Source organism: Pseudomonas sp. HT11 (assembly GCF_044875395.1).
Lineage (GTDB): Bacteria > Pseudomonadota > Gammaproteobacteria > Pseudomonadales > Pseudomonadaceae > Aquipseudomonas.
Genome location: NZ_CP173217.1, coordinates 2565966 through 2623636, shown reverse-complemented (window position 1 = coordinate 2623636; position 57671 = coordinate 2565966). Strand labels below are relative to the sequence as shown.

Here is a 57671-nt window from a genome sequence, read left to right as displayed (position 1 = left end):
CGTCACCGATCACGACCTTATCGCCCTCGACCAGGCCGTCCAGAATCTGCACTTTGACGTTGTTGTTGATCCCGGTCTTCACATCCCGCGACACGGCTTTGCCCTTGGCATCCAGCACACGCAGCGAGTAGCTGCCATCGGCGTTGCGCGAGCCGAGTGCCGCCACCGGCACCATCAGCGCGGCCTGGGCGGTGTCGAGCACGATACGCACCTGAGCGGTCATGGCGATGCGCAGACGATGGTCAGGGTTGGGCACGTCGAACAGCGCGTTGTAGAACACCGCGGTGTTTTGCTTGGGCGTGCCGGCGGTCTGGGTTTCGAGGAAGTTCTGCGGCGCCGGCTCGGTCCCGCGCAGCTTGGCGTAGTAGCGCTTGTCGGCCTCGCCGAGGATGGTGAAATACACCTGCTGGCCGGGGCTGATGTGAATCACATCCGCCTCGGACACCTGGGCCTTGACGGTCATGGTGTCCAGGTCCGCAAGCTTGAGCAGCACTGGCGCCAGCTGGTTGGCGATCACGGTCTGGCCTTCCTGGGTGACGATGCCGACCACATCCCCGTCGATGGGCGCGACGATGCGGGTATAGGCCAGGTTGACCTTGGCGGTGTCGATCTGGATGTGCGCACTCTTGATCTGCGCATCCAGGGACAGCAGGTTGGCTTGCTGCACCTGGAAGGTGGATTGCGCGTCTTCAAAATCCTGACGCGACACCGACTCGTCGATCTGCAAGCCTTTGTAGCGCTCGTAGACAGACTTGGCCTGCTTGAGCTGCGCCGCCGTGGCGCGGCGCTGGGCCTGCAGGTTCTCTTCATCGACCTGGGCTTTGCGCAAGGTGTTTTGCAGGATCAGCGGGTCGATTTCGGCGAGCCATTGGCCTTTTTTGACCTTGTCACCAACCTTGACCTTGAGCGACTTCAACTGCCCCGAAACCTGGGCGCCGACGTCAACCTGTTTGATGCCTTCGAGCACGCCCGTGGCCAATACGGCATTTTCAATATCACCCCGTTCAGCCGTGGCGGTGAGGTATTGCGGCGTGTCGGCGGGCGCTTGCACCGTATACACGACAAGGCCGATGGCAACCGCCAATACCGCGAGCATTCCGAGTTTGCGAAACGTTGACTTATCCATAAATGACCATAAAAAAATGAAGAGGGTCTGAAGCGAAAACGGCCTGATGTGGGCGCTGGATTGCCTGTGATTGCTGAGTGTCAGTCACCCTATGCCGGGCTGATACACCGCTATCGCAGGCAAGCCAGCTCCCACCTTCAGATCGGTGTATGCCGCTCACGACACCACCTCCCCAATCACCACACCCTCACGCCACCACCGTGCCAACCCTTGAACATTCGGCGCCTTGAGCAACGTAAAGTGGTTCCCCGGCCCATACCAAACCTCCAGCCCGCTGCCCTGCCGTCGCCATCCCTCAATCATCAGGCTCTGTTCGCGCTGATTGCCCGCCGCATCCAGCGAAGGGTCCTCGGCCAACACCAACCGCACCACGCCGTTGTAACGCTGATGCGGCTGATACACCGTGCGCAACGCCGCTGCATAGGTACGCGCCGGCCCGTCCATGGCATCCACCGCAGAGCGCACCGGCAACAGCCCCACGCCCACCATGCCCGCATGCAGCCATTGGCGCTGCGCCACTTCATCACGCTCGGCAAAGTCCGCGCGGTCGATACCCAGCGACTTGCCGGCGGCCAATTGCATCGCCTCGATCAACCGCAACAACGCCGCCGTGGTGGTGTAAGGCCGCCCGGTGCCGCCCGGCGCTTCGCTGTCAATCACCGTCAACGACGCCACCTCACGGCCCATCGCCTGCAACCGCAGCGCCATCTCCAACGCGATCCAGCCGCCAAACGAGTGCCCCACCAGGTGCACCGGGCCTTGCGGGCACTCCTGTGCAAGCGCCGCCAGATAACACTGCGCCGCCGCTTCGACCTGGCTATGCGGCACCGCCTGGCCATCCAACCCGCGCGGCTGCAAGCCGAACAGCGGCCAGTCACGCCCCAGCGCCTCGCTCAACCCCACATAGCCGGTGACGCTATCGCCCGCGCCCGGTACGCAGAATACCGGCGCATACCCTGCCCGCCCGCTCTGAATGCGCAGCAGCGGTTGGTGCGCCACTTGCGCCACCGGCGAACACACGGCCAACGCCTCGCTCATCGCCCGCCCCAGCGCCTGAATATGCGGCGCCTGCATCATGCTCTGGTGATCACCTGGCACCTGCACCCGGCGCAACTGCCCAGGCGCCAACGCGTCCTCCCAACCCAGCGAAACACTGCGCCGCGACAACTCGGTGGGCCGCTCTTGCGCGCTGAACAAATGCACCGCGACCGGCAACGGGAACAGGCTGTAATGCGCCAGCGCATGCCCATGCCCGACCTCCCGCTCGATAAAACTCAAGAGGTCCGCGTCCGCAGCCGCTGCCATTTGCGCGTATAGCAAACCTTGATCGCGACAGCGTTGCAGCAGACCCGCAAAGTCCAGCTGTCCAATGCCCGCCTCCAAGTATTCAAGGCTCGCCAGCTCATCCACACCTCCCTGTGCTTTCCAATACGCCGTGCACTGCAACAGCAAATGCCGTTTGAGCGCATCCGGCCCGCTCCAGCGCGCCTTGCCCTGATCGGTCATGCGCGGCACGTAGCTGTCGATCAAACCGAGGAAGGCCACCGCCTCATCCAGCCCGAGTAATTGCATCGCCACTTCGTAGGCCAGCACGCCGCCAAACGACCAGCCCGCGAGCCGGTATGGCCCGTGAGGCTGGATGCGCCGAATCAACCCGACCAGGCGCGCGGCCAGGCCTTCCATGGTGTTCAGATGCACTTCGCCAAGCGCTGCGCCCGGCAGGCCATAAATGGGATAGTCGCCGGGCAGGTGCTGGCCCAGCGCCGGGAAGTACACGTCCATGCCACTGAACTCATGCAGCAGAAACAGCGGCGGCTGCGAGCCGCTGCTGCGCACGGTAATCACCGACGTCTCGCGCGCCGGCGCCTGCGTGCGCTGCTGCAGCATCGCCGCAACGCCAGCCACGCTGGCATGCTGGAACAGCTCGGCCAGGGACACCTGCAACCCGGCCTCTTCCATCAGGTTGACCAGCCGGATTGCCAGCAGCGAATGCCCGCCCAGCTCGAAGAAGCTGTCATGGCGCCCAACCTGCTCCAGCTTCAAGACTTCAGCCCACAGGTTGGCCAGTTGCTGTTCCAGCGCATCGCCAGGCGCTTCGAAATCACGCCGATTCAACGCGTCCAGCGCCGGAACCGGCAAGGCTTTGCGGTCGATCTTGCCATTGGCCGTCAGCGGCAAATGCGCCAGCGGTACATAGGCCGATGGCAGCATGTAGTCCGGCAGCTGGCCTTGCAGGTGCGCCCGCACGCTGTCGAGGTCAACAGGTTCGGCAGCCCAGGTGAAGTAAGCCGCCAGGCGCTTGTCACCCGGCACGTCCTCACGCGCCAGCACCACCACGTCCTGAATACCCGCAAAGCTCGCCAGGCGCGCTTCGATCTCGCCCAGCTCAATGCGAAAACCACGGATTTTCACCTGGTCGTCATTGCGTCCGATGCACTCCAGCAAACCCTCCTGGGTCCAGCGACCTAGGTCACCGGTGCGGTACATCAGGGCACCGGCGTTGAAGGGATCGTCGACAAACTTTTCAGCGGTCAGCTCAGGGCGGTTCAAATATCCCCTGGCCACGCCGTCGCCGCCGATGCAGATCTCACCGGTCACCCCCACCGGCACCGGCTGCAACCAGGCATCCAGCACGTGAATGTGCGTGTTGGAAATCGGCCGGCCGACGGGCACGCTGTCGGCGTCATCGTCAATCGCCTGCACTTCATAGGTGGTGGCATAGGTGGTGGTTTCCGTCGGCCCGTAGCAATGCACCAAACGCAGCCCTGGCGCCTGCGCCAACAGGCTGCGGAACGCCGCCGGGTCGGCGCGCTCGCCGCCGCAGAGCAACATGCGCAAGCCGGCCAGCGCGCGCGGAATCAGCTGCACGTACTGGTTGAACAGCGCCGTGGTGACGAACAGCACAGTCGCGCCGTGCAGCGCACTGCCGAACGCGGCCGGGTCGAGCAAGGTCGCGTGGTCGATCACCTGTACCTGCCCGCCGTTGAGCAACGCGCCCCACACGTCCATGGTGCTGGCGTCGAACGCCGGGTTGGAGGCGAAGGCAACGCGGTCGGCCGCATTGAAGTCGGCGTAGCCGTTGTTGAGCACCAGCCGCGTGATACCGCGATGCGGCACCAACACACCCTTGGGCGTACCGGTGGAACCGGAGGTGTACATGATGTACGCCACACTGTCCGAGGCTTGTGACAGGTCCGGGTTGTGGCTCGGTTGCGGGTCAAGGGCCAGGGTGTCCAGGTCCAGACGCCGGGCGGCGTAATCGATGGACGCGTCGCTGCGGGTCAGCAGCCAGCTCGCGCCGCTGTCCTGCAGCATAAAGCCCTGGCGCTCGGCGGGCGCGTGGATATCCAGCGGCACATAGGCCGCCGCGCATTTGAGAACCGCCAGTTGGCTGACCAGCAGATCGAGCGAGCGCGGCAGCAGGATCGCCACGTTATCGGCGGGACGCACGCCCAGGCTCATCAGGTGATGGGCCAGGCGATTGGCGCGGGTGTTCAATTGGCCGTAGCTCACTGCCTGCTCGCCATGCAACGCCGCCACCGCGTCAGGCCGCGCCTGCGCCTGGGCTTCGAACAGGCGCTGCACCGTGTGCTCGCGGGGGAATGCACGCGCGGTGGCGTTGAAGCCCGCCAGCTGTTGGACTTCGGCGCTGGGCAGTATGGGCAGGCGGCTGATGGCGATTTCACGGTTGTGCTCCAGCGCATGCGCCACGTGTTCAAGTGCATGGTGCAGGTAGCCACACAAACGTCGGGCACCCGGCCCCATGGCGTGCACGCTGAACCCGTCGCCGAGGTCATCGACACTCACCGACAGCCCGTAATTGGTGTGCTCCTCGGCCTTGAGCAACTCGATGCCCTGCCAGGCCTGCGCCACACCGCCGGTTTGCGCCGCGCTGTGGCGGTAGTTGAACAGCACGCTGAACAGCGGCGTCGCCACCGGCACGGCGCTGCAACGCTGGGCCAGCGCCAGCGGCGCGTGCTCATGGCCGAGCAGTTGGGTCAGGCGTGCATGAGTCGCACGCAACGCCGTACGCACCGAGTGCTCACCCAGATCGACCCGCAACGGCAAGGTGTTGATGAACACGCCCATGGCGCGCTCGGCGCCTTCGCCGCCCTGCAGACGGCCAAGCATCACGGTACCGAACACCACACGCTCGCGGCCGCTGACCTTGCCCAGCACATGGGCCCAGGCCAGGTGCATCAGGCTGGCGGGGCTCACGCCCGCTTGACGGGCCTGGGTGCGCAGGCGCTGGCTCAACTGAGGGTCGATGGTCAGCTGCGCTTGTTCATCGACACCCAGGTTTTCGACCTCGGTGGGCTCGTCGATCTCACCGAGCATGTCGCGGAAAAACGCCTCGTGATCGTTAACCGCCAAACGGGTCTGGGCCACGTAATTGCGGTACGGCACTGCAGCGCCCAACGCCGCGTCGCGCCCCAACAGAAACGCCTGCATTTCGTGCTGCAGGATGTCCAGCGCGATGTGGTCCATCACCAGGTGATGAAACAGCAAGGTCGCCACCACGCGTTGCGGTTCCTGCACGTAAACCAGGCGCATCAGCGGTGCTTGAGCCAGGTCGAGGCGCGACGGCAACGGCCCTGTTTCGACGCTTAACGAGGCTTCACGCCAAACCACCTGCACCGGCTCATGAAGGCCATCCCAATGGAAAGAGGAACGCAGCACATCATGCCGCTGGATCACCGCCTGCAACGCCTGGGCAAAGGCTTGCAAGCGCGCCCTGCTATCGAACGCAAACTGCGCCTGCAGCAGGTACGCATCGCCCTCGAGTACGGCGCGATGGTGATAGAGAATGCCGGCCTGCAACGGCGCCAGCGGGTAGATATCCTGCACATTGGCCGCCCCGCCGGGGATGCGGGCGACAATGCGCTCGATAGCCGGCTGATCCAGCTGGATCAGGGGCAGCATGTCCGGGGTGATGTGCGTGCAGCCGGGCGCGATGCCATTGGCCGGCACCGCCACCTCACGCCCGCTGCCCAGCGCCGCCGCCAACGCCGACAGGGTCGGCTGGGCAAACAGCACCTTCACATCCGCCGACAACCCAAGGCGGCGCATGCGCCCCATCAGGCTCACGGCCAGCAACGAGTGCCCGCCCAACTCGAAGAAGTTGTCGTGACGGCCCACCCGCTCCACGTTGAGCAGCTCGGCCCACAGGCTGGCCAGGGCAATTTCGGTATCTCCCTGGGGCGCCTCGTACTCGCGCACCACCACCGAATCCAGGCCTGGCGCCGGCAAGGCTTTGCGGTCGAGCTTGCCGTTGGGGCTCAGTGGCAAGGCGTCGAGATGGACGAAAATCGCCGGCACCATAAACTCCGGCAAGTGGTGCAGCAGATGGCTACGCAGCACGTCGATTTCGCAGTGCGCGCCGGTGTAGTAGGCCACCAGGCGTTGCTCGCGGGCGATAACGGCCGCTTCATTGATCGACGGATACTCGGTCAGGCGGGCCTGGATCTCGCCCAGTTCGATGCGTAAACCGCGGATCTTCACCTGGTCATCATTGCGGCCCAAATATTCGATATTACCGTCCGGCAAGTAGCGCCCGACGTCACCGGTGCGGTACATGCGCCCGCGGGTGAACGGATCATTCAGGAAACGCTCGGCCGTCAGCTCAGGCCGATTCAGATAACCGCGCGCCACTTGCACGCCGCCGATAAACAACTCGCCGACCACCCCCAACGGCACCGGCTGCAACTGGCTGTCGAGCAGGTACATGCGCGTGTTGGCAATGGGCTTGCCGATTGGCGTATTGTCCGGCGTCACCGCGCCCGTGCAATTCCATGCCGTGACATCCACCGCCGCCTCGGTCGGGCCATACAGGTTGTGCAATTCACTGTTCGGCAACTGCTGCTTGAAGCGCCGCACCAGACTGCCCGGCAGGGCTTCGCCGCTGCACATCACACGCACCAGCCCGTCCGCCTGGCGCACATCGCCATGGGCCAGGAATACGTCCAGCATCGACGGCACAAAGTGCAGCGTGGTGATCTGCTCAGCCTCGATCACATCGCACAGGTACTCGGGCTCTTTATGCCCGCCAGGGCGCGCCATCACCAACCGCGCGCCCGTCAACAGCGGCCAGAAGAATTCCCACACCGACACGTCGAAGCTGAACGGGGTTTTCTGCAGCACCGAGTCCTGCGCCTCGAGGCCATATTCGTCCTGCATCCACAGCAGGCGGTTGACCACCCCGGCGTGTTCGTTGATCACGCCCTTGGGCTGGCCGGTGGAACCGGAGGTGTAGATCACATACGCCGTCACGCCCACTGCAGTCGGGTTATCCAGCGGCTGATGCTGCCAGCAAGGGTGGTCCAGATCGACCACCGGCACCGCGCCCAGCAACTCGCGCGTGGAGCCTTGAGCCAACACCACTGCTGGCGCACTGTCCTGCAGCATGTAGGCAATACGCTCCAGCGGGTAAGCCGGGTCCAGCGGCACATACGCGGCGCCCGCCTTGAGGATGGCGTACAGGCCCACGACCATTTCCAGGCTGCGCTCCACGCAAATAGCCACCCGCGAATCCGGCTGCACACCCAGCGCCAGCAAGTGATGGGCCAACTGATTGGCCTGCCCATTCAACTGGGCATAGGTCAGTTGCCGTTCGCCGGCCTTGACCGCAATCGCGTCCGGGGTGCGCTTGACCTGCGCCTCGAACATCCCGTGCAGGGTCTGGTCGAGGTTGTAATTGACCTCGGTGGCGTTGAACTCAAACAGCAGCTGCTGACGCTCACGGTCATCGATCAGCGATGCATGCTCAAGCACCGCCTGGTCGTTCTCGACCATCGCCTGCAACACGCGGGTGAAGTAGCCGACGTAACGCTGCACGGTCGACTCATCAAACAGCGCCACGGCATATTCCAGCGCGCCAAGAATGCTGCCCTGCACTTCGCCAAGGTTCAGCGACAGGTCGAATTTGGCAAAGTGGCTGTTTTCGACGATGCCTTCCAGGGCCAGGTCGCCCAATGCCAGGGTCGGTGCGCTGCTGTCCTGCCACGTCAACAGGGTTTGGAACAACGGGCTGTGGGCCAGGCTGCGCGGCGGCCGGGTGATTTCCACCACCTGTTCGAACGGCAGGTCCTGATGGGCCTGGGCTTCCAGCGTCAGCGCCTTGACCCGCGCCAGCAGCGCCTCGGTGCTCAACTCGCCGGAGGTGTCGATGCGCACTGCCAGCGTGTTGACGAACAGGCCGATTAGCCCTTCTACCTCGCTGCGCGTGCGGTTGGCCACCGGCGAGCCGATCACCAGGTCGTGTTGCCCGGACAGCCGCGCCAGCAACGAGGCCCAGGCACTCATCAAGGTCATGTACAGCGTGGTGCCATGGCGTTGGCTCAAGGCCTTGAGCCCGGCGGTGAGGCGTTCATCCAGGCGCACTTCGACGCTGCTGCCGGCGTAATCCTGCTGCGCCGGGCGCGGGCGGTCGGTGGGCAACGTGAGCAAGGCCGGCGCGCCCGCCAGCGCCTGCTGCCAATAGCTGCTCTGGCGCTGCAGCACCTCGCCGCTCAGCCACAGCCGTTGCCACACGGCGAAGTCACCGTACTGGATCGCCAGCGGCGGCAACGGGTCGGGCAGGCCGTGGCTGAAGGCTTGGTACAGCGCCATCAGCTCGCGGGTCAGCACGCCCATCGACCAACCGTCGGAGACGATGTGGTGCAAGGTCAGCAACAGCACATGGTGATCGTCGGCCATCACCACCAGCCGCCCGCGCAGCAGCGGACCGCGCTCCAGGTCGAAGGGCGCCGAGGCTTCGCCGTGGATCAACGCATCCAGCGCCTGCTGGGGTTGCGGGTGGCGGCGCAGGTCCTGCACTTGCAGCGGCAGCACGTCTTCGGCCGGCACAATCAGCACCTGGGCGTCGTCGCCGTGCTGGGCAAAGCGGCTGCGCAGGGTTTCGTGGCGCGCCACAATCCGCGCCAGCGCCCGTTGCAGCGCCTCCACATGCAATTGCCCACGCAGGCGCAGGCCAATGGGGATGTTATAGGCGGTGTTGGCGCCTTCCATCAGTGCCACGAACCACAAGCGCTGCTGGGCGAAGGACAGTGGCACGGGTTCATCGCGGCTGGCCGGGAGAATATCCGGCAAGGTGCTGCGCCCCGATTGGGCCAGGACTTCGGCGACCGCCGCCAGCTCGGCATTGGCAAACAGGTCGCCGAGGATCAGCTCGACACCCAGACGCTGCCGCACCTGGGAAACCATGCGCATTGCCAGCAACGAGTGCCCGCCCAATTCAAAGAAATGGTCGCGACGCCCGACGCGCGCCACGTGCAATACATCGGCCCAAATCTGCGCCAGCACGCTTTCGATCTCGCCCTGGGGCGCCTCGTACTCGCGGGTAAACACCGCAGCCATGTCTGGCGCGGGCAAGGCCTTGCGGTCGAGTTTGCCGTTGGCGGTGAGCGGCAATGCCTCAAGCTTCACGTAGGCAACCGGGACCATGTAGTCCGGCAGATGCGCCACCAGGTGGGCGCGGATATCGCCAACGGCCAGCGGAGCGAACGACGGGGTTTCGGTGAAATACGCCACCAGCCGGTCCTCACGGACCAGCACCACCGCTTCCTGAATACCCGGCAATTGGTTGAGTTGGGTTTCGATCTCGCCCAGCTCGATGCGCACGCCACGGATCTTCACCTGGTCGTCGTTACGCCCCAGGTACTCGATATTGCCGTCCGGCAGCCAGCGCGCCAGGTCGCCGGTGCGGTACATGCGCCCAGCGTTGAATGGGTCTTGCAGGAAGCGCTCGGCCGTCAGCTCCGGACGGTTGAGGTAACCGCGCGCCACGCCTTTGCCGCCCACATACAGCTCGCCGGCAACCCCCAGCGGCACCGGCCGTTGCTGCTCATCGAGCAAGTACACCGTGGCATTCGCAACAGGCTTGCCGATATGAAGTGGCCGGCCCGCCTCCACCTTGCCGGACGTGGCGACCACCGTGGCCTCGGTGGGCCCGTAGTTATTGATCAACTCAAAACGCTGGACCCGCGCGAACTGGCGCAGGCGATCACCGCCGATCAGCAAGGTGCGCAAGGTCGGGTGTTCGATCTGTTGGCTGAAGGCGTACTCGGCCACCGGCGTGGGCAAAAAGCACACGTCCAACGGCTGCGCGCACCACCACGCGAGCAAGGCGTCGATGTCTTCGGTGCCGTCATTGGCCGGCGGCAGGTGCAGGGTCGCGCCGACACACAGCGCCGGCCACACTTCCCAGGCCATCGCATCAAAGCCGAAACCGGCGACACTGGCGGTGTGGCGCCCGGCACACAGGTCAAAGGCGCGGCAATGCCAGTCCACCAGGTTGGCCACGGTGTGGTGTTCGACCATCACGCCTTTGGGCAAGCCAGTGGAACCGGAGGTGTAAATCACATAGGCGAGGTTAGCGGGCGTGACATCGACCGTGGGGTTGCTCGCCGAATGATGCTGCCAGGTGAAGCGGTCCAGGTTGATCACCGGCACTTGCAGCGCGGGCAGTCGCTCCAGCAGCGCCTGTTGCGTCAGCACTGCCACCGGCGCGCTGTCGGTGAGCAAATAATTGAGGCGCTCGGCCGGGTGGGACGGGTCCACCGGTACATAGCAGGCGCCGGCCTTGAGGATCGCCAGCAACCCGGCCAGGGTATCCAGGCCACGGCGGGCGACGATGGCCACGCGGTCGTCGGGCTTGACCCCCAGCGCCAGCAGGTGATGGGCCAACAGGTTGGCTTGCTGGTTCAGTTCGGCGTAGGTCAGTTGGCGGCCTTGCTGCACGGCGGCGATGGCCTCGGGCGTGCAGGCCGCCTGAGCTTCGATACGCCCGTGCAGCGTGGTGCCTTGAGGGAAGTCGGCGTGGGTCGCGTTGAACTGCTCGAGCAGTTGTTGTCGCTCAGCGGCGGGCACGACCGAGACCTGATTGAGCGGAGTCTGTGGCGCCTGCTCCAGTGCAGTCACGAGGTTTTCCAGCGCGGTTTGCAGGTAGGCGCAGACGCGCTGCGGGTCCACCTGGGTGCTGGCGAGCAAGCTCAGGGCAAAGCCTTCGCCGAGGTCATCCACGCTCAAGGTCAGCGGGTAGTTGGTGCGTTCTTCGGCGCTGAGCGCCGCGATACCTTGCCAGGCCGACACGGCGGCAGCGCTGGCGGCCGGGGCACTGTGGCGGTAGTTGAGCAACGCGCTGAACAGCGGCGTCGGCGCGACCACGCCGCTGCAGCGCTGGGCCAGGGCCAATGCGGCGTGTTCGTGGCGCAGCAAGGTGGTCAGCCGCGCGTGGGTGGCCTTGACCCCAGCGCGCACGTCTTCGGCGCCCACGTCCACGCGAAACGGCAGCGTGTTGATGAAAATGCCCAGTGCCCGATCGGTGTCATGGCTGCCCTGCATGCGGCCCATCAATACGGTGCCAAACACCACATGCTCTTTACCGGCCAGCACGCCCAGCACCTGCGCCCAGCCCATATGAAACAGGCTGGCGGCGCTCACGCCCAGTTGCCGGGCCTGCGCACGCAAGCGCTGGCCCAGCTCCGGCGCCAATGGCAGGCTGACTTCGGCAATCCCGCGGGCATCGCCTTGCACGTCTTGCAGGCCAAATGGCAAGGTCGGCTCGCTGATGTCGCCGAGCATCTGGCGGAAGAAACTTTCGTGCTCCTGCTCGCTGATCCCCAGCCGCGCCTGCGCCACATAGTTGCGAAACGGCACCGCCTGGCCCAGCGCTGCGCCCTGCCCCAGCAGGCACGCCTGCATTTCATGGCACACCACTTCCAGGGCGCTGTGGTCGAGGGCCATGTGGTGAAACAGCAAGGTCGCGACAATGCGTTGATTGGCCGGATCTTCGGCACGCACCAGGCGCAGCAACGGCGCCTGGGTCACGTCGAGGCGATAGTGGCGGGCATCGAACAACGCATGCAGCTGCGCGGCGATATCGCCGTCAACCGGGTCCAGTTCCAACACCTGCACCGGCAATTGCGCCTGGCGCCAGACCACCTGCGACGGTTCCTGCAACCCGTCCCAGACCACGCCGGTGCGCAGGATGTCGTGGCGGTTCATCACGTTTTGCAGGGCGTGGGCGAAGGCCTCAAAACGCGCCAGGCTGTCGAACGCAAACTGCGACTGCATCACGTACGGGTCGCCCTGCTCGGCGCTGACGTGATGGAACAGAATGCCTTCCTGCAACGGCGCCAGCGGGTAGATATCCTGGATATTCGCCACGCCGCTATCGACGGTGGCGACGATGCGGTCGATCTCGTCCTGGCTCAGGCTCGACAGGGTCAGCATGGCCGGCGTGATGCGCTCGGCGCCCGCCGGGATGCCATTGGCCGGCACCGTCACTTCACCGGCCTTGGTCGGCGAATACTCGCCGGCCTTGATCAACTCAATCAACGCCGGCTTGTGCTCGCGCAACGCGGCAAGAATCGCCGGGTCGCTCAGCGCCTGTTTATTGCCCTGCACCGACAACTGCTCGCCCTTGAGCGCCAGTTGCACATCCTTGGTTTTCAGCGTCGCCAACAGCTCAGAAATGCTCACAGGACGATCTCCATTCGTTCGGTTATGGCGGCGTAGCCGGCCAGCGTCGGCTGTTCGAACAGCGCCCGCACATCGGCTTCCAGGCCTTCCTGGCGCAGGCGTCCGATCAAGCTCACGGCGAGCAGCGAGTGCCCGCCCAGTTCAAAGAAGTTGTCATGGCGCCCGACCCGCTCGACGTTGAGCAGCTCGGCCCACAGCCTGGCCAGGAGGATTTCGGTGTCACCCTGCGGCGCCGCGTACTCGCGCACGATCAGCGCGTCCATGCCCGGCGCAGGCAAGGCCTTGCGGTCGAGCTTGCCGTTGGGGCTCAGCGGCAGCGCGTCAAGGTGCATGAACAGCGCCGGCACCATGAAGTCCGGCAGGTGCTGCAGCAGGTGCGCGCGCAGCTGCTCGATGTCGGTAGGTACGCCGGTGTAATAAGCGACCAACCGGTCCTCGCGGGCCACCACCGCAGCCTCGTTGACCTGCGCATGTTCGAGCAGTCGCGCCTGGATTTCCCCCAGCTCGATGCGCAGGCCGCGGATTTTCACCTGGTCATCGTTGCGGCCCAGGTACTCGATATTGCCGTCGGGCAAGTAGCGGCCAACGTCGCCGGTGCGGTACAGGCGCCCATGGGTGAAGGGGTCCTTGAGGAAGCGTTCGGCAGTCAGCTCGGGGCGATTCAAGTAGCCACGCGCCACTTGCACGCCGCCGATAAACAGCTCGCCGACCACGCCCAATGGCACCGGCTGCAATTGCGTATCCAGCAGGTACATGCGCGTGTTGGCAATCGGTTTGCCGATCGGCGTGTTGTCCGGCACCTCGGGACGCGCGCAGTTCCAGGCGGTCACGTCCACGGCCGCTTCGGTGGGGCCATACAGGTTGTACAGGCCGATGCCCGGCAGTTGCTGCTTGAAGCGCCGCACCAGGCTGCCCGGCAAGGCTTCGCCGCTGCACATTACGCGCACCAGCCCGGCCGCCTGGCTGACATCGCCGTGGGCCAGGAACACGTCAAGCATCGAGGGCACAAAGTGCAGTGTGGTGATCTGTTCGGCCTCGATCACTTCGCACAGGTACTCAGGCTCTTTATGGCCACCCGGGCGCGCCATGACCAGGCGTGCGCCGGTAAACAGCGGCCAGAAGAACTCCCACACCGACACGTCGAAGCTGAACGGGGTTTTCTGCAGCACGCTATCACTGGCCGTAAGACCGTACGCGTCCTGCATCCACAGCAGGCGGTTGACCACCCCGGCGTGCTCGTTGATCACGCCTTTGGGCTGGCCGGTGGAGCCGGACGTGTAGATCACATAGGCCTGGTGCCGGGCGGTAAGGCCTGGCACGCGGGGGTTGCCAGCGGGCTGGTGCTGCCAGGTGGCGTGGTCCAGGTCGATCACCGGCACCTCGCCCAGCAACGCGCGGGTGGCGCCTTGCGCAAGCACCACCACCGGCGCGCTGTCTTGCAGCATGTAGGCCAGGCGCTCGCGAGGATAGGCCGGGTCCAGCGGCACATAACCGCCGCCGGCCTTGAGGATCGCAAACAGGCCGATGACCATGTCCAGGCCACGCTCCACGCAGATGCCTACGCGCGAATCCGGCTGCACGCCGAGTTCACGCAGGTGATGGGCCAGGCGGTTGGCGCGTTCGTTCAGCGCGCTGTAGGTCAACTGCTGATCGCCGGACTTGACCGCCACGGCCTGCGGCGTGCGCTCGACCTGGGCTTCGAACAGGCCGTGCAGGGTTTGGTCGAGGTCGTAGTTGACGTCGGTGGCGTTGAATTCCACCAGCAGCTTTTGCCGTTCCTCACTGCCCATAATCGGCAGGCGATTGAGCGGCTGATGCGGCGCCTGCTCGAGGGCTTCAACCAGCCCTGACAAAGCGGTCTGCATGTAACCGCACACGCGTTGCGCGTCGATTTGCGCCAGGGCGGTGACGTCATAACCATCGCCCAGGTCATCCACGTTCAAGGTCAGCGGGTAGTTGGTGCGCCCGTCGTTGATCAGCGTCTGCATGCCTTCCCAGGCCTGCTGCGCCTCGGCCGAGCGCGTGGCGGCGCCCCGATGGCGGTAGTTGAGCATCGAGCTGAACAACGGCGCCGGGGCCGCCACGCCGCTGCAGCGCTGGGCCAGCGCCAGCGACGCGTGTTCGTGCCCCAGCAGCGCGGTAAGCCGTGCATGGGTGGCTCGCACGGCAGCGCGCGCACCTTGCGCGTCGATGTCCAGGCGCAGCGGCAAGGTATTGATGAACACCCCCAGCGCGCGGTCGGCGCCCTCGCCGCCTTGCATGCGACCCACCAGCACCGTGCCGAACACCACGCTGTGGCGACCCGAGGTGGCCGCCAGCACTTGGCCCCACGCCAGGTGGAACAGGCTCGCCGTGCTCACGCCCAGCAAGCGCGCCTGGGCGCGCAGCCGACGGTTGAGGTCATTGTCCAGGCGCAGGCAGTGTTCTTCGATCGCGTTGCCGTCGCCGCGCACATCCTGCAAACCGAACGGCAAGGTCGGTTCATCGACGTCCCCGAGCATCTGGCGAAAGAACGCTTCATGTTCCTGCTCGCTTACGCCCAGACGCGCCTGGGCCACGTAGTTGCGGTACGGCATCGGCGCCGCTGTTGGCGCTGCGTGGCCGAGCAAGTGGCCCTGCATTTCGCGCAGCACCACGTCGAATGCGGTGTGGTCGAGGGCGATATGGTGGTAGAGCAACACCACCACTACCCGCTGGTTGGCCGGGTCCCGGGCGTACTTGAGGCTGATCAACGGCGCGTGGCTGAGCGTCAGGCGATAGCGTCGCGCATCGAAACGCTCATGCAGGCCAGCCAGTACATCGCCTTGCAGGTGCAGCTCTTCACGCGGCAGTTCAGCCTTGCGCCACACCACTTGCAGCGGTTGCGCCAGGCCTTCCCAGACCACGCCGGTGCGCAGGATGTCATGGCGATCGATGACCTGTTGCAGCGCCTGGGCGAAGGCGTTCAGGCGCTCAATGCTGTCGAACGCCAAGTGCGACTGCAGCAGGTACGGGTCGCCCTGCTCGGCGGTGATGTGGTGGTAAAGAATGCCTTCCTGCAACGGCGCCAGCGGGTAAATATCCTGCACATTGGCAGCGCCGCCGGGTACGCGGCTGACGACGTCGTCGAGAGTTGACGGGTCGAGCTCCACCAACGGCAACATGTCCGGGGTGATGCGCTGGCAGTCGGCGGCGATGCGGTTGGCCGGCACCTGCACTTCGCGGCCACTGCCCACGGCGGTGGCCAACGCCGCGAGGGTGGGCTGGCTGAACAGCACACGCACGTCAGCACTGAGGCCGACCTGGCGCATGCGTTCAATCAGGCTGACCGCCAACAACGAATGGCCGCCCAGTTCGAAGAAGTGGTCATGCCGGCCGACTTGCTCCACCTGCAACACCTCAGCCCAGATCCGCGCCAGGGTGGTTTCCACCGCGCCTTCCGGCGCTGCGTAGTCGCGGCTCAGCAACGCGGCTTGATCAGGTTGCGGCAAGGCCTTGCGGTCCAGCTTGCCGTTGGCGGTCAGCGGCAGCGTGTCGAGCCTGACGTAGGCCGCTGGCACCAGCGCGTCGGGCAGCTGTTGCTGCAGTTGCGCACGCAAGGTTTCAATCGCCAGCGGCCAGTGTTCGGTGAACCAGGCCACCAGACGCCCCTCGCGCACCAGCACCACGGCCTCAGCGATACCGTCCAGCGCGGCCAGGCGGCTTTCGATTTCACCGAGTTCGACGCGCACGCCGCGCACTTTGACCTGGTCGTCGTTACGGCCCAGGTACTCGATATTGCCGTCGGGCAGCCAACGCGCCAGGTCACCGGTGCGGTACATCCGCCCAGGGTTGAACGGGTCCTGCAGGAAACGTTCGGCGCTCATCTGCGGGCGGTTCAAATACCCCCGCGCCACGCCACGGCCGCCCACATACAGCTCACCGGCGACACCCACTGGCACCGGGCGCAACTGTGCGTCGAGCACGTACACGCTGGCATTGGCGATGGGCCGGCCGATATGCAGCGCCTGCCCGGCGCGCACACGGCCGGAGGTGGCGACCACCGTGGCCTCGGTAGGCCCGTAATTGTTGATTACCGCAAAGCGCCGCTCCTGGGTGAACTGGCGCAGGCGATCACCGCCGATCAACAGGATGCGCAAGGTCGGGTGGTGCAGGTTCTGGCTGAAGGCGTACTCGGCCACTGGCGTGGGCAGGAAGCTGACGTCCAATGGCTGCTCCAGCCACCAGGCGAGCAATTCGTCGATGTTTTCATTGCCGACCTTCGCGGGCGGCACGTGCAAGGTGGCGCCTGCACAGAGTGCCGGCCAGACCTCCCAGGCCATCGCGTCAAAGCCAAACCCGGCGACGCTGCTGGTGTGGCTGCGCGCGTCCAGGCCAAAGGCCTCGCAATGCCAGTGCACCAGGTTTTCCACGGTGCGGTGTTCCACCATCACGCCTTTGGGCTGGCCGGTGGAGCCGGAGGTGTAGATCACGTAAGCCAGGTGCGCCGGCGTCAGGCCGACCAGCTGCGGGTTGCTGACGGCGTGGTGCCGCAAGCACTCGTCGAACAGGTCGACAGTGGCGTGCGTGCCCAGCAGGTCACGGGTGCTTGCCTCGGCCAAGACCGCTACCGGCGTGCTGTCCTGCAGCAGGTAGGCGATACGTTCGGCGGGGTAAGCCGGGTCGACAGGCACGTAGCCGGCGCCGGCCTTGAGAATGCCCAGCAGCCCGACCAGCATGTGCGGGCCACGGCGACAGCAGATCGCGACGCGGTCGTCCGGCTGCACGCCGAGTGTCAACAGGTGATGGGCCACCTGGTTGGCGCGTTGATTGAGCTGCTGATAGGTCAGGACTTCGCCGTCCTGCTGCACGGCAATCGCGTGGGGCTGACGTTCGACCTGGGCTTCGAAGGCGCCGTGCACGGTGTGCCCGGTCGGGAAGTCCGCGGCCGTCGCGTTGAATTCGCGCAGCAGGGTTTCGCACTCTGCCGGCGGCAGCACTGGCAATTGATTAAGCGGGGTGCTCACCGCGCTTTCCAACGCCGCGACCAACTGCTCCACGGCGCGGTGCATGTAGCCACACAGGCGCTGGGCGCCGATCTGCGGCAGTGCCAGCACGCTCAGGCCAAAGCCTGTGCCGAAGTCATCGACGCTGAGGGTCAGCGGGTAATTGCTGCGCTCCTCACCGCCCAGCAGTTGCACGCCTTCCCAGATGCCATGGCCATCGCGGGCCATTTCGCCGGGGCTGCTGTGACGGTAATTGAGCAAGGCGCTGAACAACGGCACGGCCGTCGGTACGCCGCTGCAACGCTGGGCGAGGGCCAGCGACGCATGCTCGTGCCCCAGCAGCGCGCTCAAGCGGGTATGCGTGGCCTTGACGGCCGCAGCAGCAGCGCACGCGACATCGACGCGCAGCGGCAAGGTGTTGATGAACATGCCCAACGCACGGTCAGCGCCCTCACCCGCCTGCATGCGCCCCATCAGCACCGTGCCGAACACCACCTCATCACGCCCGGACACCAGCCCCAGCACTTGCGCCCACGCCAGGTGCATCAGGCTGGCCGCACTGACCCCCAGCACCCGCGCCTGTTCACGCACCCGCATTGCCAACGCGGCGTCCAGCGGCTGTTCGGCCTCTTCGATCGCGCGGCCGTCGCCCTGCACGTCCTGCACGCCAAAGGGCAAGGTCGGCTCATCGACATCGGCGAGCATGTCGCGGAAAAAGTGCTCGTGCTCCGCCACGCTGACACCAAGGCGCGCCTGGGCCACGTAGTTGCGAAACGGTGCAGCGTCGGGCAGTGCCTCGGCCTGGTTGAACAGGAACGCACGCATCTCCTGGCCGACCACTTCCATGGCGGTATGGTCGAGCGCCAGGTGATGGAACAACAGGATCGCCGCGACCCGATTATTCGCCGGGTCCTGGGCATAGACCATGCGCAGCAGCGGCGCCTGGGTGATGTCCAGGCGATAGTGGCGGGCATCGAAACGTTCGTGCAGTTGCTCGATGACGCCGCCGTCAGCCGGGTCCAGAACAACCTCTTGCACCACCAGGCGGGCCTCGCGCCAGACCACTTGCACCGGGCTGTCCAGACCTTCCCAGACCACGCCGGTGCGCAGGATGTCGTGACGGGCCGCGACCTGTTGCAGCGCGCCCATGAAGGCGTGCAAACGCTCAAGGCTGTCAAACGCCATACGCGACTGCAGCAAGTACGGGTCGCCCTGCTCGGCGCTGATATGGTGATAAAGAATGCCTTCCTGCAGCGGCGCGAGCGGGTAAATATCCTGCACATTGGCCGCGCCACCCGGCACCGTGGCGACGATGCGCTCGATCGCTGCCTGGTCGAGTTGCACCAGGGTCAGCATCGACGGCGTTATCCGGGTGCAGCCGGCTGGAATGCCATTGGCCGGCACCTCGACCTCACGCCCGCTGCCGACTGCCGCTGCCAGCGCCGCCAGGCTTGGCTGGCTGAACAGCACACGCACATCCGCGCTCAGGCCCACCTGGCGCATGCGCTCAATCAGGCTCACGGCCAGCAAGGAATGCCCGCCCAACTCGAAGAAATGGTCATGCCGGCCGACACGCTCGAGCTTGAGCACGTCCTGCCAGATCTGCGCCAGCAAGGTTTCCACCTCGCCCTCCGGCGCCTCGTAACCGCGACTGAGCAGCGCGCTCTGATCCGGTACGGGCAAGCCCTTGCGGTCGAGCTTGCCGTTGGCGGTCAGTGGCAACAGTGCCAGCCACACGTAGGCCGACGGCACCATGTAGTCCGGCAACCGGCCTTGCAGATGAGCACGCAGTGCCTGGATGTCCAAGGGTGCCTGGGCGGTGTAATACGCCACCAGGCGCTTGTCACCCGGCTCGTCTTCGCGGGCCAGCACCACCGCGTCTTTTACGCCGGGGAACGCGGCCAGGCAGGCTTCGATTTCGCCCGGCTCGATACGAAAACCGCGGATCTTGACTTGCAGGTCGTTACGCCCCTGGTACAGCAAGGTAGCGTCGGCCTGCCAGCTGGCCAGGTCGCCGGTGCGGTACAGCAGGCCTTCGCCGAAGGGGTTGGGGATGAATTTTTCCGCCGTCAATTGCGGCTGGTTCAAATACCCGTTGGCCACCCCGGCGCCGCCGATATACAGCTCGCCAACCACGCCCAGCGGCAGCGGTTGCTGGCGTGCGTCGAGCACGTAGGCCTGGGCATTTGCGATGGGGCGGCCAATCGGGACGCTGCCCGCAGCCGGCGCGGTGATTTCAAAGGTGGTGGAGAACGTGGTGGCCTCGGTCGGGCCATAGCCATTGAGCAGATGCTGGGGTTTGCCGTGCTGGAGCACACGGCTGATCACCTGCGGGTCGAGCACATCGCCGCCGACGATCAGGTAGCGCAGTTGGCGGAACACCGGCAGCAACGCATCGGCGTATTGATGGAACAGGCCTGCGGTCATCCACAACACGCTGACGGCTTGCTCCTGCAACAGCGAGGCAAACGCCGCCTGGGACAGCAGCACCGCATGCTCGACCACCACCACACAACCGCCGTTGAGCAACGGCGCCCACACGTCGAGGGTGCTGGCATCGAAGGCCGGGTTGGAGGCGAACGCCACGCGGTCGCGCTCATTGAAATCGGCATAGCCGTTGTTCAGCACCAGGCGCGAGATCGCACGGTGCGGCACTTGCACTCCTTTGGGTGCACCGGTGGAGCCGGAGGTGTACATGATGTACGCCACGCTTTGCGCCGACTGGGCCAGGTCGGGGTTGCGCGGCGACTGCGCGTCCAGGTTCAGGTCGGCCAGGGTATTGAGCACGCGATGCGCGCCGCTGTCCTGCACCATGAAGGCCTGGCGCTCGACCGGCGCATTGACGTCCAGCGGCACATACACCGCTGCGCACTTGAGGATCGCCAGTTGGCACACGAGTAAATCCAGCGAGCGCGGCAGTGCGATCGCCACGCTTTCGCCCGGCTGCACGCCCTGGCTGATCAGGTGATGGGCCAAGCGGTTGGCACGGCGATTGAGGTCGCGATAACTCAACGACAGCGCGCCCTGCACCGCCGCCACTGCGTCGGGACGGGCCAGCGCCTGAGCTTCGAACAGTTGGTGCACGGTGAGCTGCGACGGGTAGTCGCGCGCGGTGGCGTTGAAAGCCACCAACAGTTGGTGGCGTTCGGCAGCCGGCAGGATCGACACGGCCTGCAAGGGCGTGGTCGGCGCTTGTTGCAACGCGGTCACCAGATGGCTCAACGCGGTGAGCATGTAGGCGCCCACGCGCTGTACATCCAGGCTGTTCACGCCCTGCACGGTCAGGGAAAACCCGCTGCCCAGGTCATCGACGTTCAACACCAGCGGATAGTTGCTGCGTTCTTGCGAACTGAGAATCTCGATCCCGGACGCGGCAAACGGGCTGTCTCCCGGGGCTTCACCCGGCGCGCTGTGGCGGTAATTGAGCAGCGTGCTGAACAGCGGCAATGAACCCGATACGCCGCTGCAACGCTGTGCCAGCGACAGCGAGGCATGCTCATGCCCAAGCAACTGCGCCAGGCGCGCGTGGGTGGCGCGCACGCCGGCTTGCACGCTGACGGCGCCGAGGCTGACGCGCAGCGGCAAGGTATTGATGAACATCCCCAGCGCACGGTCGGCGCCCTCGCCGCCCTGCATACGGCCCAGCAACACGGTACCGAACACCACGTCCTGCTGGCCGGAGACTTGGGCCAACACCTGGGCCCAGGCCAGGTGCACCAGGCTGGCGGTGCTCACGCCCAGTTGCCGCGCCTGTTCGCGCAGGCCGTGACTGAGTGCCAGCTCCAGTGGCAGGTGTGCGTCGACGATGCCGCTGCCATCGCCATTCACATCCTGCAAACCGAACGCGAGCGTCGGCTCGTCGATATCGCCCAGCATGTCGCTGAAGAAGGCTTCGTGTTGCGCCTGCGTCACGCCCAAGCGCGCCTGGGCCACGTAGTTGCGGTACTGCACCGCGTCCGCCAGCTGCGCGCTGGTGCCGGCAAGGCTGGCACTCATTTCTTCGACCAGCACTTGCAAGGCTGTGTGGTCGAGCAGGATGTGGTGCAGCAGCAGAATGCCGACGTAACCGCCCTGCTGCTCGGCGTAGCCAAAGTGCATCAGTGAGGCGCGCGACAGGTCGAGGCGATAATGGCGTGGATCGAAGCGTTGCTGCAGTTGCGCGAGTGCATCAAGGCCGTGCGCGTCAATGCGCTCAACCGCCAAGGGCGCCTGGCGCAGCACCACCTGCACCGGTTCATCCAGACCTTCCCAGACAATCCCGGTGCGCAGGATGTCGTTGCGCTCAATTACGCTGTGCAGCGCCTGGATAAACGCATCCACCGCCGCCTGGTCGGCAAAGCGCAACTGCACCTGCAACACGTAGGGATCGCCCTCGGTGGTTGCCAGGTGGTGGTAAAGAATACCGGCCTGCAACGGCGCCAGACCGTAGATGTCCTGCACGTTGGCAATGCCGCCAGGCACGCTTTCGAGGATGTGGTCGATAGCGGCCTGGTCCAGGGCCACCAGAGGCAGCATGTCCGGCGTGATGCGCGCGCAGGGGTCGACGATCAGGTTGGCCGGCACCTGCACTTCCCGCTGCCCGCCCACTGCTGCGGCCAGTGCGGCCAACGTGGGTTGGCCGAACAGCACGCGCACATCACAGCTCAAGTCCACCTGGCGCATGCGTTCGATCAGCTTGACCGCCAGCAGCGAGTGGCCGCCGAGTTCAAAGAAATTATCGTCGCGGCCAACCTTGTCGAGCTTCAACAACTGCTGCCAGATACTGGCGATGGCGACTTCAACCGCGCCTTGCGGGGCGGCATAGTCACGCCGCGCCAGCGCGTCGGCGTCCGGTGCGGGCAAGGCCTTGCGGTCAAGTTTGCCGTTGGTGGTCAGCGGGAAGTGATCCAGCAGCACGAAGGCGCTGGGCACCATGTACTCGGCCAGGCTGAGCAGCAGGTGATCACGCAGCTGGGCAGCACCCAGTTCACGCTCGGCGATCACGTAGGCCACCAGGCGTTTGTCGCCCGGTGCGTCTTCACGGGCAATCACCACCGCATCACGCACGCCGTCGGCGGTGGCCAGGCGCGCCTGGATTTCGCCCAGCTCGATACGGAAACCACGGATCTTCACCTGGTCGTCGTTGCGGCCCAGGTACTCGACACTGCCGTCGGCCAGCAGGCGGCCGAGGTCACCGGTCTTGTACATGCGCAGGCCGGTGGCCGGGTCGGCCAGGAAACGCTCGGCATTCAGCGCGTCACGGTTGAGGTAACCCCGCGCCACCCCGGCGCCGCCGACGTACAGCTCGCCGACCACGCCAAACGGCAACGGCTCGCGACGCTCATCCAGCACGTACAGCTGCAGGTCGGGAATGCGCACGCCAATCGGGCTGACGCCGACCAACTGCGCGTCCGCGGCCTCCAGCGCGCGATAGGTCACGTGCACGGTGGTTTCGGTGATGCCGTACATATTGACCAGTTGCGTACCGGCGTTGATGGCGCGGGCGTACCACGGCTTGAGCATGCCCGGCTCAAGGGCTTCGCCGCCGAAAATGACCTGACGCAAGGAGTGCGACTGGGCGCTTTGGGCCGCAATCAACTGGCGGAACGCGCTGGGCGTCTGGTTGAGAATGCTCACGCCCGCGTCGCAGATCAGCGCGTAGCACTCATCCGGCGAACGGCTGACCAATTGCGGCACAATCAGCAATTGGCCGCCGTGCATCAGCGCGCCCCAGATTTCCCACACCGAGAAGTCGAACGCAAAGGAATGGAACAGCGCCCATACATCATTGCGGTTGAAACCAAACCAGTGGTCAGTGGCGGTGAACAGCCGTGCGACCTGGCGATGTTCGATCATCACGCCTTTGGGCAGGCCGGTGGAGCCTGAGGTGTAAATCACGTAGGCCAGGCTCGCCGGGCTGAGAGCGATGCGCGGGTTGACGATGGACTCACCACGCAGGCTGTTGAGGTCGATCTGCGCCAGCTCGCCCACTAGGTGGCGGGTGTTGGCTTGCACCAGCACGGCCAGCGGTTCGCTGTCAGCCAGGGTGTAGGCGATGCGTTCCAGCGGGTAAGCCGGGTCAATCGGCACATAACCGGCGCCGGCCTTGAGGATGCCCAACAGACCGATGATCATCTCGGGGCCACGTTCAACGCAGATCGCCACGCGGTTATCAGGGCGCACACCCTGCGCAAGCAGACGGTGCGCGACTTGGTTGGCGCGTTCATTGAGTTGGCGGTAGGTCAGGCGCTGCGTGTCGAAGCGCACGGCGATGGCTTCGGGCCGGGCGGCGGCATGGGTTTCGACTTGCTGATGGATCAGGGCGGTGTCGGCGTAGTGCGCGGGGCTTTGATTGAGGCGGTGCAGCAGGTGGTGGCGCTCGGTGTCAGGCAGGATGTTCAGGCCGCTGAGCGGCTGATCCGGTCGCTGCTCCAACGCATCGGCCAGGCTGTGCAGCGCGGTATGCAGGTAAGCCGCGACACGTTGTGCGCCGATGGCGGCATCGACCATCACCGTCAGTGCAAAATCTTCGCCCAGGTCATCCACGTTGACGGTCAGCGGGTAATTGGTGCGCTCCTCGGCGCCGAGCACCTGGATGCCTTCGGCCACGTCGATGACAGCGGCCATATCGGTAGCGGCGCTGTGACGGTAATTGAGCATGGCGCTGAACAGCGGCGTCGGCGCCGCCACACCACTGCAACGCTGAGCCAGGGCCAGGGACGCATGTTCGTGGTTGAGCAAAGCCGTCAGACGCGCATGGGTGGCCTTGACCCCGGCGCGCACGCCCTGCTCGCCCACATCCACGCGTAACGGCAAGGTATTGATGAACATGCCCAGGGCCCGTTCACCGCCCTCGCCTGCGCCCATACGGCCAAGCATTACCGTGCCGAACACCACCGCGTCACGACCGGACACCACGCCCAATACACGCGCCAATGCCAGGTGCATCATGCTCGCCACGCTCACGCCCAATGGTCGCGCCAGGCTGCGCAGGCGCCGGCTGAGGGCGCTGTCCACGGCGATGCGTGCCTCGTCGATGCCCTGCCCGTCGCCTTGCACATCCTGCAAGCCGAAGGGCAAGGTCGGCTCATCGATATCGGCCAGCATGTCGCGGAAGAACGCCTCGTGCGCCTGCTCGCTGACGCCGTGGCGCACCTGGGCGATGTAGCCGCGAAACGCGACCGGCGCACCCGCCTGGGCTTGCTCGCCGGACAGGTACAACTGGATTTCATGGCGCACCACATCAAGGGCGGTGTGGTCGAGGATGGTGTGGTGGAACAGCAGCATCGCCACCACCCGACTGTTGGCCGGGTCGTCGGCAAACACCAGGCGCAACAGCGGCGCCTGGCCAAGGTCCATGCGGTAGGTGCGTGCGTCATAGCGCGCGAGCAACTGGGCCAGGGCGTCGCCGCCCTTGAAGTGCGCTTGTTCGCAGACCAGGTTTGCCTTGCGCCATACCACTTGCAGCGGCTCGTCGAGGCGCTCCCACGCCATGGAGGTGCGCAGGATATCGTGACGGTCAATGACCCATTGCAACGCTTGCGCAAAGGCGTCCAGGCGTGCGCGGCTGTCGAACACAAACTGCGCGTGCAGCACGTAAGGGTCGCCCTGCTGCGCCGAAAGGTGATGGTAAAGCATGCCTTCCTGCAGCGGCGCCAACGGGTAGATGTCCTGCACATTCGCCGCGCCGCCGGGGATGGCCGCGACGATACGGTCGATGGCCGGCTGGTCGAGGCTGACCAGCGGCAGCATGTCCGGGGTAATGCGGTAGGCCGGGCTCAGCCAGTCGCCGCCCTGCTCGGCCACCCACTCCAGCAAGCGCGGCTTGTGCGCGATCAGTTGATCCCACAGCGCATCATCCAGCGCTTCGTCGTCGCCCAGGATGATCAGGTCGCCTTCTTCCAGTTGCAGACGGATCGCGTGGGTGGAAATCGCTGCCAATAATTCGCTGAACTGCATGGGGGTAACCTGCCTGATAAGTCACGGTGAAGGAGAAAGTCCGTTTTCAGCTGCCGTTAGGATCGGGTGTGCTGGGCGCCTGTAAAAAGCAGGCGCAGCCGCAAGCCTGAAGAGGCTTCCGGCAGGCTTGGAAAATTAAGGGATTTGGCAGGCGGGGGGTGACATGGGAAGCGGGGACAAGCGCACATCGCGCAGAGTTCAGTTTATTAACGCTACAGACTGTCGATGTGCCGATAGTCCAGGTGCAGCGCCAGCGCCAGCTGTGCTGCTCGCCCGAGTGTGATCGGACCGCGCTCGATATCCACCAGCAGCCCCGGGCAATCGAGCGCTGGCAAACCGGCAATATCCTTGAGCCGGCCATCGGTGATCACCAGCAGACGCTGTCGCTCGGCGGGGTAACGCTGGCGTCGCGCCTGCAGCCACTGCCCCGCTTCAGACAACGCCGCCAGCAACGGCGTGCCGCCGCCGGCGCCGAGTTGCGCCAGCCATCCGGTCAAGCCTTTGGCGGCCTTCAAGCCCTGCACTTGCCAGGTGGGCGACTGGCCGCTGGCCGTGAGTAACGCCATGCGCGCGCGTTGGCGGTACGCATCGTCGAACAGCTGCGCGAGCAGGCCTTTGGCGTCGCTCAAAGCACCATGGCGCCGCGTGGAGGCCGAGGCATCGACGATCACCAGCCACAACTCGTGGGCCGCGCGGGTGCGCAGGTGGTAGCGCAGATCCTCACGGCCGTGCGGCCGCCCGCCGAGCAAGGTGCCCGGCCAGTTAATCGTGCCGTGTTTTGCACTGCGCGCCTTGCCGTGCCTGCCTTTTTCCAGTCGCCCCGCCTTGGGCCGGGCATCCGCCCCCGCGTCAGGACGAGGGCGAATGCCTAAGGCTTTTTTGGCCAGGCAGGTACTTCCCGGCGTGCGCCCGTGGGCAAGGCTGGCGCGGGCATGTCGCCCCACTGGCCCTGGCCGGGTGAAGAATCGGAAGGTTTGGGCGCCTGGCCTTGATTGGGCGGGCTCGCCGGTGGGGATTGCTCTTGCCGCCGATGGCGCAAGGCAAATTCGGCCACAGCTTCGATGTCTTGCTCGGCGATGGCGGTGGCGCCACGCCAGGCGGCATGGGCGCGTGCGCCGCGCAACCACACCAGGTCCGCGCGCAAGCCATCGACACCGGCGGCGAAACAGCGCTCGGTGATCTGCGCGAGGGCCTGGTCATCCAGCTCGATGCTGTCGAGCCGCGCCCGCGCCTGGGTGCAGCGTTCACGCAAGGCGCCTTGCTGCTCGGCCCACTGGGCGCAGAATGCGGCGGGGTCGCTGTCGAAATCCAGGCGCCGACGAATGATTTGCCCACGCTCGGCGGGCAGGGTTTGCCCGCTCAAGGCCACGTTGAAGCCGAAACGGTCGAGCAGTTGCGGGCGCAACTCGCCCTCCTCCGGGTTCATGGTGCCGATCAGCACGAAGCGCGCTGAATGGCGATGCGAGATGCCATCGCGCTCGATCAGGTTGGTGCCGCTGGCGGCGACGTCCAGCAGCAGGTCCACCAGGTGATCGGCGAGCAAATTGACTTCATCGACGTACAGCACGCCGCCATCGGCCTTGGCCAGCACGCCTGGGGAAAACTGCGCGCGGCCTTCGCCCAATGCGGCGTCCAGGTCCAGCGTGCCGACCAGGCGTTCTTCGGTGGCGCCCAACGGCAGGGTGACGAACTGGCCGCTGGCGAGCAGGTCCGCCAGACCACGCGCCAGGGTCGACTTGGCCATGCCGCGCGGGCCTTCGATCAGCACGCCGCCGATTTTCGGGTCGATGGCGGTGAGGCACAGCGCCAGTTTCAGCTCATCGGCGCCGACCACGGCGGACAGCGGGAAATGTGGAATGTCGGTCATGCATGTTCTCGTTAAATTCTGCGGCACAGGCAATCCCCTGAGGTGGCCGGGCTGGTCGTGTCTACCGCTCGTTGTGGCGAACGGGCTTACTGTGGCGAGCGGGCTTGTTGTGGCGAGCGGGCTTGCCCCGCGTTGGGCTGCGAAGCAGCCCTAATACAAACAACGCGGTTTTCCTGAAAGAACCGGGTGTGCGGTTTTGGGGCCGCTTCGCGACCCAACGCGGGGCAAGCCCGCTCGCCACAACCAACCCGCTTGCCACACGTTTGCTTGCCACAACAATTCTGCTCGCCACGACAGTGGGGCTCGTACGCTAGCTGTCTTCTTCTATATCCAGCAACAGGTTTTCCAACGCCTCGCGGTATGCGCCGGGCTCTTGCCACAGGCCGCGTTGCTGGGCTTCGAGCATGCGTTCGGTCATGTCGCGCAACGCGTCAGGGTTGTGCTGCTGCACGAAGGCTCGGGTGTCAGCGTCAAGCAGGTAAGCGTCGGCAAGCAACGCGTATTGGTGGTCATCGATCAGCGCCGTGGTGGCATCAAACGCGAACAGGTTGTCCACCGTCGCGGCCATTTCGAACGCACCTTTATAGCCATGGCGCTTCACGCCTTCGATCCACTTGGGGTTGGCGGCGCGGGCACGGATCACCCGGTTCAGCTCTTCCTTCAAGGTGCGGATCTTCGGCAAGTCCGGCTGGCTGTGGTCGCCATGGTAACTGGCGGCCTTGTCGCCGCTCAGGGTTTCCACGGCGGCGAGCATACCGCCCTGGAATTGGTAGTAGTCGTTGGAATCGAGCAGGTCGTGCTCGCGGTTGTCCTGATTTTGCAGGACCGCCTGCACCTGACTCAGGCGCTGGGCGAACTGTTCGCGGGCGGCGGTGCCTTCATCGGCACCACCGTAGGCGTAGCCGCCCCAGTTCAAGTAGACCTCGGCCAAATCCTCGCGGCTCTGCCACAGCCGCGCGTCAATCGCGCCTTGGACGCCAGCGCCATAAGCCCCCGGTTTGGCGCCGAAGATGCGCCAGCCGGCTTGTTTTGCAGCAGCGCTCTCATCCAGGCCGGCGCTGAGCAGTGCCTCACGTTCGCTGCGCACCTTGGCCGCCAGTGGGTTCATGTCATCCGGTTCATCCAGCGCCGCCACCGCCTGCACCGCGGCGTCGAACAGGCGGATCAGGTTGGCGAAGGCATCACGGAAGAACCCGGACACGCGCAGCGTTACGTCAACGCGCGGACGGTCCAGCAGGCTGATCGGCAGGATTTCAAAGTCATCCACGCGCTGGCTGCCCGTGGCCCAGACCGGGCGCACGCCCATCAGCGCCATGGCCTGGGCGATATCGTCGCCGCCGGTGCGCATGGTCGCGGTGCCCCATACCGACAGGCCGAGTTGGCGCAGATGATCGCCGTGGTCCTGCAGGTGCCGTTCAAGGATCAGGTTGGCGGACTGGAAGCCGATGCGCCAGGCCGTGGTGGTGGGCAGGTTGCGCACATCCACGCTGAAGAAATTGCGCCCGGTGGGCAGCACGTCCAGCCGTCCACGGCTCGGCGCGCCGCTGGAGCCGGCCGGTACGAAGCGACCGCTCAAGGCATCCAGCAAGCCGCACATTTCCGCCGGCCCGCAGGCATCCAGGCGTGGCGCGACGACGATGCGCAGGCTCTCGATGACCGACTTCACGTCGTCCCAGCCGGGCTCTTCAAGCTGCTCAAGCGGCCCTTCCAGTGCTTGCTCGATCAAACGCGCGGCGTACAACTCCAGGCGCTCGCGGGTATCACCGGCGGTGCGCCACAGCTGCTGATCGATCTTTTGCAAGACCTCGGGTCGGCGCCCGGTCCAGGGCTCGGCCAGGGCGCAATCGAGCGGGTCAAAATCCAGCTCGAAGGCCTTGGCCAACACGCGCAGCAAACTCGATTGCGGGCCACGGCCATCGCCGCGCGGGATGCGCAGCAGGGCCAACAAGGTGTCGATGCGCAAGCGGCCGTCGGGCGACTCGCCAAAGATATGCAGGCCGTCGCGGATCTGCGACTCCTTCAAGTCGCACAGGTAGGTGTCCAGGCGCGGCAGCCAGACCGCCGCGTCGGCGTCGTTATCCAGCTCAAGTTCCTGGTCGATACGGGTTTCGCGCACCAGCTTGAGGATGTCTTTTTGCAGCTCGAGGGCGCGGCGCGGGTCGAGCAATTGCGCCTCGTAGTACTCGTCCGCCAACAGCTCAAGGTTGCGCAACGGGCCGTAGGTTTCGGCGCGGGTCAGCGGCGGCATCAGGTGGTCGATGATCACCGCCTGGGTGCGGCGCTTGGCCTGGGCGCCCTCGCCCGGGTCGTTGACGATAAACGGGTAGATGTTCGGCAGCGGCCCCAGCAGCGCATCGGGCCAGCAATTTTCCGACAGCCCCACACCTTTGCCCGGCAGCCATTCGAGGTTGCCGTGCTTGCCGACGTGGATCACGCCGTGGGCGCCGTAGGTGTGGCGCAACCAGAAGTAAAACGCCAGGTAGCCGTGCGGCGGCACCAGGTCCGGGTCGTGGTACACCGCGCTGTGGTCGACCTGATAGCCGCGCGCGGGCTGGATGCCGACGAAGGTCTGACCCAGGCGCAGGCCGGCGATCATCATGCGCCCGTCGCGGCACATCGGGTCGTTGTGCGGCGTGCCCCAGCGCTCCATGACCGCTTGGCGATTGGCCTCGGGCAAGCGCTTGAACATTGCCTCGTAGTCGTCCAGGCCCAGGCTTTGATGGCACGGGCGCAGGTCGAGGCTGTCGAGGTCATTGGTGACGCCGCCGAGCAGTTCATGGATCAGCGCGGTGCCGCTGGCGGGCAACTCACTCGGCACCGGGTAACCTTCGGCGTGCAGCGCGCGCAGGATGTTCAGCGCTGCTGCCGGCGTGTCCAGCCCCACGCCATTGCCGATGCGGCCGTCGCGGGTCGGGTAGTTGGCGAGGATCAGCGCGATACGCTTTTGCGCATTCGGCACCCGCGCCAGTTCAACCCAGCGCCGCGCCAGTTCGGCGACAAAATCCATGCGCTCGGGCGCGGCGCGGTAGCACACCACGTCGGACTGGCTGCGCTCGCTGCGCCAGGCCAGGTCCTTGAAGCTGATCGGCCGGCTGATGATGCGCCCGTCCAGCTCCGGCAAAGCGATGTGCATGGCCAGGTCGCGCGGGCCGAGGCCTTGTTCGCTGGCCTCCCAGCCGGGCTGGTTGTCCTGCGCGCAAATCGCCTGGATCACCGGAACATTGCGACGAAACGGGCGCAGGTGCGGCGCTTCGGGGCTGGATTGGGCAAAGCCGGTGGTGTTCAGAATCACCGCCGCCTGCACTTCATCCAGCAAGTCCTCGACCACTTTAAGGCAGCCGGGCTCTTTCAAACTGGCCACCGCCATCGGCAACGGGTTGAGGCCCGCCGCCTGCAAACGCTGGCAGAACACGTCGATAAAACCGGTGTTGGCCGCCTGCAAATGCGAGCGGTAGAACAGCACCGCCGCCACCGGAAAATCGGCCTGCCAGTCCGCCAGCCAATCATTGAGGCGAGCGTTGGCTTTGTGCGGGTGATAAATCGCGGTGCGCGGCAGGGTTTGCGGCTCGGTCCAGGTGTAGTCGCGGCCCAGGTAGCTGCTCGCCAGGCAGCGATAGAAATCCAGCGCATTGCCCAGGCCGCCCTGGCGCAGGAAGTGCCAGAGGCGATCGCGCGCTTCAGCGCCTACGGTGCTCAAGCCGCTGAGTTCCGGGTCTGGGCGATCATCACCCGGCACCAGGATCAGCTGCACGCCGCGCTCGGCCAGCTCCACCAGGCGTTCAATGCCGTAGCGCCAATAACCGATGCCGCCGTGCAGCGAAATCAGGATGACCTTGGCGTGACGCAGCACCTCATCGACGTACAGGTCGACCGAGGCATGGTTTTGCACCTGCATCGGGTTGGCCAGGCGAACGCTGGGGTAGTCGTCGGGCAACTGCTGAGCCGCTTCGGCCAGCAGCGCCAGGCTGGAATCGCCGCTGCACAGGATCACCAGTTCAGCGGGGGTTTGGCCTAAGTCGGCAATATTGTCGTCCGAGACGAAACCACCGGGCTGGGTCCTGAGCAGGTGCATGGGTTAAACGCTGAGGGCGGCGCGCAGTTGCGCTTCGAGGCCCGCCGCATCCAGTTCCTGGCCGATCAGCACCAGGCGCGTGATGCGCGCTTCGTCGGCGCCCCAAGCGCGGTCGAAGTGTTTGTCAAAACGCGTGCCCACGCCCTGAATCAACAGGCGCATCGGCTTGTTCGGGATTGCCGCAAAACCTTTGACGCGCAGGATGCCGTGTTGCACCACCAGCTGGGTCAGGGCGTCGAGCAGCAGCGCTTCGTCGGCTTGCGGCAGGTCGATGGAGATGGAGTCGAAGGCGTCGTGATCGTGGTCGTCTTCACCGTCGTGGTGATGATCGTGGTGACTGTGGCGGCCGTCGATGTGCTCTTCGGAGCCGGCGCCCAGGCCAATCAGCACGTCCAGTGGCAGGCGACCGCTGCTGGCTTCGACGATTTTCACCGCGGGCGGCAGCTCTTCGGCGACTTCCAGGCGCACGCGGGCCAGGTCTTCAGGGCTGATCAGGTCGGACTTGTTGAGGATCACCAGGTCGGCGCTGGCCAGTTGGTCGGCGAACAGCTCGTGCAGTGGCGACTCGTGGTCCAGGTTCGGGTCGAGTTTGCGCTGGGCGTCGACCTGGTCCGGGAACGCGGCGAAGGTACCGGCGGCCACGGCCGGGCTGTCGACCACGGTGATCACCGCGTCAACCGTGCAGGCGCTGCGGATTTCCGGCCACTGGAAGGCCTGCACCAGCGGTTTTGGCAGGGCCAGGCCTGAGGTTTCGATGAGGATGTGGTCGAGGTCGCCGCGACGGGCGACCAGTTCGCGCATGACCGGGAAGAACTCTTCCTGCACGGTGCAGCACAGGCAGCCGTTGGCCAGTTCGTAGACGCGGCCGTTGGCTTCTTCTTCGGTGCAACCGATGGAGCACTGTTTGAGGATTTCACCGTCGATGCCCAACTCGCCGAACTCGTTGACGATCACGGCGATGCGACGGCCCTGGGCGTTGTCGAGCATGTGGCGCAGCAAGGTGGTTTTGCCCGAGCCGAGAAAGCCGGTAACGATAGTGACGGGGAGTTTGGCCAGTGTTTTCATCGGATGCCCTTTGGGGCGGGCATACGGGACGATAGGCCCTGCGGCGGCGCGCAGGAGCGGATTTCGTCACCGGATCACCCCGCCCGGTTGAAGTAGAAAATCGGTTACGAGGCAGGTCTCCTGGCTTGGGGCTTGCGGGTCTTGCGACCGGCGCTGGCTGCGCCTTCCCGCCTTGGTTAAGGGCAGTGGCGTGGCAGTCAGTTGAACCCTTTACAGTTGCGGGGGCAGCCGCGGCTTGGACCGCGTTCCCTTCTTAGCTTCGGCGTGGGCCGAAGAACCTCGAGGGTGCCAAGGCTACGCAGTGCGTGGGGGATGGTCAATGATGGGGTTGGGTGGATGGCTGGGTGGATGGTTGGGTGGTGTGCATATCCGTTGCTGCGGTGAGGGCGGCTATGGGTTCCGCTCTTACAGCGGGTCACTTTTGAAAAGAGCCCAAAAGTAACCAAAAGGCTCTTGCCCCACCACTCGGCACCTCGCTTAGGCTCGGTGTGCCCTCACGCAGGCTTTGGAGCGTGGGCCGCCGCGACGGGCCATCCATGGCCCAACACGGCTAAACCGGCGTCCTGCCGGTTTACCCACGCTCCAAAACCTGCGTGAGGCCAGCGTGGTTTAACGGGGCGCCTAAGATCAAGATCAAGATCAAAAGCACGGCGGCCTAGTAGCCGACCTGAGTGGTAGAAGCAAAACCGAGGCGGCCTGACAGCCGACCTGATTCTGGAACCTGAACTCAATCAAATGTGGGAGCTGGCTTGCCTGCGATGGCATCAACTGGTTATGCCTGACACACCGAGGTGCCTGCATCGCAGGCAAGCCAGCTCCCACAGAAAAGCAAAGCAGTGCGGTGGTGGAGGCTGAACTCGGTCAAATTGTGGGAGCGGGCTTGCTCGCGAAGGCGGTGGGTCAGTCAGCTTATGTGTCACTGAACCACCGCATTCGCGGGCAAGCCCGCTCCCACATTTGGATCTCAGTTGATCAGATGGATCATGTGTTGCTCTGCTTTTGATCTGACAAGCCCCGTCAACCACGCTGGCCGAACGCAGGCGAGGCACCGAGTGGTGGGGCACAGACCTTTTGGTTACTTTTGGCTGGGCCGGCATTCCGGGCGTTTGCCAAAAGTGACCCGCTGTAAGAGTAGAACCGCCAGCCGCCGTTACCGCAGCAACGGATATGTACACCAGACATCCCATTTGACTCCCCTCCCACCCACATGCTCTCCTACACACCTTGTTTCGGGTGCCCTTCACAGGGTGAAACGGGAAACCGGTGACTTATGCCTGCACATAAGAAGTCCGGTGCTGCCCCCGCAACGGTAAGCGAGCGAAGCGTCATAACCACTGTGCCTGTACGGCATGGGAAGGCGATGCTTTTTAGACCCAGCGTCCCTCGCAAGCCCGGAGACCGGCCCGAAAAATTCAGATAACAAACCCGCGGTGGGCGGGCGCTGTTCAGAACCCTGCGTGCCCGGCTCGCAGGGTTTTCATGCGCTCGTTTCACCCCGAAACCCGAAGGGACGCGCCCATGTCGATCATCAGCAGCACCTCGCACTCCGCCAGTAGCACCGCCACCCTGAGCCAACGCCTGACCGCCGCCATCGGTGCGTCGATCCTCGGCGCGTGCCTGGTGTATTTCGCCGGTTTCTCGCATATCGAGGCGGTGCACAACGCTGCCCACGATACCCGCCACAGCGCCGCGTTCCCGTGCCACTGAGACCTGCCGACATGATCAAGCGTATCGCCCAAACCGCAGGCTTCACCGGCTTGCTCGCCGCCCTGCTGCTGACCCTGCTGCAAAGCTTCTGGGTCGCCCCGCTGATTCTGCAGGCGGAAACCTTTGAAAACGCCCCTGCCGCTGCCGAAGTGGTGCCCCATGTACACGCTGAAGGCGCCGCCGCTCACACCCACGACGCCGAAGCCTGGGAACCGGAAAACGGCTGGCAGCGCGTGCTGTCCACCACTGGCGGTAACTTGGTGGTTGCGGTTGGTTTCGCATTGATGCTGGCCGGCCTTTACACGTTGCGCGCGCCAACCCGCACCGCTCAAGGGCTGCTGTGGGGCTTGGCCGGTTACGCGACGTTTGTACTGGCACCGACCCTGGGCCTGCCGCCGGAGTTGCCGGGCACCGCTGCCGCCGACCTGGCGCAGCGGCAGATCTGGTGGATCGGTACTGCGGCGTCCACGGCGGCGGGTATCGCGCTGCTGGTGTTTGGTCGCAACTGGCTGCTCAAAGTGCTGGGCGTGGCGATCCTGGCCGTGCCGCATGTGATCGGCGCGCCGCAACCTGAAGTGCATTCGATGCTGGCTCCAGAAGCGTTGGAAGCCCAGTTCAAGATTGCCTCGCAACTGACCAACGTCGCCTTCTGGCTGGCACTGGGCCTGATCAGCGCCTGGCTGTTTCGCCGCAATCGCGACGATCAATACTCGGCATGACGCTGGTGGTCGGGCTGGGTTGCCAGCGCGGGTGTGATGTTCACACCCTGCTCGGCCTGTTTGACGCCGCCCTTGCCGAGGGCGGTATCGAGCGCCAGCGCATCACCGCGCTGGCCAGTATCGACCGCAAGCGCGATGAACCGGGGCTGCTTGCCCTGGCGCAAGTATTGAACCTGCCGTTGCAGTGTTTCAGCGCAACGCAATTGGCGGTGTTTGAACCGCGCCTCAGTCATAGATCTGCGGTCGCGTTTGCCCATACCGGCTGTTACGGCATCGCCGAAAGTGCCGCCCTGGCCTTGGCTGAACAGCTCTCCCACCGCCCCGCCCGCCTGCTGATCACGCGCAAAAAAGTCGCCCAGGCCACCTTTGCATTGGCCTGCGCCGGCTAAAAACCCGATAATCGCCCTTCTCGATCATGAGCAATCTTCATGCTCGCCCGTTTTTCAACAGGAATTTCCATGACCGTCTACTTCATCGGCGCAGGCCCCGGCGACCCGGAATTGATTACCGTCAAAGGCCAACGGTTGATCCGCAGTTGCCCGGTGATCATCTATGCCGGCTCATTGGTGCCAGCGGCGGTGTTGGACGGTCATCAGGCGGAACAGGTGGTCAACAGCGCCGAACTGCACCTGGAACAGATCATCGACTTGATCAAGGCTGCCCATGCCAAGGGCCAGGATGTGGCGCGCGTGCACTCCGGCGACCCCAGCCTGTACGGGGCGATTGGCGAGCAGATCCGCCATTTACGTGAGGCGGGCATTCCCTTCCAGATCATTCCAGGGGTCACGGCGGTGGCGGCCTGCGCTGCGCTGCTGGAGACCGAGCTGACCCTGCCGGACATCGCCCAGAGTGTGATCTTGACCCGTTACGCCGACAAAACCCGCATGCCGCCCGGTGAGGATTTCGACAGCCTGGCGCGCCACGGCACGACCATGGCGATTCACCTGGGCGTTAATCACCTGGAGAAGATCGTCGCCGAGCTGTTGCCGCACTATGGCGCGGATTGCCCGATTGCCGTGGTGCACCGGGCGACGTGGCCGGATCAGGATTGGGTGGTGGGTACGCTGAGTGATATTGCCGAGAAAGTCGCCGCGAAGGGTTTCCGGCGCACGGCATTGATTGTGGTTGGGCGGGTGCTGGCGAATGACAGCTTCAGTGAATCCTCGCTGTACCGTGCAGGCCACGCGCACCTCTATCGCCCCTGAAGGGTGGGAGCTGGCTTGCCTGCGATAGCGGTGTATCAGTAACCGGACATGTCGACTGATCTGCCGTCATCGCAGGCAAGCCAGCTCCCACAGTTGATCTACTTTGTTAAGTAGATTGCGCAAGATACTGAATTTTAAGCATAAAAAAACGGCGCTCACGGGGCGCCGTTTTTTTGTTCGCAGCGAACACCTTACTCAGTAGTAGGCGTTTTCTTTCTGCGTGTGGTCGGTCACATCACGTACGCCCTTGAGCTCGGGGATGCGCTCGAGCAAGGTGCGCTCGATGCCTTCACGCAGGGTCACGTCTGCCTGGCCGCAGCCCTGGCAACCGCCGCCGAACTTGAGGACAGCGATGCCGTCTTCGACCACATCAATCAGGCTGACCTGACCGCCGTGGCTGGCCAGCCCCGGGTTGATCTCGGTTTGCAGGTAGTAGTTGATGCGCTCGTTGACCGGGCTGTCAGCGTTGACATTCGGCACCTTGGCGTTGGGCGCCTTGATGGTCAACTGGCCGCCCATGCGGTCGGTGGCGTAGTCGACCACGGCGTCGTCGAGGAAGGCTTCGCTGAAGTTGTCGATATAGGCGGTGAAGCTTTTCAGCCCCAGGGCGGTGTCTTCAGGTTTCTCTTCTCCGGGCTTGCAGTAGGCGATGCAAGTCTCGGCGTATTGGGTGCCGGGCTGGGTGATAAAGACGCGGATGCCGATACCTGGGGTGTTCTGCTTGGACAGCAGGTCGGCCAGGTAATCGTGGGCGGCGTCGGTAATGGTTATGGCAGTCATGGAAACTCCTCACAGGCTTGCGGGCAGTTTACGCCAAATCATTACAGAGGTACAAAGTCCTAGTGTTTTTGTCGGGATAAACTCGACCGTTCGTCGCCATCAAACCAGCCTTTGAGCACGCGATAACTGCCCTGCTCCAGCCATCGGTAGCTGCCCATGGCGCTCAGGCCGATGATCACCACGCACACGGCCAGCACGGCATAAGGGTTCAGGCCGTAACGCTGGGCCAGATAGCCACCGGCCGAAAGCACTAACACGTGCAGCAAATACACCGAATAGGAGCAGTCCCCGAGCACTTTGAGCAGACGATAGTTGACGAAGAATCGCTCAAGCGCCACGCACGCCACCACCAATACCGCGCTCGGCAGGCCCCAAGTCAAGGCGCGGGGCGAAGCCGGCCAATGATAGATCGCCAGCAGCGCTGCGGCGATTCCCAGCAGCGGCAGCCATAACCCCGGGCGAATCCAGCCCTTGCGGTAGAGCATGCCGATGCCGATGCCCATCAGAAACTCGACGACAATGTCCGAGCGATAGAACTCACTGATCCAGCCAAACGAGGTCCAGGCCTCGCAGACCGCAAACAGCAACGCCGCCACCACCAGCAGTCGCCATTGCCGACGAAACAGCAAGGCCCAGGCAAACAGCAGGTAAAAAAGCATCTCGTAGTTCAGCGTCCAACCGACGTTAAGGGTTGGGTAAACGCCATAACCACCGGGGTTTTGCGAAGGAATAAACAACAGCGACATCAACACATGGGCGGCATCGACGCTTTGGTCCGGCAGCATTGGCCGGGCGACCACCACCAGTAACGCCATCAGCAGCGTGTAGAACCAGTAGGCCGGCACGATGCGCAGCAGACGGTACAACAGGAAGCGCCACGGCGGCAGGTCCTTGTCCTGGGTCGACAGGAAAATCACCAGGCCGCTGATGACAAAAAACACGTCCACGCCCGCGGCGCCCTTTTCGACAAATAACCTGCCCAAGGCCGTGTCCGCCTTGAACCCGAAGAAAATCTGCATGAAGTGGTGCCCTACCACCGTCCAGGCCGCCAGCGCGCGCAACGCCTGTACCGAGATCAACATTGTTTGCCGCCCTTCCCAACTCATCTAGATGAAGTTGGGACCATGGCGGACGGTCAAAGGTCGATCAAAGATTCTCGTAGCGGTTCAGGTCGAGCACGCCTTCTTCCACCGGCGTGGTTTCGCGGATGTACTGCGACAAGTCGTGGAAATACTCCCAGAACAGCGGATGACTGCGGCGCACGCCCCAGCGATCAACGATCGTCTCGAAGCGCTTGGCGTCCTTGGCATTCTCCATCGCCGCCACAAACTCGGGCACTTCCTGCGCCGGAATATTGAACATGAAGTTCGGGTAGCTGCTGATCACGCCGGGGTAGATGGTCAGGGTATCCAGCCCCGGCTGATAGCGGTAAGCCTCGCCCAATAAAAACGCCACATTGCTGTGCGCCCGGTTGCGCAGCATGCTGTAAACCACGCGTTTGCCGCTGGCCGTTTCAACGCGCAGCATGGTCGCTTCCGGCAACTGGTCGATCACCTTGAGCCCCGCCGCCGGCCTCGACGTCAGGCGACTAAGCGCCTGCTCCGCATCCTGCAGCGCCGGCTCAATCCCGTCGCGCGAGCAATAGGCACTGGTGCAGCGGTTGATCGGATCCGGGCTGGCATTCAAATAGCCATAACGCGTCAGCAACTGCTTGGCAAAATCGCGCTTCGGGTCCTTTTCATCCAGGTGCAAGCCGCTCGGCTTGTCATCATCAATCGCTTCATAGTCCAGCCAGAGCTTGAGCTTGCCGCTGTTCTGGTACCAATCATCCATAAAATCATCGCGGGTATCGGCCGGCATCAGACGCAGGAAGTTCTGCTCGGCGCCATTGCGGATCAGGTCGAAATACAGCCGGGTCTGGGCCTGGTGCGACACGTTGCCGAACACATCGAAGTTCACCGCCAACTGGTAATAAGTGCGTTCCAGCAACGGGTAATCGAACAACCACATCGTTTGCGGCACCTCGCCGATCAGGCCCTTGGTCACCGAGGCACTGTCGAAATGGCGGAAAATGCTCAACAAGGCATTGTCATTACCCGCCCACAGGGTCGACCAACTCGGCGGCGGCAAGTCTGCGTAGCTGTCACGGCGCAAGGCCTCGTACTGATTGCGCTTGTCGCGATAGGCCAGCCACAGGCCGAGCACGCTGCCCACGTCGTCGTTCTGCCCCGGCATCGCCAGCAATGGCGTGGCCTGGCCGCGATAACGCGCATCGGTGATGTACAGGTCGTGGTCCGGGTCCTGGAACAGGGTCCAGAAATTATCGCGGATCACGTCCGTGGCGATCTGCCCACGGCACACCGGCCCGCGAATAAAGGTGCGCACGAAGTATTCGGCGTTATCGAGCATGAACTGGTAACGCGCCTTGGCCGGAATCGCCTCAAAGGTCTCGAACGGGTTGGCCCGGCGCCCCGGACCATAGCCCGGCAAGGCGTTGACCTGCCAGTCACCGGCGTAGAACAGCGCCTTGATGCGGGCCATTTTCGCCGCGCTGAACGGGTACGTGATGTGCGTTTTGTGCACGATCACGCCCTGCACCGGCCAGAGGCGGTAATAAACCTGGGTGCCTGGATCATCGTTGGGGCGACGGGTGGCGATCAGATCAATCGGCTGGCCGCTCGGCGTGCGTGAGCGCACCCATTGGAAGAAATGCCCCGGCTCGCCGTTCTCGAAGTAGATGTGCGCCAGGAACAAATGCTCATACAACCAGCGCGCAACCAGGCTTTCGCGGGCGCCGGGCTGGTTGAACAGGTTTTCCCACTGCTGCACCTGCAAGGCTTCCCTGGCGCTGGGCGCCAGGCCTTGCTCATCAATCGGTGCGCCGGATGCCAGCCAGCGCTGCAGCGTCTGGTATTGCTGGTCGGTCAGGCCGGTGACGGCCAGCGGCATGCCTTCCTTGGGATGCGCGCCGGCGTAGGCATTGAACTCGCCGGGCATCGCGCACATGTTCTGGCGGTTCAGGCCCAGCATGATCTCGTCGGGCAGTTTGGCATTGGGTTCAAGTGGCGCGTTATGGCCCAACTCCAGCATGCGCGCCATCAATGCGGCCTGGCTGCCCTGGGCGTCCAGCACCGAGTAGAAGCCCTTCTGCTGCCAGGCCTGCTTGCCGAAGGCATCAGCGAACAACCGGGTGGTCGGTGCGGCCTGGCTGCGTTCGCCGTCGTAGACCGGCACTTTGGTCGCGCCGCGCGCCGCGCCCTCGGCACTGCCCAGGTTGAGCTGGCAGGCTGAGTCGTAACAGGCGTGGCAGGCCACGCACTTTTCGGTGAAGATCGGCTGGACGTCGCGGGTATAAGAAATCGCCGGGGCGGGACTGTTTAGCGGTAAAGCCTGTGCATGAGCGCTGCTGGCTATCAAGGCCAGAACGGCGCTGATGATGAGGCGAAGTGACATGTATCCGGTCCCGATTCAATGCGTGCGATATAAAAGTGCCAGCAGTCTACCGGGCCAGGCCCTACCCCAACATGAACGATATTCATGCAAAACCTGGGCATGCTCCAAATCGGCACAGGTTTGCTATGATTCACGCCCTCCGAAATGCCTGACCAGAGTAGTCCCATGTCCGATCGTAGTGCTCGTCTGCAAGCCCTTCACCAAGCCCTCAAGGAACGCATCCTGATCCTCGACGGCGGCATGGGCACGATGATCCAGAGCTACAAGCTTGAGGAAAACGACTACCGGGGCAAACGCTTCGCCGACTGGCCGAGTGACGTCAAGGGCAACAACGACCTGCTGGTGATCACCCGTCCGGACGTGATCGGCGGCATCGAAAAGGCCTACCTGGACGCCGGCGCCGACATTCTGGAAACCAACACCTTCAACGCCACGCGCATCTCCATGGCCGATTACGGCATGGAGGAACTGGCCTACGAATTAAACGTAGAAGGCGCGCGACTGGCGCGCAAGATCGCCGACGCCAAGACCCTGGAAAACCCGGCCAAGCCGCGTTTTGTCGCCGGCGTGCTGGGCCCGACCAGCCGTACCTGCTCGCTGTCGCCGGACGTGAACAACCCCGGCTACCGCAACGTGACCTTTGACGAGCTGGTGGAAAACTACACCGAAGCCACCAAAGGTCTGATCGAAGGCGGCGCCGACCTGATCCTGATCGAAACCATTTTCGACACCCTCAACGCCAAGGCCGCGATCTTCGCCGTGCAAGGCGTGTTCGAGGAACTGAACGTCGAACTGCCGATCATGATCTCCGGCACCATCACCGACGCCTCCGGCCGTACCCTGTCGGGCCAGACCACCGAAGCGTTCTGGAACTCCGTCAGCCACGCCAAGCCACTGTCCGTGGGCCTCAACTGCGCGCTGGGCGCCAGTGAACTGCGTCCGTACCTGGAAGAGTTGTCGAACAAGGCCAATACCCACGTTTCCGCGCACCCGAACGCCGGCCTGCCCAACGAATTCGGCGAATACGACGAGCTGCCGTCGCAAACCGCCAAGGTCATCGAAGAGTTCGCCCAGAGCGGCTTCCTCAACATCGTCGGCGGTTGCTGCGGTACCACGCCAGGCCACATTGAAGCCATCGCCAAGGCCGTGGCCGGCTACGCACCGCGCCCGATTCCGGACATTCCCAAGGCGTGCCGCCTGTCGGGCCTGGAGCCGTTCACCATTGATCGCAGCTCGTTGTTCGTCAACGTCGGCGAGCGCACCAACATCACCGGCTCCGCACGTTTTGCCCGCCTGATCCGTGAAGACAACTACACCGAAGCCCTGGAAGTCGCCCTGCAGCAGGTGGAAGCCGGCGCGCAGGTGATCGACATCAACATGGACGAGGGCATGCTGGATTCGAAGAAGGCCATGGTGACCTTCCTCAACCTGATTGCCGGCGAGCCGGACATCTCTCGCGTACCGATCATGATCGACTCCTCCAAGTGGGAAGTGATCGAAGCCGGCCTCAAATGCATCCAGGGCAAGGGCATCGTCAACTCCATCAGCATGAAGGAAGGCGTCGAGCAGTTCATTCACCACGCCAAGCTGTGCAAGCGCTATGGCGCCGCCGTGGTGGTAATGGCCTTCGACGAAGCCGGCCAGGCCGATACCGAAGCGCGCAAGAAAGAAATCTGCAAACGCTCCTACGACATCCTCGTCAATGAAGTCGGCTTCCCGCCGGAAGACATCATTTTCGACCCGAACATCTTCGCGGTCGCCACCGGTATCGAGGAGCACAACAACTACGCCGTCGACTTCATCAATGCCTGTGCCTACATCCGCGACGAGCTGCCGTACGCGCTGACCTCGGGCGGCGTGTCCAACGTGTCGTTCTCGTTCCGTGGCAACAACCCGGTGCGTGAGGCGATTCACTCGGTGTTTTTGCTGTATGCGATCCGCAATGGCCTGAGCATGGGTATCGTCAATGCCGGCCAGCTGGAGATCTACGACCAGATCCCCGCCGAGCTGCGCGATGCGGTGGAAGACGTGGTGCTCAACCGCACGCCGGAAGGCACCGACGCCCTGCTGGCCATCGCCGACAAGTACAAGGGCGACGGCAGCGTCAAAGAAGCCGAGACCGAAGAATGGCGTGGCTGGGACGTCAACAAGCGCCTGGAACACGCGCTGGTCAAAGGCATCACCACGCACATCGTTGAAGACACCGAAGAATCGCGCCAGTCGTTCGCGCGCCCGATCGAAGTGATCGAAGGCCCGCTGATGTCCGGCATGAACATCGTCGGTGACCTGTTCGGCGCCGGCAAAATGTTCCTGCCCCAAGTGGTGAAGTCCGCCCGGGTGATGAAGCAGGCCGTGGCCCACTTGATTCCGTTTATCGAGCTGGAAAAAGGCGACAAGCCGGAAGCCAAGGGCAAGATCCTGATGGCCACCGTTAAAGGTGACGTACACGACATCGGCAAGAACATCGTCGGCGTGGTGCTCGGTTGCAACGGCTATGACATCGTCGACCTGGGCGTGATGGTGCCGGCAGAGAAGATCCTGCAGGTGGCCAAGGAACAGAAGTGCGACATCATTGGCTTGTCCGGCCTGATCACGCCGTCGCTGGATGAGATGGTGCACGTGGCCCGCGAGATGCAGCGCCAGGACTTCCACCTGCCGCTGATGATTGGTGGCGCCACCACCTCCAAGGCGCACACGGCGGTGAAGATCGAGCCCAAGTACAGCAATGATGCAGTGATCTACGTCACCGACGCCTCGCGCGCAGTGGGCGTGGCCACGCAGTTGCTGTCCAAGGAGCTGAAGGCCGGTTTTGTCGAGAAAACCCGCCTGGAATACATCGACGTGCGCGAGCGTACGTCCAACCGCAGCGCCCGCACCGAGCGCCTGAGCTACCCGGCGGCCATCGCCAAGAAGCCGCAGTTCGACTGGAGCACCTACACCCCGGTCAAGCCGACTTTCACCGGCGCCAAGGTGCTGGACAATATCGACCTCGAGGTGCTGGCCGAGTACATCGACTGGACGCCGTTCTTTATCTCCTGGGACCTGGCCGGCAAGTTCCCGCGCATCCTCGAAGACGAAGTGGTCGGTGAAGCGGCCACCGCGCTCTACGCCGATGCCCAGGAAATGCTCAAGAAGCTGATCGACGAAAAACTCATCAGCGCCCGCGCGGTGTTCGGTTTCTGGCCGACCAACCAGGTGCAGGACGATGACCTGGAAGTCTACGGCGACGATGGCCAGCCGATTGCCAAGCTGCATCACCTACGCCAGCAGATCATCAAGACGGACGGCAAGCCGAACTTCTCCCTGGCCGACTTCGTGGCGCCAAAAGACAGCGGCGTGACCGACTACATCGGTGGCTTTATCACCACCGCCGGTATCGGCGCCGAAGAAGTCGCCAAGGCTTACCAGGACGCCGGCGACGACTACAACTCGATCATGGTCAAGGCCCTGGCCGACCGCCTCGCCGAAGCCTGCGCCGAGTGGCTGCACCAGCAAGTGCGTAAAGAGCACTGGGGTTACGCCAAGGACGAGCAACTGGACAACGAGGCGCTGATCAAGGAGCAATACAGCGGCATCCGCCCTGCTCCCGGCTACCCGGCGTGCCCTGATCACACCGAGAAGGCCCAGCTGTTCCAATTGCTGGACCCCCAGGCGCGCGAAATGCACGCCGGGCGCAGCGGCGTGTTCCTCACCGAGCACTACGCGATGTTCCCGGCGGCGGCGGTCAGTGGCTGGTACTTCGCCCATCCGCAGGCGCAGTACTTTGCCGTGGGCAAGGTCGACAAGGATCAGGTCACGAGCTACACCGCGCGCAAAGGCCAGGACCTGGCCGTGACCGAGCGCTGGCTGGCGCCGAACCTGGGTTACGACAACTGATCGGCTAATGGCCCAGCGCGGCGATCTCCCGCGCTGACAGTGCGTTTATCAAGGCCTGGCGCTGCACCTTGTTGGCCTTCTGCAACGCCTCCATCTGCTGCAGGTACGCCGAATTCATGTCGGGGTAGCGATCCTCCAGCGCAGAGGCGCTGTCTGCCAGCGTCTGCTGCAGCCGGGCGAACGCGTCCGGGTACTGCTGTTGCAGATAATCGACCCAGTACGCGCGCGCCGTCAGTTGCTCGATGAACAGCGATGTCTGTTCGCGGGCCATGATCGTCGTATAGGCCGCCTCCAGGTCGACTGGCCGTACTCCGGAAAGACCTTCGTAAAGCATGCTTGCAGGTTGCCTGGGCAAGGCCAGGCGCCGGGCCAGGCCGATACGGTAGGCCAGGCGTATTTCGGCCGGGTCGGTGCCCGGGTTTTCGCGGATCCGCACACTCGCCACCGCCTCCAGCTGGTCAAGGCGGAATAACCCTCTGGACAGTTTCAGCAGGGCGCGCCCCTTGTCGGTGGGGTCGATGGCACGCAGGGCATTGAACTCATAGACTTCGACTTCCAGCGCGTTAAACAACAGCATGCGGCCATCCCCGCAGGTCACCGCAAGCCTAGAGGCACGCGCGATGCCCATCAGCCGCTCGCACAAGGCCGCATCGCCGTAGGCCGCCTCCAGCACCTGCCAAACCCGCCCGGCCAGGTCGGCGCGGTCGAGTTCGAAGTCGCGGGTATTACGCAGTTGCGCCAGTATGTTGGAGAAATCACCGCTGTCGTCACGGGCGATCACCGTGTCCCATATCGCGTGTTTTTCCGAGTCGACGGGCACGCCGTCAAACCAGCGTGCCTTTTGCACCGCTGCCGGCTCCAGCTCAGGGTGAACATCAGGTTGTTCGTCATCAGACTCGGCCCCGTACCCCGCCAGCTGATCGTCAATTTCCTCGGCACTGAAACCCAGCCCACGCTCGGTTTCGCGTTGATACTCGCGCAGGCGGATCAACGCCTCCTCAAGCAGCAGGTTGCCGGACAAATCGGTACCGGCCATCAAGGCAGCATGTTGCGGCTCAAATGCGTCGGCAGGGATCACAGCTATCGGGTAGTTGTTCCTGAGATCGAGGCGGGTCAGCGCGGGGGCTTGCAACGCGCCGGTGGGCCATTCGGACAACCGGTTGCGACTCAGATCCAGGCTTTGCAGGCGGTCAAGACCGGTGAGGTCAAACGTGCTCAGGGCGTTGCGCCCCAGGTCCAACACTTGCAGGCGCGGCAAGCCACGCAGTTGGCCCTGCAACGGCACGTTGGCCGCCAGCGCGTTGTCGTGGATGCCCAGCTCGGTCAGGTCTGCCATCTGCGTTAAGGCCTCGGGCAGCGTGCCCATGCGGTTGCCGTTGAGCATCAGGCGGTTCAAGCGCGGGAAGGCGCGTAGAAAATCATTCGAGGCCGTCGTGAGCCGCACACCGCTCAGGTCCAGCGCCCGCACATGGTTGAAGGTAACCGGCAGCGCCGGCAGGTCACCGAGGATCAGGCCGCTCAAGTCAAGCGCAGCGTCATTGGCGGGCGCCTGGATGCCTCGCACGTCGCTCAGCGTCTCTCGCCAGCAGCCCAGCAGCCGATCAGCGGCGCGCCGGCGATCGGTCGCGTTGACCCACTCGTTACGGTTGCGCACGGCGGGCCTGTCAATCCAGCCATTCAGCCGCTCGATCATCTGGGTGTGCTGCGCCTGCCACTGGCGCAACGCCGTTTCGATCTGCGTGGCACTCACGTCCTGCGCCAGCCATGTGTCGATTCGCTTGCCGGCCTGGGTGGCATCGAGCTGTGGATCAAGGCGTTGCAAGCGCTCGGCCGAGGTCAGTGACGCCTCGGTGTCTTTGGGCACCAATGCCAACGGCATTATCAGGTCCGGGTGCTGCGACACTTCTACCGGGAAGAACATGGGATCGCCGCCGGTCATGCCGGCCGCCAGTACGTTGCGATCAATCCCGAACGGCCTGTCAAACATGCTCGCCATGGGTCTTCCGGCGCTGGTGCGGCGGGCAAAAGCCTGCGCCACGGCCAGCGCCGTAGGGCTCAAGCGGCAACCGCGCAGGCTGGTGCCGGCCAGCAACACATCGTGCCCGGCCAGCACCGCTTCGGGAATGCCGGTGACGGCACTGTGGCTGAGGTCGAGGAAACCCAGGCGCGGCAGGTTCAGCACACCCTCGGGCCAGTCGACGATCGCGGTCTGCCCCAGGTTCAGCGACACCAGTTCTGTCAGCGACGTGACGCTCAGCCGGCCGACGCGGTTCATCGACAAGTCCAGCCGTCGCAGTGCTTTGAGGCGGTTCAGCCGCGTCTGGGTGGGCGTGGTGATCGTCAGTTCGTTGCCACACAGACTCAGGTCGCTCAGGTGTTCCAGCGTCTCAAGGGCCTGAGGCAGCTCGGTCAGGCGGTTGTGACTCAGATCCAGTTCGCGCAGCTGCACAAACCGGCCCACGAACCCATTCACCTGCGCCGCCGTGAGCTTTGCACCGGCCAGGATCAAACGCCGGATGTGCGGGAACAGCGTATTGCCCAGCGCCGGCAAATCGCCCGGCGCACCATATTCGCGCAAGTCCAACGTCTCTCTCATCGGCTCGCCACGGCCTCGCGACGGGCCCGCCACCGGTTCGCGGGTCGCGTACCGGGCAGCCAGCGCGTCACGCCAGCACACGCGCAGCCTGTCCGCCAGCGTCTGGCGATGGTGGGAGGGCATTTGCTCGCCCTCGACGCGCGCGCCATCGCGGCTTTGCCACTCAACCAGCGGCGCATCCCAGGCGCGATACGCCTCATGCAGCGCCTCGACCTTATTCAGCAACGCACGGCCCGCCAGGCCGTCCTGATGGAACGCGGCGAGTGCACTGGCGGCGAAGGTCGGGACGTGCGGCACCAGCGCTTCCAGGCGCTGTTCACAGTACTGCGCGACGATGTACGGTTCGTCCACCAGATGCGCCGGATTGCCCTGCACGTAGTCAAAGGCCTGTCGGAACGCCTGCGGTTCCAGTGCCTTCCAATTCAACCTCAGGCGGCGCCACAAACGCTCATGCCCCGTGAACAGTTCGTCGGGCAGTGCGGCGAGCTGCACGCCGGTCAGGTCGGCCGATTCAAGCCCCTCAAGCGCCAGCAGCCCTGCCGGCCATTCGCGCAGGTTGCCGGCCAGCCGCAACGTACGCAAACGCGGCAGCGCACGGTAATCCAGGGCCGGAAGGCTGCCGGTCAAGTGCAACTGCTCCAGCTGGTTCATGCCTTGAAGCGCCTGGGTCAATGCCGGCGAATACTCGCCGAAAAACGTCGGCAGCTCGAGCTTGAGCTCGGTAATGCCGGTGAGCCCCGCCAGCACGTCGGCGAATGCAGCCATGTTGGCTGAATCAATGCAAATATCGAGGGCTTCGAGCGCGCCAAACTGTTCGGAAAGTGCACCTGCGGCGAGCTGTGAACTGCTGATTCGCACCTTGCGCACATGGGAAAAATCGGCAGCCCAGGTCGGTAACGGCTCGGTGCCCAACAGATCGAGTTCGAACAACGGCGCCTGCCCGCGGTACACACCGTTTCTCCAGCCGGCGATGAGCCGCTCGGCAATATCGCGCCGGGTTGGCCAGTTGGCCCCCCGAGGATAGGCAGGCACGGCGCCTTCGACCCAGGTGTCCAATGCTGCGCGCAAGCCCTCGAACTCTCTGCGTCGGTTCTCCAACAGGTGGAACACCTGCTGATCGGAATCGCCGGCAAGCAGTCGACTCCTGACGAACTGCAACGCCTGCTGATCATCCAGATTGGGATAAATATCGCGCACCCTGGCAACCAACGGCTCGTCGGCAAACCCCACTGCATCACCGCTGGCCGCATAACCCGGTTGACCGGTCGGGCTTCGTACCCGGCGACCGGCGCCGGCCTTGAGCGGCTCGCGCTTGAGGATGCGCGACATGGCCTCGCGGTGGCTGCACGCATAGTCCGCCACCTGCTTGCGCAACGCCTCAGCCGGCTCGCCCTGCAAAGACTCGCGCAGCGCATCAGGCAGCGCGTGCAGCAGCGACTCAAACAGATTGCGACCGTACCGGGGAAGGCTATTGAGTGCCCTGCCCTCGGCATCCAGCAGCCGAAAACTCTCATCCACCTTGATCAGGTAATAACGCGTTGCGGCCTGTTCTGCGCCGATGCTGTCCACCAGCGGCCCTTTGATGCCCAGGGACCGTTCTTCGATGCGAATAGCCGTCGACCAACCGGGCAGTTGCTCAAGGCTGTGCAGCGCCAAGCGATCACTGGCCGCAGAGGCCAGGTTTTCGCGGTACACACCTGCCAGGGCGCGACTCAGACTGCCCTGATGCAGGTGCACGCGAATGGCTTTGGCCAGGCGCAGAGACACCCGGCCACTGCTGCGCAGTTGGCTCAACTCAGCAGCGCTGGCACTGGCCAGTACCCGCTGCGCGGCTTCCGGCGAGAGTGAGGTAAAACTGCGCTGCAGTGCGCGAATATCGGCGTCTGGCGGCGCCCGTCGGCTCTGGAGGCTGTCGAACAGCGCCTTCTTGCGGGCCTGCGCCTGATCGGCCAGACGCTCTCTGAACACCTGCACCTGGTCGGCGCCGGCCTGGATGTTTTCGCGGCCCAGCAAACGGCTGATTTGCTCGTCATTGAGGGCTGCCAGCACGTGCGCCGGCAATTGCCCGGTATCGACCTGCGCCTGGGTGATCTTGATCGTGGGCCTTGTGCTGCCCGGCGACGCTGCGCCAAACCGCTGGGAAGTGCCCCAGGGCTCGGGCCCGCTGAACACCTCCACCACCTCCTCGACCGGCCAGCCCGGCATGTCCACGGCCAGCGGCACCATGAACTGGCAGAGGCCCTCCACGCAGGCGCCTTCGCGGATTTGCCTGATCACCTCGTCCGCCTGGCGGTCTGCCTCGAACAGCCGGGCCATCTCCAACAACTCCGGCGGCGGCGCCTGTTGATCCATGTGCAGTTTGCGCAATTGATCATCACTGATCCCGCAGACGTCGGCGATCTGTTCCAGTTGCGCATCGGAAAATGGCTCCATGTGCAGCCCGCAGCGGCGCAGCAATGTGCTGCGACGCCATGTCAACGGCCGCTCCAGCGTGTGCCGCCAGGCACCGTGCCCGTTGTGTTGCACAATCGGCTGATAGGCGTCGATCTCAGTCGGGTGCTTGATCCGCCATTGCTTGCGCACCGGGTCGAAGGTCTTTTCGTAAACATTGCCCTCCAGCGCAATGTAGGTTTTGCCTGCTACCGGGTATTGCCCCAACGCATTGGGTTCAAGCCCCTTGAGCGAGACGCTGCTTTTGTAGGCCGCAAGGTCGGGATGCCACAAGCGCAGTTTGCCGAACGGCGTGACCACCCGGCTCATGCCGTTGACGAAGCGCGACGGCACAACCGGCGGCGCCCTGCCCGCCACGGCACCCAGCGCGGCCATGAACGCGACGTTCTGCATCACCGAGGCAAGATGCGCCCAGGCCTCGTCGCTGTCGCCAGCGTTCCAGGCTTCCACGCCTTGATAAACCTCATAGCCGATCTGTATGGCGGTGACGGCCATCATCACTTCGCCCAGGCCCGGCACCAAAAACGCCGCCACATTGAGGAGGTTCAAGCCCCATTCGGCCCAGTGCTTGAGGCGATTGACCCAGGCATCGTGATCGACCTGCGCGGTGGGCACCGCCAGCAACTTCGCGTTGGACCTGAGGCATGCAAGGTGCCGTTCGTACAGATGGCCGAACACCTCGACGTTGATGAAGGTTTCTTCGGGCCGCAGGTTGACGTTGTCGTTCCAGACTTCTTCGTACATCCCGTGGGCGTAGGCCGCAGGGTTGTAATTGGGCCCTGGGGGCAGCGGGTTCGGGTTCCAGCGCGTGGTCTTCAATTGGCTTCTAAGCCGCCGAAGGAACATCTGCGCTTCATCCTGGGCCAAGAAGCCGGTAAAAAAACGCTGGTAATCCACCGAGCGCAGGTTGAGCGCCAACTGTGCGGTGAACGCCTTGAGCGATGCGTACTCTCTGACGGGGTTACGCGGATCGCCGGGGATCCACACGATGATTCGACTGTCGCCCACCTGGGGTTTGAGCAGCTCGGCCGCCGGCAGGAAAACGTCGATGAGCGTCACCACGCCCGGCAACGGCTTGCGCGCGCTGGCGCCGATGATCAGCACCTCGCTCACCTGCGCCCCCAACAGGTTCAACTGGCTGTAAGCCACCGGCTTGCCATCCAGGCTCGGTGCGGGATGGGCATCGAGTATCGCCAGCAACGTGGCGTAGGCCGTGGGGCTGAGAGTCGAGCGCAGGCGAGCGATGTGGGCTTGCACCCGCAGCGTGTCCTTGTTTGCCTCGATCATCTGCCGGCGCACCTGCGCCGCAGTGGCTGGCGTCTCAAACACGCCGCTCAGGTGTTGCTGGTACTGCTGACCCAGGTCCAGCTCACGGCACAGGCTGGCGAAATCTTCAGGCTTGATCGACAGCTTGTCGCGCAGGCGGTAACGCCATTTCGCAAAGGGATAACGCTCGCTTTCATCGTACGCCAGGGTGTCCAGCGACCCCGCCGGGGCCAGCGCACTGGTTTCCTGCAACGCGGTTTCATCAAACCGTTCGCCGTCTTCGAAGTTGCGCAGTGCGGCTTGCAACAACGACTGCTGTTCGACCCGGTTGGGCGCGTGCAGGTGGAACAGCGCGGTGGTGTTGACGTCGGGTGTTTGGCCGAATGTCTTGTGCAATGCCTCGGCCAGCAACGGCTCGGCAAACTCGGTGACGCCTTTGAAGTCTTTCAGCGTTGCTGCCAGGGCCTGGCTGGAGGCCTGGCGCCGGCGGCCGCTGTCATCCAGGGCCTGGCGCAATGCTGGGCTGGCGGCGGCAAAGGCCTCGGGGTAGGCGCTCTTGAAGCGCTGCACCGGATCGCGGGCGCGGTTGAGGGCCTCGATGTCCGGCGCCGCCAGGTGTTTGATCCATCCGGGTAAACGGGTCTTGATGAAGGGAACATGAAGTGAAGGGGCAGGCATGTGAGCAGATTCCTGATGCGTCTTGAGGAAGCATCAGAAAATCACGCTGGCGGCCCCGCGAAGCGGTGCACTTTTATCGCCCGCTGCGGGGAATTGACTATGCTTGCTCAGGATCGACCGGATCCGCATGACGAGGGTTTTATGAACGACTCACCCAATAAGCCCCCTACTTTCTGGCAAATGCTGCACAGCGTGATGGCCGCAGCCTTCGGGGTGCAAAGCGGGAAGAACCGCGCGCGCGATTTTACTCACGGCAAGCCCAGCCACTTCGTGATCATGGGAATTGTGTTCACGGCAGTGTTTGCGCTGACCTTGTTCGCCATCGTCAAGCTGGTGCTGCACCTGGCAGGCGTTTGAGTGCGCTCAAGGCGTTAACAGCCGCAAACCGAACGGGTAAACGTAACCGGCGGGCTTGCCCTGGGCCGACAATGCCTGGAAATTTACGCCGTAGACCTGCGCCGCGTTGATATCCAGCAGACGCTGGGCAAGGTCCGGGCCGATCAACTCAAACAGATCGAGCTTGCGCTCATTCACGCCGTTCTGGCGGATATCCAGCCCCAGCGCATCGTCATGCAGCAGCACCATCGCCCAGCCGCCAAGGGTGAAGTGCCCCGCCACCAATGCGCTCAAGCGCCCATCGAGGCGGGCCCGCAATACTTCGGGCGAACTGTTGACGGCGCTGAACAGCACCTCCTTGCCCGGCGTACGCCCAGTGGCTTGCAGCGCCTCCATCGCGCCCAGCGCCATTTCATCATTGGCCGACCACACCAGCGCGGTTTGCGGATAACGTTTGAACAGTTGCGTGGCCTGGTCGAACGCGCGCTGGCGGCTCCACTCGCCGTACACCAGCTGGCGCAAACGCACGTAGGGAAAATCGACCAGAGCCCGCTGTAAACCCTGCTCGCGCAGCTGCGCCGCTGGCGTGGTCTTGGCCCCGGAAAACGCCAGCAGATCGAGGGTTTGGCCGGGTGCGACGGGGCCATGCTGACGCAACAGCTCTTTGAGCATCAGGTAACCGGCATCCTCATCATTGGCGATAAGACTGCCGAGCCAGTTGGGATAGCTGTGTGCATTGAGCAATTGCACCTGGTCGCTGGTCAGGGCGTTATTCACGATCAGCAGCTTGACTGGGCTGCCCTGGGCCATGCGCAGAATCTGCGGGGCGACGTATCGCTCATTCACCAGCACCAGGTAATCAGGCCGCTCGCTGCCTTGCAGCGCTTCCCGGGCCTGTGCCAGGGTGTTACGCGGATCGCGCTCGGAATAAAGCACGCGCAAATCCAGGCCGAGGTCCTTGGCAGCGGCCTGCATGAATTGCGCGTAGTTGACCCAGAAGGTTTCCGTGGACGTGCCAGGGTTGAGAAACACCACCGACGCGGCGTGGGCCGTGGCCCCGAACGTCGATCCCAGCAACCACACACACGTAATAAAAACCTTCAACATAGTTGTCAGAACCTTGAACGTTGACGGCCATGATAGTGGCAATACGACAGTCAATCGAGGTCCAATCAACGCTGGTTTATTGGTGGCTAACCCAGAACACGGCGGTTCCAACCACCAGGATTATCAGAAACAAAATCGCCCAGGCATCAACGGTACTGTCGGGTTTACGGGCTTTGGTCGAATTGCTCATTGCATCGCCTCTTATCGGTTTTATAGGTGATTGCACTCAAACACGCTCACAGTAAAGTTGATTATTGCCCGCATGACAAATGTGGGTATCGCGATAACCCTTCTCATTAGGCATTTTGGTTATTTGCATATACTCAAACATCACTTTTGCGCATAAACGCAAACTGGTATCGTGCGCCGGCTCCGTTGGGAGTGCGCGGCCGTGCGCGCAGATTTGCCGAGAACAGGACCTATATGTACGTATACGACGAATACGATCAGCGCATCATTGAGGACCGCGTCAAGCAGTTCCGTGATCAGACCCGACGCTACCTAGCAGGTGAACTGAGCGAAGAAGAGTTCCGCCCTCTGCGCCTGCAAAATGGCCTTTATGTTCAGCGCTTTGCGCCGATGCTGCGGGTTGCCGTGCCTTATGGCCAACTGACTTCCCGTCAGACACGCATGATGGCCAAGATTGCCCGCGACTTCGACAAAGGCTACGCCCACATCAGTACCCGCCAGAACGTACAGTTCAACTGGCCGGCGCTGGAGGACGTGCCGGACATCCTGGCCGAGCTGGCCACCGTGCAGATGCACGCCATTCAGACCAGCGGTAACTGCCTGCGCAACGTGACCACCGACCAATTCGCCGGTGTGGCGGCCGATGAGCTGATCGACCCGCGTCCGTGGTGTGAAATCGTGCGTCAGTGGACCACCTTCCACCCTGAGTTCGCCTACCTGCCGCGCAAGTTCAAGATCGCCATCAATGGCTCGACCTCGGACCGCGCCGCCATCGAAGTGCACGATATTGGCCTTGAGCCGGTGCACAACGCGGCCGGCGAGCTGGGTTTCCGCGTGCTGGTCGGTGGTGGCCTGGGCCGTACGCCGGTCGTTGGCGCGTTCATCAATGAATTCCTGCCCTGGCAAGACCTGTTGAGCTACCTCGACGCCATCCTGCGGGTCTACAACCGCTACGGCCGTCGTGACAACAAATACAAGGCCCGGATCAAGATCCTGGTCAAGGCGCTGACCCCTGAGGTATTCGCGCAGAAAGTCGACGCTGAAATGGAACACCTGCGCGGTGGCCAAACCACGCTGACCGAAGCCGAAGTACACCGCGTGGCCAAGCACTTCGTCGATCCTGAGTACAAGGCCCTGAGCAATCAGGACGCCGAGTTGGCTGCACTCGATCAGCAGCACCCAGGTTTCGCCCGCTGGCGCACCCGCAACACCCTGGCGCATAAAAAGCCGGGCTACGTCGCCGTGACCCTGTCGCTCAAACCCACCGGCGTTGCGCCGGGTGACATCACCGACAAGCAGCTGGACGCCGTTGCCGACCTGGCCGAGCGCTACAGCTTTGGCCAACTGCGCACCTCCCACGAGCAGAACATCATTCTCGCGGACGTCGAGCAAAGCCAGCTGTTCACCCTGTGGGGCGAGCTGCGCGAAGGCGGTTTCGCCACGCCGAACATCGGCTTGCTGACCGACATCATCTGCTGCCCGGGCGGCGATTTCTGCTCCCTGGCCAACGCCAAATCGATCCCGATTGCCGAATCGATCCAGCGCCGTTTCGACGACCTGGACTACCTGTTCGACATCGGCGAGCTGGACCTGAACATCTCCGGTTGCATGAACGCCTGTGGTCACCACCACGTCGGCCACATCGGCATCCTGGGCGTGGACAAGAAAGGCGAAGAATTCTACCAAGTGTCCCTGGGCGGCAGCGCCAGCCGCGATGCGAGCCTGGGCAAGATCCTCGGCCCGTCCTTCGCCCAGGAAGCCATGCCCGAGGTGATCGGCAAACTGATCGATGTGTACATCGAACAGCGCACCGAAGATGAGCGTTTCATCGACACCTACCAGCGCATCGGCATCGACCTGTTCAAGGAGCGCGTCTATGCAGCGAATCATTAAGAACAACGAAGTTCTCGACGAAACCTGGCACCTGCTGCCCAAGGACGCGAGCTTCGACGGCATTTCCAACTGCGACGACCTGATCGTGCCGTTGGCCCTGTGGCGCGAGCACGGCCATGCCCTCAAGGCCCGCGACGGCGGCCTGGGTGTGTGGCTGGACGCCGATGAAGAAGCCGAAGAGATCGGCGCCGACGTGGAGCACTTCCAGGTCATCGCCCTGAACTTCCCGGCCTTCACCGACGGGCGCAACTACTCCAACGCGCGCCTGCTGCGTGACCGCTACGGCTTCAAGGGCGAGCTGCGCGCGATTGGCGACGTGCTGCGCGACCAGCTGTTTTATCTGCACCGTTGCGGGTTCGACGCCTTCGCCTTGCGTGCCGACAAAGACCCGTACGAAGCGCTGGAAAGCCTCAAGGATTTCTCGGTGACGTACCAGGCAGCCACGGATGAGCCGTTGCCGCTGTTTCGTCGTCGCTAAGCGTTAGCCCATGAAAAAGCCCTGGCATGCCAGGGCTTTTTTATGTCCGCTCGGTACAGCAATGAGCGAGCCACGAAGACTGTGGGGGTTGCGGTCGTGACTGCACATGCAATGTCAGCAACACCAAAGCACCACTGTGGGCGCACGATGACGCAATCTTCACACTAAAGGATGAACATCCGCCGTGATCGAACTGTCCCCTATTGATCAGCAGTTTTTAACCTCACTGACGATTGGAGTTTTTCATGGCGAAAATCAACCTGGCCCAGCAATTGGCGACCACCCTTGAACAGGCGGGCATCAAGCGCATCTGGGGCCTGACCGGCGACAGCCTCAATGGCTTGACCGACGCCTTGCGCACCATGGACAGCATCGAGTGGATGCACGTGCGCCACGAAGAGGTGGCCGCGTTCGCCGCCGGTGCCGAGGCCGCCGCCACCGGCGAATTGACGGTGTGCGCCGGCAGCTGCGGGCCGGGCAACCTGCACTTGATCAATGGCCTGTTCGACTGCCATCGCAACCACGTGCCGGTGCTGGCCATTGCTGCGCAAATCCCCTCCTCCGAAATCGGCTTGAACTACTTTCAGGAAACCCATCCCCAGGAGCTGTTCAAGGAGTGCAGCCACTTTATCGAGTTGGTGACCAACCCTGCGCAAATGCCCCAAGTGCTGCACCGCGCGATGCGCTCGGCGATTCTTAACCGTGGCGTGGCGGTGGTCGTCATTCCAGGCGACGTGTCGTTGCTTGAGGTGGAAAACACCCTCAAACCTTGGCCGGCCCTGCATGCGCCGCGCACCTTGCCGGCGGAACAGGACCTGCAACGCCTCAGCGAAATCCTGCAGAGCAGCGAGAAAGTCACCTTGCTGTGCGGCAGCGGTTGCGCCGGTGCCCATGACCAGGTCGTGGCCCTGGCCGATGCCCTTGGCGCACCGGTGGTGCACGCGTTGCGCGGCAAGGAGCATGTGGAATGGGACAACCCGTTTGACGTCGGCATGACCGGCTTGATCGGGTTCAGCTCGGGTTACCACGCCATGCTCAACTGCGACACGCTGATCATGCTCGGCACCGACCTCCCCTACCGCCAGTTCTACCCGACCGACGCAAAAATCATCCAGGTCGACCGTAATCCGCAGGCACTCGGCCGTCGGGCGACGCTGGACCTGGGCATCGCCGCCGACGTCAGCGAAACCATCAACGCGCTGCTGCCACGCTTGACGCGCAAAACCGATCGCAGCTTTCTCGAGACTTCGCTTAAGCATTACGAAAAAGCCCGGCAAGGCCTGGACGACCTGGCAGAACCCTCGAAGGCCGACCGGCCGATCCACCCACAGTACGTCGCACGCTTGCTCAGCGAGTTGGCGGACGACGATGCCATCTTCACAGCCGACGTCGGCTCGCCCACCGTGTGGGCCGCGCGCTACCTGAAGATGAACGGCAAGCGCCGCCTGATCGGCTCGTTCAATCACGGTTCGATGGCGAATGCGATGCCTCAGGCCATCGGCGCCCAGGCGGCCTTTCCCGGACGCCAAGTGATTTCGATGTCCGGCGACGGCGGTTTCGCCATGCTGATGGGCGATTTCATCTCGTTGGCGCAACTGAAACTGCCGGTAAAAGTCATCGTGTTCGATAACTCATCACTGGGTTTCGTCGCCATGGAAATGAAAGCCGCCGGCTACCTCGACACCGGCACCGAGCTGAAAAACCCGGACTTTGCGGCCATGTCCAACGCCATGGGCATCCTGGGCATCCGTGTGGAGCAATCCGAAGACCTCGAGCCGGCCCTGCGTCGCGCCCTGGCCCATGACGGCCCGGTGCTGGTGGACGTGGTCACGGCGACGCAGGAACTGGTCATGCCGCCGAGCATCAAGCTGGAACAGGCCAAGGGTTTCAGCCTGTACATGCTCAAGGCAGTGATGAGCGGGCGTGGCGACGAAGTGATCGAACTGGCGCGCACCAACTGGTTGCGCTGAGCTTCAGTCGCGGGGTGTTTCAGTGGCGCCGGGCAGCGCCATAGCGGAGCACCACCTGGGTGACGACCTCGACCATGCGCGGGTCGGCATCCGGCGCGCTGAACAGGCGAAACTCGGCATCGGGCAATGCGGGCAACCCGTGCTCGGCGCCGAGGACCGCCAAGCCTGGGCCCACTTGGCTTTGCGCCATCGGGGCCACGGCAAAACCGGCCGATGCCGCGGCGTGCAACGCCGCATAGCTGGCGCACTGCATGGCCGTACGCTGAGCAATTCCAGCTTGGGCAAGCCGTGACAGCGCCGCCTCGCGGTACGGACAGGGCTCGGGAAACAAGGCCAGTGGCAACGGCGTCGGCAATGCCGCCAGCGGTTGCACCGACCAGGCCCACACCAACGGTTCGCGCCATAACGCCAGGCCCGGCTCGCTGGACTCGCACAACGAACCCACCACCACATC

The 57671-nt window shown here is 64.0% G+C and carries 22 protein-coding genes and 2 riboswitches (2 of these 24 cut by a window edge); of the genes, 9 read left to right on the top strand and 13 right to left on the bottom strand.

The genetic code is table 11. From position 1 onward, the window contains the following. From macA to cobW, 7 genes are all read right to left on the bottom strand, one after another. A protein-coding gene (macA, locus tag ABWL43_RS12135) for a macrolide transporter subunit MacA (RefSeq protein ID WP_404487862.1) crosses the window boundary here: on the bottom strand, nucleotides 1–1126 show its 5' portion. 26 nt of this gene lie to the left of the window's left edge; 1126 of the gene's 1152 nt are visible here — the first part of the coding sequence; its start codon is at nucleotides 1124–1126; the stop codon falls past the left edge of the window. 156 nt (nucleotides 1127–1282) lie between these two features. Continuing rightward, the gene (locus tag ABWL43_RS12130; protein ID WP_404487861.1) at nucleotides 1283–12607 is read right to left on the bottom strand and encodes an amino acid adenylation domain-containing protein; all 11325 of its coding nucleotides are present in this window, start codon (nucleotides 12605–12607) and stop codon (nucleotides 1283–1285) included. Next, nucleotides 12604–25509, bottom strand: coding sequence for an amino acid adenylation domain-containing protein (locus tag ABWL43_RS12125; RefSeq protein ID WP_404487860.1), 12906 nt, complete (start codon nucleotides 25507–25509; stop codon nucleotides 12604–12606). Before ABWL43_RS12125 ends, ABWL43_RS12130 begins: the two co-directional genes overlap by 4 nt. Nucleotides 25510–25721: 212 nt before the next feature. Then, nucleotides 25722–26324 carry a VWA domain-containing protein gene (locus ABWL43_RS12120; protein WP_404488400.1) on the bottom strand — a complete coding sequence of 201 codons (603 nt, stop codon included), beginning with the start codon at nucleotides 26322–26324 and terminating at the stop codon, nucleotides 25722–25724. A 53-nt stretch (nucleotides 26325–26377) separates the two neighbouring features. Then, nucleotides 26378–27376 (bottom strand): ATP-binding protein, encoded by a 999-nt coding sequence (locus ABWL43_RS12115; protein WP_145164667.1) that lies wholly within the window; start codon nucleotides 27374–27376, stop codon nucleotides 26378–26380. Between the two features lie 310 nt (nucleotides 27377–27686). Further along, the gene (cobN, locus tag ABWL43_RS12110) at nucleotides 27687–31448 is read right to left on the bottom strand and encodes a cobaltochelatase subunit CobN (RefSeq protein ID WP_404487858.1); all 3762 of its coding nucleotides are present in this window, start codon (nucleotides 31446–31448) and stop codon (nucleotides 27687–27689) included. Nucleotides 31449–31451: 3 nt separating this feature from the next. After that, nucleotides 31452–32513: a cobalamin biosynthesis protein CobW gene (gene cobW / locus ABWL43_RS12105; protein ID WP_404487856.1), complete on the bottom strand. Its 1062-nt coding sequence runs from the start codon at nucleotides 32511–32513 to the stop codon at nucleotides 31452–31454. 92 nt (nucleotides 32514–32605) lie between these two features. Further along, nucleotides 32606–32810, bottom strand: a riboswitch (cobalamin riboswitch). Nucleotides 32811–33727: 917 nt separating this feature from the next. Beyond that, nucleotides 33728–33935: riboswitch (cobalamin riboswitch) on the top strand. 96 nt (nucleotides 33936–34031) lie between these two features. Between cobW and ABWL43_RS12100 the strand changes: the two genes are divergently transcribed. The 4 genes from ABWL43_RS12100 (at nucleotide 34032) to cobM (ending at nucleotide 36144) form a co-directional block, all read left to right on the top strand. Next, complete coding sequence (locus ABWL43_RS12100; RefSeq protein WP_032875937.1) at nucleotides 34032–34220, top strand: CbtB-domain containing protein; 189 nt, start codon at nucleotides 34032–34034, stop codon at nucleotides 34218–34220. Nucleotides 34221–34231: 11 nt separating this feature from the next. Beyond that, on the top strand, nucleotides 34232–34939 hold the full coding sequence (locus tag ABWL43_RS12095) for a CbtA family protein (protein ID WP_119741624.1): 708 nt from the start codon (nucleotides 34232–34234) through the stop codon (nucleotides 34937–34939). After that, nucleotides 34936–35328, top strand: a complete 393-nt coding sequence (locus ABWL43_RS12090) for a cobalamin biosynthesis protein (RefSeq protein ID WP_145165986.1) — start codon at nucleotides 34936–34938, stop codon at nucleotides 35326–35328. The genes ABWL43_RS12095 and ABWL43_RS12090 overlap by 4 nt, the downstream gene beginning before the upstream one ends. A 69-nt stretch (nucleotides 35329–35397) precedes the next feature. Next, a complete protein-coding gene (cobM, locus tag ABWL43_RS12085) occupies nucleotides 35398–36144 on the top strand; it encodes a precorrin-4 C(11)-methyltransferase (protein ID WP_404487855.1) in 747 nt (248 codons plus the stop codon). A gap of 195 nt (nucleotides 36145–36339) precedes the next feature. Here cobM and nfuA read toward each other — a convergent pair whose 3' ends face one another. From nfuA to ABWL43_RS12070, 3 genes are all read right to left on the bottom strand, one after another. Continuing rightward, nucleotides 36340–36924: a Fe-S biogenesis protein NfuA gene (gene nfuA / locus ABWL43_RS12080; protein WP_017136914.1), complete on the bottom strand. Its 585-nt coding sequence runs from the start codon at nucleotides 36922–36924 to the stop codon at nucleotides 36340–36342. 59 nt (nucleotides 36925–36983) lie between these two features. After that, nucleotides 36984–38006 carry an acyltransferase gene (locus tag ABWL43_RS12075; protein WP_242197609.1) on the bottom strand — a complete coding sequence of 341 codons (1023 nt, stop codon included), beginning with the start codon at nucleotides 38004–38006 and terminating at the stop codon, nucleotides 36984–36986. Nucleotides 38007–38070: 64 nt separating this feature from the next. Then, nucleotides 38071–40377, bottom strand: a complete 2307-nt coding sequence (locus ABWL43_RS12070; protein ID WP_404487852.1) for a fatty acid cis/trans isomerase — start codon at nucleotides 40375–40377, stop codon at nucleotides 38071–38073. Nucleotides 40378–40542: 165 nt separating this feature from the next. On the opposite strand from ABWL43_RS12070, the gene metH reads away from it, so the two are divergent. After that, a complete protein-coding gene (gene metH / locus ABWL43_RS12065; RefSeq protein WP_404487851.1) occupies nucleotides 40543–44253 on the top strand; it encodes a methionine synthase in 3711 nt (1236 codons plus the stop codon). Between the two features lie 4 nt (nucleotides 44254–44257). Here metH and ABWL43_RS12060 read toward each other — a convergent pair whose 3' ends face one another. Continuing rightward, nucleotides 44258–51244, bottom strand: coding sequence for an NEL-type E3 ubiquitin ligase domain-containing protein (locus ABWL43_RS12060; protein ID WP_404487849.1), 6987 nt, complete (start codon nucleotides 51242–51244; stop codon nucleotides 44258–44260). Nucleotides 51245–51385: 141 nt separating this feature from the next. Between ABWL43_RS12060 and ABWL43_RS12055 the strand changes: the two genes are divergently transcribed. After that, nucleotides 51386–51601 (top strand): DUF2970 domain-containing protein, encoded by a 216-nt coding sequence (locus ABWL43_RS12055; RefSeq protein ID WP_145165989.1) that lies wholly within the window; start codon nucleotides 51386–51388, stop codon nucleotides 51599–51601. 6 nt (nucleotides 51602–51607) lie between these two features. Here ABWL43_RS12055 and ABWL43_RS12050 read toward each other — a convergent pair whose 3' ends face one another. Then, on the bottom strand, nucleotides 51608–52687 hold the full coding sequence (locus tag ABWL43_RS12050) for an ABC transporter substrate-binding protein (protein ID WP_404487848.1): 1080 nt from the start codon (nucleotides 52685–52687) through the stop codon (nucleotides 51608–51610). Between the two features lie 423 nt (nucleotides 52688–53110). On the opposite strand from ABWL43_RS12050, the gene ABWL43_RS12045 reads away from it, so the two are divergent. From ABWL43_RS12045 to poxB, 3 genes are all read left to right on the top strand, one after another. Then, a complete protein-coding gene (locus ABWL43_RS12045; protein WP_017136919.1) occupies nucleotides 53111–54769 on the top strand; it encodes a nitrite/sulfite reductase in 1659 nt (552 codons plus the stop codon). Further along, nucleotides 54753–55247 (top strand): DUF934 domain-containing protein, encoded by a 495-nt coding sequence (locus ABWL43_RS12040; protein WP_145165977.1) that lies wholly within the window; start codon nucleotides 54753–54755, stop codon nucleotides 55245–55247. Before ABWL43_RS12045 ends, ABWL43_RS12040 begins: the two co-directional genes overlap by 17 nt. A 245-nt stretch (nucleotides 55248–55492) precedes the next feature. Beyond that, the gene (gene poxB, locus ABWL43_RS12035) at nucleotides 55493–57217 is read left to right on the top strand and encodes a ubiquinone-dependent pyruvate dehydrogenase (RefSeq protein WP_404487845.1); all 1725 of its coding nucleotides are present in this window, start codon (nucleotides 55493–55495) and stop codon (nucleotides 57215–57217) included. 19 nt (nucleotides 57218–57236) lie between these two features. On the opposite strand, the gene ABWL43_RS12030 is transcribed toward poxB, so the two are convergent. Then, nucleotides 57237–57671 carry the 3' portion of a LysR substrate-binding domain-containing protein gene (locus tag ABWL43_RS12030; RefSeq protein WP_242197924.1) on the bottom strand. It continues 420 nt past the right edge of the window, so 435 of the gene's 855 nt are visible here — the last part of the coding sequence; its start codon lies beyond the right edge, outside the window; its stop codon occupies nucleotides 57237–57239.

Coding starts and splice junctions, on each gene's coding strand:
- ABWL43_RS12045 (WP_017136919.1), top strand. CDS start 53,111: ATGTACGTATACGACGAATACGATCAGCGCATCATTGAGGACCGCGTC.
- ABWL43_RS12115 (WP_145164667.1), bottom strand. CDS start 27,376: ATGACCGACATTCCACATTTCCCGCTGTCCGCCGTGGTCGGCGCCGAT.
- poxB (WP_404487845.1), top strand. CDS start 55,493: ATGGCGAAAATCAACCTGGCCCAGCAATTGGCGACCACCCTTGAACAG.
- cobM (WP_404487855.1), top strand. CDS start 35,398: ATGACCGTCTACTTCATCGGCGCAGGCCCCGGCGACCCGGAATTGATT.
- metH (WP_404487851.1), top strand. CDS start 40,543: ATGTCCGATCGTAGTGCTCGTCTGCAAGCCCTTCACCAAGCCCTCAAG.
- ABWL43_RS12090 (WP_145165986.1), top strand. CDS start 34,936: ATGACGCTGGTGGTCGGGCTGGGTTGCCAGCGCGGGTGTGATGTTCAC.
- cobN (WP_404487858.1), bottom strand. CDS start 31,448: ATGCACCTGCTCAGGACCCAGCCCGGTGGTTTCGTCTCGGACGACAAT.
- ABWL43_RS12100 (WP_032875937.1), top strand. CDS start 34,032: ATGTCGATCATCAGCAGCACCTCGCACTCCGCCAGTAGCACCGCCACC.
- ABWL43_RS12070 (WP_404487852.1), bottom strand. CDS start 40,377: ATGTCACTTCGCCTCATCATCAGCGCCGTTCTGGCCTTGATAGCCAGC.
- ABWL43_RS12075 (WP_242197609.1), bottom strand. CDS start 38,006: ATGTTGATCTCGGTACAGGCGTTGCGCGCGCTGGCGGCCTGGACGGTG.
- ABWL43_RS12125 (WP_404487860.1), bottom strand. CDS start 25,509: ATGCAGTTCAGCGAATTATTGGCAGCGATTTCCACCCACGCGATCCGT.
- ABWL43_RS12040 (WP_145165977.1), top strand. CDS start 54,753: ATGCAGCGAATCATTAAGAACAACGAAGTTCTCGACGAAACCTGGCAC.
- ABWL43_RS12060 (WP_404487849.1), bottom strand. CDS start 51,244: ATGCCTGCCCCTTCACTTCATGTTCCCTTCATCAAGACCCGTTTACCC.
- ABWL43_RS12095 (WP_119741624.1), top strand. CDS start 34,232: ATGATCAAGCGTATCGCCCAAACCGCAGGCTTCACCGGCTTGCTCGCC.
- nfuA (WP_017136914.1), bottom strand. CDS start 36,924: ATGACTGCCATAACCATTACCGACGCCGCCCACGATTACCTGGCCGAC.
- ABWL43_RS12050 (WP_404487848.1), bottom strand. CDS start 52,687: ATGTTGAAGGTTTTTATTACGTGTGTGTGGTTGCTGGGATCGACGTTC.
- ABWL43_RS12055 (WP_145165989.1), top strand. CDS start 51,386: ATGAACGACTCACCCAATAAGCCCCCTACTTTCTGGCAAATGCTGCAC.
- cobW (WP_404487856.1), bottom strand. CDS start 32,513: ATGAAAACACTGGCCAAACTCCCCGTCACTATCGTTACCGGCTTTCTC.